This window comes from Microbacterium sp. F2E, from assembly GCF_020905435.1.
In the GTDB taxonomy this organism is placed as follows: Bacteria; Actinomycetota; Actinomycetes; order Actinomycetales; family Microbacteriaceae; genus Microbacterium; species Microbacterium lacticum.
The window spans coordinates 1-54,706 of sequence record NZ_JAJJIB010000004.1 but is presented as its reverse complement, the minus strand read 5'-3'; the positions used below and the strand labels follow the sequence as shown (position 1 = coordinate 54,706).

60 protein-coding genes and 2 pseudogenes (1 of these 62 cut by a window edge) are annotated in these 54,706 nt (G+C 70.7%); 40 read left to right on the top strand and 22 right to left on the bottom strand.

Features of this window, described 5'->3' with window-relative positions:
• The 4 genes and pseudogenes from LOK55_RS04750 to LOK55_RS04735 form a co-directional block, all read left to right on the top strand.
• A protein-coding gene (locus tag LOK55_RS04750; RefSeq protein WP_229934459.1) for a metallophosphoesterase crosses the window boundary here: on the top strand, window positions 1-372 show its final stretch. It extends 537 nt beyond the left edge of the window; 372 of the gene's 909 nt are visible here — the last part of the coding sequence; its start codon lies off the left edge, out of view; the stop codon is at window positions 370-372.
• Window positions 373-445: 73 nt separating this feature from the next.
• Window positions 446-1,141: pseudogene (locus tag LOK55_RS04745) on the top strand (aldo/keto reductase); the annotation flags it as partial.
• A gap of 200 nt (window positions 1,142-1,341) precedes the next feature.
• Window positions 1,342-2,799, top strand: coding sequence for an aspartate ammonia-lyase (locus LOK55_RS04740; protein WP_229934458.1), 1,458 nt, complete (start codon window positions 1,342-1,344; stop codon window positions 2,797-2,799).
• An 89-nt stretch (window positions 2,800-2,888) separates the two neighbouring features.
• Window positions 2,889-3,410, top strand: a complete 522-nt coding sequence (locus LOK55_RS04735) for a DUF4190 domain-containing protein (RefSeq protein WP_229934457.1) — start codon at window positions 2,889-2,891, stop codon at window positions 3,408-3,410.
• 75 nt (window positions 3,411-3,485) lie between these two features.
• On the opposite strand, the gene LOK55_RS04730 is transcribed toward LOK55_RS04735, so the two are convergent.
• Entirely contained in the window at window positions 3,486-4,349 is an 864-nt protein-coding gene (locus LOK55_RS04730) for a fumarylacetoacetate hydrolase family protein (RefSeq protein WP_196323861.1), read from the bottom strand.
• Window positions 4,350-4,524: 175 nt separating this feature from the next.
• On the opposite strand from LOK55_RS04730, the gene LOK55_RS04725 reads away from it, so the two are divergent.
• From LOK55_RS04725 to LOK55_RS04715, 3 genes are all read left to right on the top strand, one after another.
• On the top strand, window positions 4,525-5,589 hold the full coding sequence (locus LOK55_RS04725; RefSeq protein ID WP_229934456.1) for a PrsW family intramembrane metalloprotease: 1,065 nt from the start codon (window positions 4,525-4,527) through the stop codon (window positions 5,587-5,589).
• Between the two features lie 199 nt (window positions 5,590-5,788).
• On the top strand, window positions 5,789-6,157 hold the full coding sequence (locus LOK55_RS04720) for an FKBP-type peptidyl-prolyl cis-trans isomerase (RefSeq protein ID WP_229934455.1): 369 nt from the start codon (window positions 5,789-5,791) through the stop codon (window positions 6,155-6,157).
• 95 nt (window positions 6,158-6,252) lie between these two features.
• Complete coding sequence (locus tag LOK55_RS04715) at window positions 6,253-6,816, top strand: YceI family protein (protein ID WP_229934454.1); 564 nt, start codon at window positions 6,253-6,255, stop codon at window positions 6,814-6,816.
• A 98-nt stretch (window positions 6,817-6,914) separates the two neighbouring features.
• Here the strand turns inward: LOK55_RS04715 and LOK55_RS04710 are convergent, their stop codons facing one another.
• Window positions 6,915-8,267: an MFS transporter gene (locus LOK55_RS04710; protein ID WP_374107618.1), complete on the bottom strand. Its 1,353-nt coding sequence runs from the start codon at window positions 8,265-8,267 to the stop codon at window positions 6,915-6,917.
• Window positions 8,268-8,402: 135 nt separating this feature from the next.
• Between LOK55_RS04710 and rpsO the strand changes: the two genes are divergently transcribed.
• Window positions 8,403-8,672 (top strand): 30S ribosomal protein S15, encoded by a 270-nt coding sequence (gene rpsO, locus LOK55_RS04705; RefSeq protein ID WP_005048780.1) that lies wholly within the window; start codon window positions 8,403-8,405, stop codon window positions 8,670-8,672.
• A gap of 85 nt (window positions 8,673-8,757) precedes the next feature.
• On the opposite strand, the gene LOK55_RS04700 is transcribed toward rpsO, so the two are convergent.
• Entirely contained in the window at window positions 8,758-9,768 is a 1,011-nt protein-coding gene (locus tag LOK55_RS04700) for an isopenicillin N synthase family oxygenase (RefSeq protein ID WP_229934453.1), read from the bottom strand.
• 70 nt (window positions 9,769-9,838) lie between these two features.
• Entirely contained in the window at window positions 9,839-10,957 is a 1,119-nt protein-coding gene (locus LOK55_RS04695) for an acyltransferase family protein (RefSeq protein ID WP_229934452.1), read from the bottom strand.
• 636 nt (window positions 10,958-11,593) lie between these two features.
• Between LOK55_RS04695 and LOK55_RS04690 the strand changes: the two genes are divergently transcribed.
• Both LOK55_RS04690 and LOK55_RS04685 read left to right on the top strand, forming a co-directional pair.
• Window positions 11,594-12,799, top strand: coding sequence for an LLM class flavin-dependent oxidoreductase (locus tag LOK55_RS04690; RefSeq protein WP_229934564.1), 1,206 nt, complete (start codon window positions 11,594-11,596; stop codon window positions 12,797-12,799).
• Complete coding sequence (locus LOK55_RS04685) at window positions 12,796-13,479, top strand: FMN reductase (protein ID WP_229934451.1); 684 nt, start codon at window positions 12,796-12,798, stop codon at window positions 13,477-13,479. The genes LOK55_RS04690 and LOK55_RS04685 overlap by 4 nt, the downstream gene beginning before the upstream one ends.
• A gap of 16 nt (window positions 13,480-13,495) precedes the next feature.
• On the opposite strand, the gene LOK55_RS04680 is transcribed toward LOK55_RS04685, so the two are convergent.
• From LOK55_RS04680 to LOK55_RS04665, 4 genes and pseudogenes are all read right to left on the bottom strand, one after another.
• The gene (locus LOK55_RS04680) at window positions 13,496-14,221 is read right to left on the bottom strand and encodes a gamma-glutamyl-gamma-aminobutyrate hydrolase family protein (RefSeq protein ID WP_229934450.1); all 726 of its coding nucleotides are present in this window, start codon (window positions 14,219-14,221) and stop codon (window positions 13,496-13,498) included.
• A gap of 70 nt (window positions 14,222-14,291) precedes the next feature.
• A pseudogene (locus LOK55_RS04675) lies at window positions 14,292-14,465 on the bottom strand (glycoside hydrolase family 15 protein); the annotation flags it as partial.
• A gap of 26 nt (window positions 14,466-14,491) precedes the next feature.
• On the bottom strand, window positions 14,492-14,662 hold the full coding sequence (locus tag LOK55_RS04670; RefSeq protein WP_196323851.1) for a DUF5302 domain-containing protein: 171 nt from the start codon (window positions 14,660-14,662) through the stop codon (window positions 14,492-14,494).
• Entirely contained in the window at window positions 14,659-14,844 is a 186-nt protein-coding gene (locus tag LOK55_RS04665) for a hypothetical protein (protein ID WP_196323850.1), read from the bottom strand. Before LOK55_RS04665 ends, LOK55_RS04670 begins: the two co-directional genes overlap by 4 nt.
• A gap of 363 nt (window positions 14,845-15,207) precedes the next feature.
• On the opposite strand from LOK55_RS04665, the gene LOK55_RS04660 reads away from it, so the two are divergent.
• The 3 genes from LOK55_RS04660 (at window position 15,208) to LOK55_RS04650 (ending at window position 19,550) form a co-directional block, all read left to right on the top strand.
• On the top strand, window positions 15,208-17,490 hold the full coding sequence (locus tag LOK55_RS04660; RefSeq protein ID WP_229934449.1) for a polyribonucleotide nucleotidyltransferase: 2,283 nt from the start codon (window positions 15,208-15,210) through the stop codon (window positions 17,488-17,490).
• 348 nt (window positions 17,491-17,838) lie between these two features.
• Window positions 17,839-18,891 carry an aldo/keto reductase gene (locus tag LOK55_RS04655; RefSeq protein ID WP_229934448.1) on the top strand — a complete coding sequence of 351 codons (1,053 nt, stop codon included), beginning with the start codon at window positions 17,839-17,841 and terminating at the stop codon, window positions 18,889-18,891.
• Window positions 18,892-18,950: 59 nt separating this feature from the next.
• Window positions 18,951-19,550 (top strand): histidine phosphatase family protein, encoded by a 600-nt coding sequence (locus LOK55_RS04650; protein ID WP_229934447.1) that lies wholly within the window; start codon window positions 18,951-18,953, stop codon window positions 19,548-19,550.
• 164 nt (window positions 19,551-19,714) lie between these two features.
• Here LOK55_RS04650 and LOK55_RS04645 read toward each other — a convergent pair whose 3' ends face one another.
• Together LOK55_RS04645 and LOK55_RS04640 are read right to left on the bottom strand one after the other, a co-directional pair.
• Window positions 19,715-20,215, bottom strand: a complete 501-nt coding sequence (locus LOK55_RS04645; RefSeq protein ID WP_229934446.1) for a hypothetical protein — start codon at window positions 20,213-20,215, stop codon at window positions 19,715-19,717.
• Window positions 20,216-20,281: 66 nt separating this feature from the next.
• Window positions 20,282-20,755, bottom strand: a complete 474-nt coding sequence (locus LOK55_RS04640) for a GNAT family N-acetyltransferase (RefSeq protein WP_229934445.1) — start codon at window positions 20,753-20,755, stop codon at window positions 20,282-20,284.
• A gap of 43 nt (window positions 20,756-20,798) precedes the next feature.
• Between LOK55_RS04640 and dapB the strand changes: the two genes are divergently transcribed.
• Complete coding sequence (gene dapB, locus LOK55_RS04635) at window positions 20,799-21,632, top strand: 4-hydroxy-tetrahydrodipicolinate reductase (RefSeq protein ID WP_141379873.1); 834 nt, start codon at window positions 20,799-20,801, stop codon at window positions 21,630-21,632.
• On the top strand, window positions 21,629-22,081 hold the full coding sequence (locus tag LOK55_RS04630) for a hypothetical protein (protein ID WP_141379874.1): 453 nt from the start codon (window positions 21,629-21,631) through the stop codon (window positions 22,079-22,081). Before dapB ends, LOK55_RS04630 begins: the two co-directional genes overlap by 4 nt.
• A gap of 58 nt (window positions 22,082-22,139) precedes the next feature.
• On the opposite strand, the gene LOK55_RS04625 is transcribed toward LOK55_RS04630, so the two are convergent.
• The 4 genes from LOK55_RS04625 to LOK55_RS04610 form a co-directional block, all read right to left on the bottom strand.
• Window positions 22,140-23,057: a TIGR01777 family oxidoreductase gene (locus LOK55_RS04625; RefSeq protein WP_229934444.1), complete on the bottom strand. Its 918-nt coding sequence runs from the start codon at window positions 23,055-23,057 to the stop codon at window positions 22,140-22,142.
• Window positions 23,050-23,475 carry an OsmC family peroxiredoxin gene (locus LOK55_RS04620; RefSeq protein WP_141379876.1) on the bottom strand — a complete coding sequence of 142 codons (426 nt, stop codon included), beginning with the start codon at window positions 23,473-23,475 and terminating at the stop codon, window positions 23,050-23,052. The genes LOK55_RS04625 and LOK55_RS04620 overlap by 8 nt, the downstream gene beginning before the upstream one ends.
• Before the next feature lie 133 nt (window positions 23,476-23,608).
• Window positions 23,609-24,169, bottom strand: a complete 561-nt coding sequence (locus LOK55_RS04615; protein ID WP_374107617.1) for a DUF4395 domain-containing protein — start codon at window positions 24,167-24,169, stop codon at window positions 23,609-23,611.
• Window positions 24,156-24,593 (bottom strand): thioredoxin family protein, encoded by a 438-nt coding sequence (locus tag LOK55_RS04610; protein WP_196323311.1) that lies wholly within the window; start codon window positions 24,591-24,593, stop codon window positions 24,156-24,158. The genes LOK55_RS04615 and LOK55_RS04610 overlap by 14 nt, the downstream gene beginning before the upstream one ends.
• Window positions 24,594-24,756: 163 nt before the next feature.
• Here LOK55_RS04610 and LOK55_RS04605 point away from each other — a divergent pair, with 163 nt between their 5' ends.
• Together LOK55_RS04605 and LOK55_RS04600 are read left to right on the top strand one after the other, a co-directional pair.
• Complete coding sequence (locus LOK55_RS04605) at window positions 24,757-25,572, top strand: thymidylate synthase (protein ID WP_229934442.1); 816 nt, start codon at window positions 24,757-24,759, stop codon at window positions 25,570-25,572.
• 10 nt (window positions 25,573-25,582) lie between these two features.
• Window positions 25,583-26,110: a dihydrofolate reductase gene (locus LOK55_RS04600; RefSeq protein ID WP_229934441.1), complete on the top strand. Its 528-nt coding sequence runs from the start codon at window positions 25,583-25,585 to the stop codon at window positions 26,108-26,110.
• Between the two features lie 24 nt (window positions 26,111-26,134).
• Here the strand turns inward: LOK55_RS04600 and LOK55_RS04595 are convergent, their stop codons facing one another.
• On the bottom strand, window positions 26,135-26,338 hold the full coding sequence (locus LOK55_RS04595; RefSeq protein WP_196323309.1) for a hypothetical protein: 204 nt from the start codon (window positions 26,336-26,338) through the stop codon (window positions 26,135-26,137).
• Window positions 26,339-26,495: 157 nt separating this feature from the next.
• Here LOK55_RS04595 and LOK55_RS04590 point away from each other — a divergent pair, with 157 nt between their 5' ends.
• From LOK55_RS04590 to LOK55_RS04530, 13 genes are all read left to right on the top strand, one after another.
• Window positions 26,496-27,260: an SDR family oxidoreductase gene (locus LOK55_RS04590; protein WP_229934440.1), complete on the top strand. Its 765-nt coding sequence runs from the start codon at window positions 26,496-26,498 to the stop codon at window positions 27,258-27,260.
• A gap of 219 nt (window positions 27,261-27,479) precedes the next feature.
• Complete coding sequence (locus LOK55_RS04585) at window positions 27,480-28,352, top strand: DUF559 domain-containing protein (protein WP_229934439.1); 873 nt, start codon at window positions 27,480-27,482, stop codon at window positions 28,350-28,352.
• Between the two features lie 103 nt (window positions 28,353-28,455).
• Window positions 28,456-29,433, top strand: a complete 978-nt coding sequence (gene dapA / locus LOK55_RS04580; protein ID WP_141379883.1) for a 4-hydroxy-tetrahydrodipicolinate synthase — start codon at window positions 28,456-28,458, stop codon at window positions 29,431-29,433.
• A gap of 64 nt (window positions 29,434-29,497) precedes the next feature.
• Window positions 29,498-31,174 (top strand): ribonuclease J, encoded by a 1,677-nt coding sequence (locus LOK55_RS04575; RefSeq protein ID WP_229934438.1) that lies wholly within the window; start codon window positions 29,498-29,500, stop codon window positions 31,172-31,174.
• A gap of 40 nt (window positions 31,175-31,214) precedes the next feature.
• Complete coding sequence (locus LOK55_RS04570) at window positions 31,215-31,709, top strand: GNAT family N-acetyltransferase (protein ID WP_196323305.1); 495 nt, start codon at window positions 31,215-31,217, stop codon at window positions 31,707-31,709.
• A gap of 76 nt (window positions 31,710-31,785) precedes the next feature.
• Window positions 31,786-34,518, top strand: a complete 2,733-nt coding sequence (locus tag LOK55_RS04565; protein ID WP_229934437.1) for a DNA translocase FtsK — start codon at window positions 31,786-31,788, stop codon at window positions 34,516-34,518.
• 9 nt (window positions 34,519-34,527) lie between these two features.
• Complete coding sequence (gene pgsA / locus LOK55_RS04560) at window positions 34,528-35,103, top strand: CDP-diacylglycerol--glycerol-3-phosphate 3-phosphatidyltransferase (RefSeq protein ID WP_141379888.1); 576 nt, start codon at window positions 34,528-34,530, stop codon at window positions 35,101-35,103.
• Window positions 35,100-35,654, top strand: coding sequence for a CinA family protein (locus LOK55_RS04555; RefSeq protein ID WP_229934436.1), 555 nt, complete (start codon window positions 35,100-35,102; stop codon window positions 35,652-35,654). The genes pgsA and LOK55_RS04555 overlap by 4 nt, the downstream gene beginning before the upstream one ends.
• A gap of 199 nt (window positions 35,655-35,853) precedes the next feature.
• The gene (locus tag LOK55_RS04550) at window positions 35,854-36,171 is read left to right on the top strand and encodes a helix-turn-helix domain-containing protein (protein WP_141379889.1); all 318 of its coding nucleotides are present in this window, start codon (window positions 35,854-35,856) and stop codon (window positions 36,169-36,171) included.
• Between the two features lies 1 nt (window position 36,172).
• Entirely contained in the window at window positions 36,173-36,397 is a 225-nt protein-coding gene (locus LOK55_RS04545; protein ID WP_141379890.1) for a DUF3046 domain-containing protein, read from the top strand.
• A 283-nt stretch (window positions 36,398-36,680) separates the two neighbouring features.
• A complete protein-coding gene (recA, locus tag LOK55_RS04540; RefSeq protein WP_141379891.1) occupies window positions 36,681-37,736 on the top strand; it encodes a recombinase RecA in 1,056 nt (351 codons plus the stop codon).
• On the top strand, window positions 37,736-38,491 hold the full coding sequence (locus LOK55_RS04535) for a regulatory protein RecX (protein WP_229934435.1): 756 nt from the start codon (window positions 37,736-37,738) through the stop codon (window positions 38,489-38,491). Before recA ends, LOK55_RS04535 begins: the two co-directional genes overlap by 1 nt.
• Window positions 38,492-38,628: 137 nt before the next feature.
• Window positions 38,629-39,171: an ABC transporter ATP-binding protein gene (locus LOK55_RS04530; RefSeq protein ID WP_229934434.1), complete on the top strand. Its 543-nt coding sequence runs from the start codon at window positions 38,629-38,631 to the stop codon at window positions 39,169-39,171.
• Window positions 39,172-39,215: 44 nt separating this feature from the next.
• On the opposite strand, the gene LOK55_RS04525 is transcribed toward LOK55_RS04530, so the two are convergent.
• Together LOK55_RS04525 and LOK55_RS04520 are read right to left on the bottom strand one after the other, a co-directional pair.
• Complete coding sequence (locus LOK55_RS04525; protein WP_196323301.1) at window positions 39,216-39,362, bottom strand: hypothetical protein; 147 nt, start codon at window positions 39,360-39,362, stop codon at window positions 39,216-39,218.
• A gap of 300 nt (window positions 39,363-39,662) precedes the next feature.
• A complete protein-coding gene (locus tag LOK55_RS04520; RefSeq protein ID WP_229934433.1) occupies window positions 39,663-39,962 on the bottom strand; it encodes a YciI family protein in 300 nt (99 codons plus the stop codon).
• Window positions 39,963-40,174: 212 nt separating this feature from the next.
• On the opposite strand from LOK55_RS04520, the gene LOK55_RS04515 reads away from it, so the two are divergent.
• Window positions 40,175-41,200, top strand: coding sequence for a zinc-binding alcohol dehydrogenase family protein (locus LOK55_RS04515; RefSeq protein ID WP_229934432.1), 1,026 nt, complete (start codon window positions 40,175-40,177; stop codon window positions 41,198-41,200).
• Between the two features lie 629 nt (window positions 41,201-41,829).
• Here LOK55_RS04515 and LOK55_RS04510 read toward each other — a convergent pair.
• Together LOK55_RS04510 and LOK55_RS04505 are read right to left on the bottom strand one after the other, a co-directional pair.
• Window positions 41,830-43,215: a TrwC relaxase gene (locus LOK55_RS04510; RefSeq protein WP_229934431.1), complete on the bottom strand. Its 1,386-nt coding sequence runs from the start codon at window positions 43,213-43,215 to the stop codon at window positions 41,830-41,832.
• A 384-nt stretch (window positions 43,216-43,599) separates the two neighbouring features.
• Complete coding sequence (locus LOK55_RS04505) at window positions 43,600-44,490, bottom strand: LysR family transcriptional regulator (RefSeq protein ID WP_196323277.1); 891 nt, start codon at window positions 44,488-44,490, stop codon at window positions 43,600-43,602.
• A gap of 93 nt (window positions 44,491-44,583) precedes the next feature.
• Here LOK55_RS04505 and LOK55_RS04500 point away from each other — a divergent pair, with 93 nt between their 5' ends.
• Genes LOK55_RS04500 through LOK55_RS04485 form a run of 4 tightly spaced genes read left to right on the top strand, consistent with a single transcriptional unit; the run spans window position 44,584 to window position 48,121 of the window.
• On the top strand, window positions 44,584-45,579 hold the full coding sequence (locus LOK55_RS04500; protein WP_196323276.1) for a DMT family transporter: 996 nt from the start codon (window positions 44,584-44,586) through the stop codon (window positions 45,577-45,579).
• 1 nt (window position 45,580) lies between these two features.
• Window positions 45,581-45,841 carry an acyl carrier protein gene (locus LOK55_RS04495; RefSeq protein ID WP_196323275.1) on the top strand — a complete coding sequence of 87 codons (261 nt, stop codon included), beginning with the start codon at window positions 45,581-45,583 and terminating at the stop codon, window positions 45,839-45,841.
• A complete protein-coding gene (locus tag LOK55_RS04490) occupies window positions 45,831-47,036 on the top strand; it encodes a pyridoxal phosphate-dependent aminotransferase family protein (RefSeq protein WP_229934430.1) in 1,206 nt (401 codons plus the stop codon). The genes LOK55_RS04495 and LOK55_RS04490 overlap by 11 nt, the downstream gene beginning before the upstream one ends.
• The gene (locus LOK55_RS04485; protein ID WP_288782986.1) at window positions 47,036-48,121 is read left to right on the top strand and encodes a beta-ketoacyl-ACP synthase III; all 1,086 of its coding nucleotides are present in this window, start codon (window positions 47,036-47,038) and stop codon (window positions 48,119-48,121) included. The genes LOK55_RS04490 and LOK55_RS04485 overlap by 1 nt, the downstream gene beginning before the upstream one ends.
• Here the strand turns inward: LOK55_RS04485 and LOK55_RS04480 are convergent.
• Window positions 48,028-48,429, bottom strand: coding sequence for a hypothetical protein (locus LOK55_RS04480; protein WP_196323272.1), 402 nt, complete (start codon window positions 48,427-48,429; stop codon window positions 48,028-48,030). The genes LOK55_RS04485 and LOK55_RS04480 overlap by 94 nt on opposite strands.
• A 9-nt stretch (window positions 48,430-48,438) precedes the next feature.
• Between LOK55_RS04480 and LOK55_RS04475 the strand changes: the two genes are divergently transcribed.
• The 5 genes from LOK55_RS04475 (at window position 48,439) to dapF (ending at window position 52,900) form a co-directional block, all read left to right on the top strand.
• The gene (locus LOK55_RS04475) at window positions 48,439-48,867 is read left to right on the top strand and encodes a hypothetical protein (RefSeq protein ID WP_229934428.1); all 429 of its coding nucleotides are present in this window, start codon (window positions 48,439-48,441) and stop codon (window positions 48,865-48,867) included.
• Window positions 48,868-48,941: 74 nt separating this feature from the next.
• Window positions 48,942-50,507, top strand: a complete 1,566-nt coding sequence (gene miaB, locus LOK55_RS04470; RefSeq protein WP_229934427.1) for a tRNA (N6-isopentenyl adenosine(37)-C2)-methylthiotransferase MiaB — start codon at window positions 48,942-48,944, stop codon at window positions 50,505-50,507.
• A 37-nt stretch (window positions 50,508-50,544) separates the two neighbouring features.
• Window positions 50,545-51,489, top strand: a complete 945-nt coding sequence (miaA, locus tag LOK55_RS04465; RefSeq protein ID WP_229934426.1) for a tRNA (adenosine(37)-N6)-dimethylallyltransferase MiaA — start codon at window positions 50,545-50,547, stop codon at window positions 51,487-51,489.
• Window positions 51,486-51,977, top strand: coding sequence for a GNAT family N-acetyltransferase (locus LOK55_RS04460; protein ID WP_229934425.1), 492 nt, complete (start codon window positions 51,486-51,488; stop codon window positions 51,975-51,977). The genes miaA and LOK55_RS04460 overlap by 4 nt, the downstream gene beginning before the upstream one ends.
• A 35-nt stretch (window positions 51,978-52,012) precedes the next feature.
• Window positions 52,013-52,900 carry a diaminopimelate epimerase gene (dapF, locus tag LOK55_RS04455; protein ID WP_229934424.1) on the top strand — a complete coding sequence of 296 codons (888 nt, stop codon included), beginning with the start codon at window positions 52,013-52,015 and terminating at the stop codon, window positions 52,898-52,900.
• Window positions 52,901-52,932: 32 nt separating this feature from the next.
• Here dapF and LOK55_RS04450 read toward each other — a convergent pair whose 3' ends face one another.
• A complete protein-coding gene (locus LOK55_RS04450; protein WP_141379899.1) occupies window positions 52,933-53,910 on the bottom strand; it encodes a Dyp-type peroxidase in 978 nt (325 codons plus the stop codon).
• A 4-nt stretch (window positions 53,911-53,914) separates the two neighbouring features.
• Entirely contained in the window at window positions 53,915-54,562 is a 648-nt protein-coding gene (locus tag LOK55_RS04445) for a class I SAM-dependent methyltransferase (RefSeq protein ID WP_141379900.1), read from the bottom strand.
• Window positions 54,563-54,706 lie beyond the last annotated feature (144 nt).

Here is a 54,706-nt window from a genome sequence, read left to right as displayed (position 1 = left end):
CCGTTCTTCGACATCCTCGAGCTCCGCCATCAGGACGCGCTCGCCGGCGTCATCGCGGGCACCGACGTGCGCGCGATCCTCGCCGGGCACCTGCACTACTCGACGTCGGGCACGTTCGCGGGGGTGCCGGTGAGCGTGGCATCCGCCACCTGCTACACGATGAACCTGCAGCGCCCGCCCGCAGAGGTCAACGGCATGGATGCCGGGCAGTCGTTCCATCTCGTGCACGTCTACGACGACACGATCACCCACGCCGTCGTGCCGGTCGGCGAGGCCGAGACGGCCGAGTTCTTCTCCGCGGAATGGCTCGAGCGGATGGCGGCGCTCAGCCCCGACGAGCGCATGGAGGCCTTTTCGCGCAAACCCGCTTGACTGGCCGCGTCGAGGAGCGTGACACCGCGGTCGAGGGCGCCGAGGATCGTGCGCGCGCCGCCAACGTCGTCCTGCCGGCCTCGACGGCTCCCCAGCGAACGTCCGTCTCGCGGTCGAGGGCTCGCTGCGGCGCCTCCGCACCGACCGGATCGAACTGTACTACCAGCACCGGACGGACCCGGCGGTGCCGATCGAGGAGACCGTCGGCGCGCTCGCCGAGCTGATCGCGGAGGGGAAGATCCGCGGATACGGCCTGTCCGAGGCATCCGTCGCGACGATCCGCCGAGCGCACGCCGTGCACCCGGTCACCGCCGTCCAGACCGAGTACTCGCTCTGGACGCGTGACCCCGAGACGGAGCTGCTGCCCGCCCTCCGTGAGCTCGGCATCGGCTTCGTGCCGTACTCGCCGCTCGGCCGCGGCTTCCTCACCGGCGCGATCCGCTCGGTCGACACGCTCGACGAGAAGGACTTCCGCCGCAGTAACCCGCGGTTCGCCGACGGCGCCCTGGATGCCAACCTGGCCATCGTCGAGGTGATCGAGCGTGTCGCGGCCGAGGCCGGGGCGACGCCCGCGCAGGTCGCGCTGGCCTGGCTGCTGGCGCAGGGGGAGGGGATCGCGCCCATCCCCGGCACACGCCGCCTCGAGCGACTGGAGGAGAACATCGGAGCCGACGCGCTCGTGCTCACGCCGGCGCAGCTCGCGGAGCTCGACGCGGTCGCCGCACCCGTCGGCGACCGCTACGCGGACATGTCCGCCGTCAACCGCTGACGCGCCGGCCGCAGGGCCACTGAGGCGCCGCAGGGCCACGGAGGCGCCGCGGGGCCACGGAGGCGCGCGGCCGCCGAACGCCTCCGCCGCGGCGGAGCGTCCCCGCATCACGTCGTACACGACGTACAGCGAGGTGCGGGGTCGGCGGGGTTAGGCTCGGGGGGACCCATCCGAGGCGACGACCCACAAGGACAGCACTCATGGCACAGGACGCAGCGACGCGCACCGAGACCGACTCCCTGGGATCCATGGAGATTCCCGCCGATGCCTACTGGGGCATCCACACCGCCCGCGCTCTGGAGAACTTCCCCATCTCCATGCGCCCGATCTCGGTCTACCGTGATCTCGTCAAGGCGCTCGCGATGGTCAAGCAGGCCTCCGCCCGCGCGAACCGGCAGATCGGCGTGCTCGACCCGGCCCTCGCCGACCTCATCGACCGGGCCGCGCAGCGGGTGATCGACGGCGAGTTCCACGATCAGTTCGTCGTCGGCGTCGTGCAGGGCGGCGCCGGCACGTCGACCAACATGAACGCCAACGAGGTCATCACCAACATCGCCCTCGAGATGGCGGGCCGGCAGAAGGGCGACTACGCCTTCCTCTCGCCGATCGACCACACGAACCGCTCGCAGTCGACCAACGACGTCTACCCGACGGCCGTGAAGATCGGCCTGAGCCTCGACCTCGTCACGCTCCTCGAAGAGCTCGATCTGCTGAAGCAGTCGTTCATGGGCAAGGCCGTTGAGTTCCACGACATCCTCAAGATCGGGCGCACGCAGCTGCAGGACGCCGTGCCGATGACCCTCGGGCAGGAGTTCCACGGCTTCGCCACGACGCTCGGCTACGACCACCAGCGTCTCACCGAGAACGCGAACCTCATGTTCGAGATCAACATGGGCGCGACCGCGATCGGCACGGGCATCACGACCCACCCGGGCTACGCCCCCGCGGTGCTCGCGCACCTGCGCGAGATCACCGGCCTCGACCTCGTCACCGCCGACGACCTCGTCGAGGCGACGAGCGACACCGGGTCGTTCATGTCGTTCTCGTCGACCCTCAAGCGCAACGCGATGAAGCTGTCGAAGATCTGCAACGACCTGCGGCTGCTCTCCTCGGGACCGCAGGCCGGGCTCGGCGAGATCAACCTGCCCGCGCAGCAGGCGGGGTCGTCCATCATGCCAGGCAAGGTCAACCCGGTGATCCCCGAGGTCGTGAACCAGGTCGCCTTCTCGGTCGCCGGCGCCGACCTCACCGTGACGATGGCCTCCGAGGCCGGGCAGCTGCAGTTGAACGCCTTCGAGCCGATCATCGCGCACTCGATCTTCCAGTCGATCACCTGGATGCGCCGGGCGATGCGCACCCTCCGCGTGCACTGCGTCGACGGCATCACCGCCAACCGGGACCGCCTGGGGGCGATGGTCGGCTCGTCGGTCGGCGTCGTGACGGCGCTCACCCCCTTCATCGGCTACGCGGCATCCGCCGCCCTCGCCAAGACCGCGCTGCTGACCCACCGCAACGTCGGCGACCTCGTCGTGGAGGCGGGGCTCATGACCCGCGAAGAGGTGGACAAGCAGCTCTCGCCGGCGCGGCTGTCGGGGTTGGAGGCGATCACGCAGGCGATCCCGGTGATCCAGCCGGCCGAGAACCTCGTCGAGAGCTGACGGCGCGGGCGCTGGCACGGGCGGCGACGGACCGATAGCGTCGGAGGGCCGGGACACCGGCGCGATTTTCCGCAACCCAGGAGGCCGACATGACGGACCCCAACACCCCCGACGCCACGCCGCCCGCGAACCAGGGCGGCGCGCAGCCGACCCCGCCCGCGCAGCCGGCACAGCCCGCATACGGCGAGTACGCCCCGACGACCCAGCCGCCGGCGGCGCCCGCCTACGGTCAGAACGCGGCGCCCGCCTACAGTGCGCCCGCCTACAACGCCGCGCCCGCGTACAACGGCGCGGCCGATGGCGGCACGGTGCCCGGCAAGACCCTCGGCATCGTGGCGTTCATCGTCTCGTTCTTCTTCGGTCTGCTCGGTCTCATCCTCGGCATCGTCGCGCTCGTGCAGTCGAAGAAGGCCGGCCGGGGCAACGGCTTCGCGATCGCCGCGATCATCATCGGCGCGATCTCGGTGGTCGTCGGTCTCATCGTCATCTTCGCGGTGATCGTGCCGTCACTGAACGCCGCGACGACCTGCCTCAACGACCCGACCGCCGTCGTGCAGGTGTGGGGCGTCGACCTCTCCTGCCAGGAGGTCCTGGAGCAGTCGAACCGCTGATCCGCACGGATCCGCACGGTGACCTGAAGGCGCCGACATCCCCGACATCGTCGAGGGGTCGGCGCCTTCGGCGTCTCAGCCGAGCACCCGGCAGTGCGTCGTGAGTTCGCCGATGCCGTCGACGCCGACCGTCACGGTGGAGCGGTCGCGGAGGAAGATCTGCGGGTCGCGCGAGTAGCCCGCGCCGCCGGGGCTGCCGGTCGAGATGAGCGTTCCCGGCAGCAGCGTCGCCGAGCGGGAGAGGCTCGCCACGAGCGCCGGGACGGAGCGGATCATCTGGCTCGTCGAGGCATCCTGCACCGTCTGCCCGTCGACGACGGCCCAGATGTGCAGGTCGCCGGGGTCGCCGATCTCGTCGGCGGTGACGACGAACGGGCCGTTCGGGGTGAACCCGTCGAACGACTTGCACCGCGACCACTGCGCCTCGGAGAACTGGATGTCCCGCGCCGTGATGTCGTTGACGACGGTGTATCCCCACACGTGCGCGAGCGCGTCGGCCGGCGCGACGTCCTTCGCGGCGCGGCCGATCACGACGCCCAGCTCGGCCTCGTAGTCGATCGACTCGCTGAGCGTGCGCGGCCAGACGGTCGTCTCCTCGTGCGCGGAGAGCGAGTTCGGCCACAGCACGAACACGGTCGGCGCCGAGTCGGCCTTGAGGCCCAGCTCGCTCGAGTGCGCGGCGTAGTTCAGGCCGATCGCGAGCACCACCGGCGGCGCGTCGACGGCCGGTCCGTAGCTCACCTGGTCGAGCGGGATGCCGGTGACGCCCGCCGCGGCGGAGCGCACGCGCGCGAGCAGCTCGTCGCCGCCGTCGATGAGCGCCTGCAGCCGTCGCGGTGCGCCGGGGAAGAGGTCGCCGACGAGTGCGGCCGTGCCCTCCTGCACGACGGCGAGCTCGGCATCCGTCGAGCCGGGCGGGCGGATGTGGGCGAAACGCATGGCCCCAGGCTAGCCGCCGCGCCTTAGGCTGAGCCGCATGGACGAACGGAGGCGACCGGGGAACGGCGCGTACGCATCGAGCCCCGTCGTGACCGATCCGATCCCTCCGGCGCCGGTCTCGCCGGCGGCGATCGGCGCCACCGCCCCGCGCGGCGGGCGGAGCGAAGGACGGGGGATGTCGGCTCCGATCTGGGAGATGGCGGTGCTCGTCGTGCTGCTGATCGGCCTCGTCGCGTACCTCCTCACCTACCTCGGCGTCGTCGCGTCGGCGGTAGGAATGGTGCTCGCGCTGATCCCGCTCACGGTCGTGCTGCTGGCGGTGCGCGCCGCCGACCGGTGGGAGCCCGAACCCGCCTCGCTCGTCGTGTTCGCCCTCGCCTGGGGTGCCATCGCGGCCGTCGCGATCGCCCTCGGCGTCGATATCGCCCTGGATGCCCTGGCGCCGGCCCCGCCCGACGACGCCGCCCGCGACGCGTTCTCGTCGGTGGTGCAGGCGCCGCTCGTCGAGGAGTTCGCCAAGGGTCTCGGCGTCTTCCTCGTCTTCGTGTTCGGGCGCCGTGCGTTCGACGGGCCTGTCGACGGCGTCGTCTACGGCGCGCTCGTCGGGGCGGGGTTCGCGTTCACCGAGAACATCCTCTACTTCGCGACGAGCCTCATCGAGGGCGGCCTCTCGGAGACCGCCTTCACGTTCGTCCTCCGGGGCATCCTCTCGCCCTTCGCGCACGTGATGTTCACCGCGGTCACCGGCTACGCGATCGGCCGCGCCGCGCGCGCGGGGGCGACGGTGCGCGCCGCCGCCGGGGCGGGGCTCGTGGGCATGCTCTGCGCCGCGGCGCTCCACGCGCTGTGGAACGGGTCGGCCCTGTTCGCCGACTTCTTCCACCTGTACATCACGCTGCAGGTGCCGCTGTTCATCGCGTTCGTGCTGGGATTCATCGCGCTGCGGCGCGAGGAGGCGCGTCTCACGCGGCAGCGGCTCGGCGAGTACGCGCAGGCGGGATGGTTCACGCCCGCCGAGGTCGACCTGCTCGCGACCGGATCGGGGCGCCGTCGCGCGACCGCGTGGGCGCGCACGCTGCCGGGCGACCGTTCACGGCAGATGAAGACGTTCATCGCCGAGGCCACCTCGCTCGCCGCGGCGCGACAGCGTGCCAGCACGGGCCGAGACCCCGGCGCCGTGGCCGACGAGCGCGCCCGCCTCGGCCGCACCGTCGCCGCGCGCGCCGCGCTGTTCGCCTGAGCCAGCCGCCGCCCCGGACAAGGTGCCGCCCTGGACAAGGTGCCGCCCTGGACGAAACTCAGCGCCCGGTGCCGCGGCGATGCCTGCGTGACTCCCGAGCGCTGAGCTGGTCTGCCCCCATTGTCGCGGCGCGTTCCGAGCGTGTCAAGGATCGGCGACACCCGGGCATCCGCACCGCATCCGTGCTTGGATGGATGCCATGACTGAAGAGCGCTCCAAGCCCGAGTTCGACGCCCCCTCCGGCCCCGCTCCCTCCGAGCTGGTCATCCGCGACATCATCGTCGGTGACGGCGCAGAGGCGAAGCCGGGCGACACCGTCACCGTGCACTACGCCGGCGTCGAGTACGACTCCGGCGAGGAGTTCGACTCGTCGTGGGGTCGTGGCGAGTCGATCCAGTTCCCGCTGCGCGGCCTCATCCAGGGCTGGCAGGACGGCATCCCCGGTATGAAGGTCGGCGGCCGTCGCGAACTGATCATCCCGCCGCACCTGGCCTACGGCCCCGCCGGTGGCCACTTCCTCGGCGGCAAGACGCTGATCTTCATCATCGATCTGCTCGCCGTCGGCTGACCGTTCGGAGAATATTTATATTCGTGGGAATAGATGGTCTGCAGGTGGGCGTTGGCCCCCTGCAGACCATCTCCCGTTTTCGTGAAGGAAGACACATGACCGACTCCACCAGCACCGTCGACGTTCCCGGCTACAAGGCGGGCACCTGGGTGCTCGACCCCTCGCACAGCGAGGTCACGTTCAGCCTCCGCCACATGATGATCTCGAAGGTGCGCGGCGAATTCGGCCTGAAGAGCGCCACGATCACCGCTCCCGCCAACCCGCTCGAGGCGACCGTCACCGCGTCGGTCGACGCCGCGTCGATCTCGACGAACGACGAGAACCGTGACAACCACCTGCGCTCGGCCGACTTCTTCGACGTCGAGACCTACCCGACGATCGACTTCGTCTCCACGGGCGTCCGCTACGAGAAGGGCGACTTCCTCGTCGACGGCGACCTCACGATGCACGGCGTCACCAAGCCCGTCACGTTCGAGCTCGAGTTCGGCGGATTCGGCACCGACCCCTACGGCAACTACAAGGCCGGCGCGACGGCCAAGACCGTCGTCAACCGCGAGGACTTCGGCCTCACCTGGAACGCCGCGCTCGAGTCGGGCGGCGTGCTCGTCGGCAAGGACGTCACGATCACCCTCGACCTGCAGGGCTCGATCCAGGCCTGATCACCGCCGGCCCCTGGGCCGGTACCCGGAAGCGGATGCTGCGCATGCGGCATCCGCTTCCGTCGTCTTCGCGGGCCTCCGTTGCGGCGCTGCTGCGGCTACGGGGTCGGATGCTCCGCGTCATACGCGCGGAAGCCCGGGTTCAGCCGCACCAGCACGCCGACGAGCGCGACGATGACGAGGCCGCCGACGAGCGAGGGAACCCACAGGGCGGTGAGCGTCGCGAGCGTGCCCGCGTAGAGCGCGCCGACGCGCGGACCGCCCGCGACGACGACCATGAACACGCCCTGCAGGCGCCCGCGCATCGTGTCGGGGACGGCGGCCTGCATCATCGTGGAACGGTAGATTGCGCTGACGTTGTCGGCGGCGCCGGTGACCGCGAGCGTGATCATCGCCAGCACGATCAGCGCGATGTTGGCGTGCGACTCGTCGACGCGCTCCGGCGCGAACCAGCCGAGCGCGCCGGCCGCGAGCACGAGGCCGAACACGGCGGTCGCCATACCGAACACCTGGATCGAGCGCTGGATGCCGATGCCGTGCCAGCGGTACCGTCCGATCGGGCCGGAGAAGAGGCTCGACGCGAACGCCCCCGCCGCGATCGAGGCGGTGAGGGCGCCCGTCGTGATCGGGCCGCCGCCGAGCAGCACGGCGCCGATCGCGGGGAAGAGCGCGATCGGGTGACCGAAGGTCATCGCCGTGATGTCGAGGATGTACTGCAGGCGGATGTTCGGGGCGCGCTTCAGGAATCGCATCCCGTCGCGCAGCGACTCCAGGCCCGGCCGCACGATCTCGCCCTCCGGGCGGATGTGGGGGAGGGTCCACAGGCCCAGGAACAGGCTCGTCATGAGCACGACGTCGATCGAGTAGGTCCACGCGTAGCCCGTGAATGCGACGAGCACGCCCGCGAGCGCGGGGCCCGCCATCACCATGATCCCGACCGTGATGCCCTGCAGGGCCGCGGCGGCCGGGAGCAGCTCGCGGGGGAGCAGTCGCGGCGTGATCGCCGACTTCGTCGCCCCCACGATCGAGTTCGCCGCGGAGTTCACCGCCGACAGGGCGAACAGCCACCCGACGCTCTCGTGCCCCGACCAGGCGAGGATCGCGAGCAGCAGCGTGGAGACGAAGGTCACGGATGCCGCGATCAGCGCGACGAGGCGGCGGTCGAAGGCATCCGCCAGCATCCCTCCGTACAGGCCCGCGATGATCATCGGGACGAGCCCGACGACCGCGACCATCGACACGGCGAACGTGTCGCCGGTGAGCTCGTAGACGTGCAGCATGACCGCGACGATCGTGAGCTGGCCGCCGAGCCCGGCGAGGGTCGACCCGACCCAGAGGCGCGCGAAGGCGGGGCTCACCCGGAACGGGCGGAGGTCGATGAAGTGGTCGCGTCGCAGGCGCGGCAGCGCACGCCGGCGGGTGCGCGGGTCGTCGCGGGTCGGATGCGGCACCCATCGAGCCTACGAGTTCCGCGGGTGGTGTCGGCGCTGGTAGACTCTTCAGGTTGCCGTTGGATCGGCCGCGGATAAAGAGAGCCCACGCATCAGGCGTCGGGCGCCGCGCAACAAGGAGAGAGGGGATCACCTATGGCACTGGAAGCAGACGTCAAGAAGGCGATCATCGAAGAGTACGCGACGCACCCCGGTGACACCGGATCCCCCGAGGTGCAGGTCGCGATGCTGACGCAGCGCATCAAGGACCTCACCGAGCACCTCAAGGAGCACAAGCACGACCACCACTCGCGTCGTGGTCTGTTCCTCCTGGTCGGTCAGCGTCGTCGCCTCCTGGGTTACCTCCAGGACATCGACATCAACCGCTACCGGTCGCTCATCGAGCGTCTGGGCCTGCGTCGCTGAGCATCAGCGTCTAGCGTTCAATCGCGCGAAACATTCTTGGAGAGCCGCCCCACGGTGTGGGGCGGCTCTCGTCGTCCTCGGATGCCTAGGCGCGGGCGGCGACGAGGTCGGCGTGCCAGCGCTCGGCCACGTCGGGGTGGGCGCGCAGGCGCGACTTCAGGGCGTTCTCGCCGTAGAGGGCGTGGATTGGGTTCGTCGGGTCCCGCGTCACGCCGCGGGCCTGCGCGGCGAGCTCGGGGGGCAGCTCGATCAGCGGCAGCCGGGCATCGAGCGCCGGGTTGAAGAAGTACGGCACCGAGATGCGGTCATCCGGGTAGCGCGGCGAGACGACGCGATGGTTCGTCGCGATGAGGTAGCCGCCGGTCGCATACTCGAGCATCTCGCCGATGTTGACGACGAAGGCGCCCGGCACCGACGGTGCGTCCACCCATTCGCCGCCCCGCTGCACCTGCAGGCCGCCCTTGCCGGGCTCGACCCAGAGCAGCGTCAGCACGCCTGAGTCCTTGTGCGCACCGACGCCCTGGACGGGCTCCGCCTCGCGCGATCCGGGGTAGCGGACGATCTTCAGCAGCGTCGCCGGCTCGCCGAAGTGCTCGTCGAAGTACGTCTCGGGCGCGCCGAGCGCGAGCGCCCACGCGCGCAGGAGCTTGCGGGCGACGCCCGCGAGGTGCTCCTGCCATTCGGTCGCGACGTCGCGCAGCTCCGGCTGCGCCGCCGGCCACAGGTTCGGTCCGATCAGCCGGGCGAAGTCGGGCGCCTCGGCATCCGTCACCGCGTCGCGCTCGGGCCCGATGTCGATCTGCTCGCGCCAGTCGATCTCGCCCTGCGTGCGCTCGCCGCCGACGCGCGTGTATCCGCGGAACTGGGGACTGTTCACGTTCTCGATCGCGAGTTTGTCGGCCTCGTCGAGCTCGAAGAACTCCCGCGCCGTGCGGTGCAGGCGCGCCTCGAGCTCGGGCGTGACGCCCGTGCCGGTCAGGTAGAAGAACCCGACGTCGTGCGTCGCCGCGCGCAGCTGTTCGCGGAAGGATGCCGCGGCGTCGGGCCCCTGGTCGAGCAGCGACAGGTCGAGGACAGGCAGGTTCAACTCGCTCATGCGACGAGGCTAAGCGGATGCCCGGGCGTCCGGCTCCTGTGTTTCGCCGGATTACTCGCCCGGCCCTCGATCAGGTGCGTGGGCGCTTCGATCCGGTCGGGTCGGATCGCCGGCCCTCGCGCGCGGCGAGCGTCGGGTCGGCGAACAGCCAGGCCGGGCGGGGTTCGACGAGCGGGCGGAAGACGGTGCGCACGGGCTTCGTCGCGAGCACGAGCGCGATGACGACCGACAGGACGATCACCGCCGGCAGCCACAGCCAGGTGGGCTCGGCGTTGCGCAGGATGTCGGTCTCGCGGAAGGGGTAGAGCACGAACGAGTGCAGCAGGTACACGTACATCGTGTACTGGCCGAAGTGGGTCCACCAGTACGTGCCGCGGGGGATGAGCGCGAAGAACGCGACCGAGAGCACGATCGCGATCGCCATGAGAGCGAGACGCACGGCGCCCGACCACCACGGACCGCCGAGCTCGTCGTAGCTCGCGTCGTAGAAGAGCCACTCGCGGAGGTTCACGGCGCGCCAGGTGTCGACATAGAACCACGCGATGAAGCCGCCGACCGCGAAGGTCAGCACGGCGAGCGCGCGCACCCACCAGCGGCGCCGGCGCAGCAGGTCGAGCCGGGCGACGATGTCGTGGTGCGCGAGCCACCAGCCGAGCGTGAAGAACGGCAGCAGCCCGAGGGTGCGCGACAGCGACAGCGTCGAGTCGATGTTGCCCCAGTACCCCGCGGTGACCGAGATGAGCACCGTCCACACCAGCGGGTAGCGCAGCAGCGCGAGATACGGCAGCACGAGCCGGAAGATCGCGAGCGCGAGCAGGAACCACAGCGTCCACGACGGGCGGGTGAGGTTCGGGTTCGCCTGGCCCTCGACGAGCCATTTCACGAGCGTCCACACCGTCTCGAAGATGACGTAGGGCACGACGATGTCGGTGATCACCCGCGCCATCTGGCGGCGACTGGGCGAGTCGGACTTCGAGAAGTACCCGGAGATGATCGCGAACGCCGGCATGTGGAACGCGTAGACGAGAAGGTACAGCCCCAGCGCGACGTCGCTGTCGTAGGTCAGCCGCTGCACCGCATGGCCGAGGACGACCAGCACGATGCACGCGAACCGGGCGTTGTCCCAGAGCGGCACGCGTCTTCTCACCGTCGGGGCGCTCCCGGTGCGCGGGCCGTTGCGATCGCTCATCGCAGGCCACCCTATCCGCGCGCACGCGCATGTATCGCCGACGCCGCACCCGCACCCGCACCGGCCGCCGCACCCGTTGCACCGGCCGCCGCACCCGTGGCGCCCGGCGCGCTCCCGGCGCCGGGCGACCCGTGCGCGCCCGCCGTCTGCATCGACAACGGCACGGTCCTGCTGGCGGTCAATCCGACCGGCGAGCTGAACACGCGCGACGGCACCGGGTCCGCCGCGGGCCCCGGCGACGCGGGGCTGGAGTATCTGCCGACCGGCAACGACTCCCGGGCGGGCGGCACCTCGAGCTCGAGTCGTTCGACCACACGGCCTCGACGGCGACCTCGGTCGTCCGGGTCCTCGACGGCGGGGGATCGCCGTTCCTGCGGGTCACCCACGAGTACGTCCCGGCCGCGGCCGAGGCGGCGGCCGTCGAGGCACCCGCCGCGCAGCTGGCCGTCACCGGCGGCGACGCGTCGGCGACTCCGCTGCTCCTCGCCGCCGGGGTGTTCGCGCGCGGGACGGCCCGGGAATATCGTGGACAGGCCTGCGTTGCACCAGATACATTCATTTGCATGTATTGGATGCCGAGGCATCCGGAGAGTCAGGATCATCGTGAGCGAGAACATCCCCGCGGGCCCGCAGCAGATGCAGTTCGGCATCATGACGGTCAGCGACATCACCCAGGACCCGATCTCGGGGCACACCCCGAGCGAGGCGGAGCGCATCCAGGCCTCCGTCACGATCGCCACGCACGCCGAAGAGGTCGGTCTCGACGTCTTCGCCGTCGGCGAGCACCACAACCCGCCGTTCTGGTCGTCCTCGCCGACGACGACCCTCGCCTACATCGCCGCGCAGACCGAGCGGATCATCCTGTCGACCTCGACGACGCTCATCACGACGAACGACCCGGTGAAGATCGCCGAGGACTACGCCATGCTGCAGCACCTCTCCGGCGGGCGCATGGACCTCATGATGGGACGCGGCAACACCGGCCCGGTCTACCCGTGGTTCGGCAAGGACATCCGCCAGGGGCTGCCCCTCGCGATCGAGAACTACGCCCTGCTGCACAAACTGTGGCGCGAAGACGTCGTCGACTGGGAGGGTAAGTTCCGCACCCCGCTGCAGGGCTTCACCGCGACCCCGCGGCCCCTCGACGGCGTGGCGCCGTTCGTGTGGCACGGGTCGATCCGCACGCCCGAGATCGCCGAGCAGGCCGCCTACTACGGCGACGGCTTCTTCGCGAACAACATCTTCTGGCCCGCCGAGCACTACCAGCGCCTCATCGGCCTGTACCGCCAGCGCTGGGAGCACTACGGCCACGGCGCCCCCGAGACGGCGATCGTCGGCCTCGGCGGCCAGGCGTTCATGGCGAAGAACTCGCAGGATGCCGTGAACCGGTTCCGCCCGTACTTCGACAACGCCCCGGTGTACGGCCACGGCCCGTCGCTCGAGGACTTCAGCGAGATGACGCCTCTGACCGTCGGCTCGCCGCAGCAGGTCATCGACCGCTACGCCGGCATGCGCGACCTCTACGGCGACTACCAGCGGCAGCTCTTCCTCATGGACCACGCGGGGCTTCCGCTGAAGACCGTGCTCGAGCAGCTCGACATCCTGGGCGGTGAGGTCGTGCCCGTGCTCCGCCGTGAGCTCGCGCAGAACCGCCCGGCGAACGTGCCGGATGCCCCGACGCACGCCGCGCTCGTGAAGGCGACGTACGGCGACGGACCGAGCCGCCAGGCCACTCCGCGGGCGAACCGCGGCGACAACCTGTCCGGCCCCTCGCCCTACCAGGACGTGCCCGCTCCCGCCGGTGCCGCGTTCGGCGCGGCCGCCACGGGCGGTGCGCGATGACCGCCGTGGCGCAGAGCCGCCGCATCGCCGTCGTCTCGGCGGGGCTGTCGAACCCCTCGTCGACGCGGATGCTCGCCGACCGGCTCGCGGCCGCGACGGTCGCACAGCTCACGGGGCTCGGCATCGAGGCATCCGTCGACACGATCGAACTGCGCGACCTCGCGCACGACATCACGAACAACCTGCTCACCGGGTTCGCCCCGGCGCCGCTCGAATCGGCGATCAACACGGTCGTCTCGGCCGATGCGCTGATCGTCGTGACGCCGATCTTCTCGACGAGCTACTCGGGGCTGTTCAAGTCGTTCATCGACGTGCTCGACCCCGACGCGCTCACCGGCATGCCGGTGCTGATCGGGGCGAACGCCGGCACCGCCCGGCACTCGCTCGCGATCGACTACGCGATCCGGCCGCTGTTCGCCTACCTGCACGCGGATGCCGTGTCGACGGGCGTGTTCGCCGCGTCGAGCGACTGGGGCTCGGCGGCGGATCAGGTCGCCCCGCTGAGCGCGCGCGTCGAGAAGGGTGCGCGCGAGCTCGCCGAGGCCGTCGCGCGTCGGGAGCCCGCCACCGGCGGCGACCCGTTCGACCCGGAGAACTACCTCGGCAGCTTCCAGCGGCTGATGGGCGGTGACGCCGCCTCGGGCGGCGGCCACCTGCTCGGCGGCCTCGCCGGCGAGTAGCCCGCCCGCGCGATCCTCAGCGCGCGGCAAGGCGCCCCGCGTGCACGAGGTCGGCGAACACCGCAAAGGGGGCGGCCGCGAGATGCGCGGGCGTCCCCTCCGCCTCGGGGTGCCACTGCACCGCGATGATCGGCAGGCTCTCGTGCTCGACGGCCTCCACCACCCCGTCTTCGGCGATGGCGGTCGCCACGAGGCCTGCCCCGAGGGCGCGGACGGCCTGATGGTGCCCCGATGCGACCGGCACGGTGTCGGCGTCGACCTCGGCCCGCAGGCGGGATCCCGCGGCGACCGCGACCGGATGCCACGCCCACTCCAGGTCACCGCAGCCGTCGTCGCCGGGGGAGTGCCGCACGGCGGATTCGGGGAGGTCTTCGACGAGCGTGCCGCCGAACGCGACGTTGAGCACCTGCAGCCCGCGGCAGACCCCGAGGATCGGGATCCCCGCCTCCGCGGCGGCGCGAGCGATGCCGAGATCGAGGTCGTCCTGCTCGGCGTTGACGTCGTAGACGGATGCCGCGGTGTCGCCCCCGTACCGGGCCGGATCGAGGTCGCCCCCGCCGGGGAGCACGACGCCGTCGAAGCCCGCGAGGTCGACCGAGCGGACGACCACGACATCCAGCTCTTCGGCTCGCACGAGCGCCGCGACGTCGTCGAAGATCGCGTTGGCGAGCCCGACACGGGCATCGGCACCCTCGGCGTCGGAGAGACGGGCGGGCATCGCGATGCGGGGGAGAGCGGTCATCCTCCCATTGTCGGGGACGGGGCCGTCCCCACGCGCACGCAGCGAGCCCGCCGTCGTTGCGCGCGGGCGCTCAGCCGCCGGCGGCGTGGACGGCGTCGGCCGCACGCACGAGCGCGAGATGCGAGAGCGCCTGCGGGGTGTTGCCGGCGTGCCGGCGCGCGCTGACGTCGTACTCCTCGGCGAGAAGGCCCACATCGCCCGCGAGCGCGCAGACCCGGTCGAGCAGCGCCCGCGCGTCGGCCACGCACGCCTGTTCGCGGCGTCTGCGCCTCAGCCGCTCTTGCGGCGGAACTCGCGCTTGGTGACGGCCGCGTGGGTGCCGTGGACGGCGGAATCGCCGTCGAGGTGCGCCTCACCGTCGCGGTGGTGGGCGTTCTTCTTGTCGAGCGCCTCCTTGAACTTGCGCTTCATCTCGTCGGAGGCCGGATTATCGCCGCTCATCCCTCCATCCCTCCCTGGAACTTCTCCAGGCCCAGGGCGAAGTCGCGGGACATCTGCGCCTTCTCGTACTCGCTGGGCTCGTCCTCGACCGGGGCATCCGCCTCGGTGTCTCCCTGCAGGAAGGCCTGCTTGCTCTCCGGAAGCTGTTCGCGGTCGATGTGCTCGAAGCCGTCACCGTTCATCGGGGCTCCTCTCTCCTCTCGATGTCGCGGTCTGTGTGCGTCTCACGATAGGCGCGGCAGGCCTCAGACGCCAGGGCGCCCGGCGCGGCGCGCCCCTGATAGGATCGGCCAGGATGCCGTGTGGCATCCACGCAATTCCACACACTCGAGTCCCTCCGACGAGGGGCTCATGGAGCAGGCCGGCAGGAAGCTGGTCCCCTGTGGTGGTCTCCTCGTCGCGGTGCGCCGGGTGGATTTCTACTGGTGGCCAGCGCTGACGACACCGCGCGATCCGCGCGCGTCTGGATCTGCCTGTTCCTGCTCCTTCGCACGATCTCGTGCGCGAAACGCGCGTGCGAGTCTAAACAAAGAAGGAGAGACCTCTTGGAAGGTCCAGAAATCACCGCCGCTGAAGCCGTTCTCGACAACGGCCGCTTCGGCACCCGCACCATCCGCTTCGAGACCGGCCGCCTCGCCCAGCAGGCGCAGGGCGCCGTCGCCGCCTACCTCGACGAGGAGACGATGATCCTGTCGGCGACCTCCGCCGGCAAGCACCCCCGCGAGGGCTTCGACTTCTTCCCGCTGACGGTCGACGTCGAAGAGCGCTCGTACGCCGCGGGCAAGATCCCCGGCTCGTTCTTCCGTCGCGAGGGCCGCCCCTCCACCGAGGCGATCCTCGTGTGCCGCCTCATCGACCGCCCGCTGCGCCCGTCGTTCGTCGACGGCCTCCGCAACGAGGTGCAGATCGTCGTCACGGTGCTCTCGATCGCGCCGGGCGAGTTCTACGACGCGCTCGCGATCAACGCGGCATCCCTGTCGACGCAGATCTCGGGTCTGCCGTTCTCCGGTCCGATCGCGGGCGTCCGCCTCGCGCTCATCCCCGGCCACGGCGAGCACGCCGACCAGTGGGTCGCGTTCCCCAACGCCGCGCAGGTCGAGGAGGCCGTGTTCGACCTCATGGTCGCCGGTCGCGTCCTCGAAGACGGCGACGTCGCGATCATGATGGTCGAGGCCGAGGCCACCGAGAACAGCTGGAACCTCATCAAGGGTGGCGCCACCAAGCCCTCCGAAGAAGTCGTGGCACAGGGCCTGGAGGCATCCAAGCCCTTCATCAAGGAGCTCGTCGCGGCGCAGAACGTCGTGGCGAACACCGCCGCTAAGGAGATCCAGCCCTACCCGGTCTTCCCCGCGTACACGCAGGAGACCTACGACTTCGTCGCGGGGCGCGCCTACGACCGCCTCGTGCCGGTGTACCAGATCGCCGACAAGATCGAGCGCCAGAACGCCGACGACGCCATCAAGGACGACGTCAAGGCGCAGCTGGTCGCCGCCGTCGAGGCGGGCGAGCTGCCCGCGTCGGCGCTCGCCGAGTTCAGCGGGGCGTACAAGTCGGTCACCAAGACGATCGTGCGCGGCCGCATCCTCAGCGAGGGTGTGCGCATCGACGGCCGCGGCCTGGCGGACATCCGCCCGCTGGATGCCGAGGTCCAGGTGATCCCGCGGGTGCACGGCTCGGCGATCTTCCAGCGCGGCGAGACCCAGATCCTGGGTGTCACGACGCTGAACATGCTCAAGATGGAGCAGCAGATCGACTCGCTGTCGCCCGTCACGCACAAGCGCTACATGCACCACTACAACTTCCCGCCGTACTCGACCGGTGAGACCGGTCGCGTCGGATCGCCGAAGCGTCGCGAGATCGGGCACGGCTTCCTCGCCGAGCGCGCCCTCGTGCCGGTGCTGCCCAGCCGCGAGGAGTTCCCGTACGCGATCCGTCAGGTCTCCGAGGCCCTCGGCTCCAACGGCTCGACCTCGATGGGCTCGGTCTGCGCGTCGACCCTGTCGCTGCTGAACGCGGGTGTGCCGCTGCGCGCCCCCGTCGCCGGCATCGCGATGGGCCTCGTCTCCGACCAGGTCGACGGCCAGACCCGCTACGCGGCGCTGACCGACATCCTCGGCGCCGAAGACGCCCTCGGCGACATGGACTTCAAGGTCGCGGGCACGAGCGAGTTCGTCACGGCGATCCAGCTCGACACGAAGCTCGACGGCATCCCGTCGTCGGTGCTGACCGCCGCGCTCACGCAGGCCAAGGAAGCGCGCATGACGATCCTCGGCGTGCTGAACGCCGCGATCGACGGCCCCGACGAGATGGCCCCGACCGCGCCGCGCGTGATCAGCGTGCAGATCCCGGTCGACAAGATCGGCGAGCTGATCGGCCCGAAGGGCAAGACGATCAACGCGATCCAGGACGAGACCGGCGCGCAGATCTCCATCGAGGAGGACGGCACCGTCTACATCGGCGCGACCGACGGCCCCTCGGCCGAGGCCGCCCGCGCGCAGGTCAACGCGATCGCGAACCCGACGAACCCGGAGGTCGGCGAGCAGTTCCTCGGAACCGTCGTCAAGATCGCCACGTTCGGCGCGTTCGTCTCGCTCCTGCCCGGCAAGGACGGCCTGCTGCACGTCAGCGAGGTGCGCAAGCTCGCCGGCGGCAAGCGTGTCGAGAACGTCGAAGACGTGGTCGGCGTCGGCCAGAAGATCCTCGTGCGCATCACGAAGATCGACGACCGCGGCAAGCTGTCGCTCGAGCCGGTGCTCGAGGAGCCCGCAGACCAGGAGGGTCGCGACGCGGCCAGCGAGGGTCCCGGAGACGCGCCCGCCGAGGGTTGAGCCAGACGGCTCCGGAGCCCTGCGGCTCCGGAGCCCGTCGCAGGACACGGATGCCCGCTTCCTCCCGTCTCGGAGGAGCGGGCATCCGTTTTTGGCCTGATCTGTCCCCCATTCGGGGGACATCCGCGGCGATCTCGCCCCGTCGAGATCAAAGCGTTATCGAAAGTTCACCGCATGGTCGCTGCAATGGACGGCCGTGTCTCCGGCCTGCCTTACTCTCGGTACTACGCATCGGGGGATGCGTCGGACGTTGAGCGACATCGGTCCGTGAGGGGGTGTGACGTGGGTTTCTTCGGAGTAGGCACGACGTCATCAGTGGAGCCCGCGCGCGGCAGCGCCACCGGACCCATGCGCACCGCCACCGGCCCCGTCCCGACCGACAGTGCGGCGCGCGCTGCGCCGGCCGCCTCGGGCGCGCCGGCCGCGCCGCTGACGCACCCGTCGGCGCCGATCCCCGTGCAGGGCGCGCCGCTCGGCGCCGCCGTGCGGGTGCCGCTCGGCGAGACCGGCGCGCGGGTGTTCCCGCTCGTCCTCGGCGGCGCCGAGTTCGGCTGGCACGTCGACCTCGCCGCGGCCCACAGCATCCTCGACGCGTACTTCGACCGCGGCGGAAACGCGCTGAACACCTCCGACGGCTACGCGGCCGGTCGCAGCGAGCACATCATCGGCGCCTGGATGTCACGGCGGGCGGTGCGCGACGACATCGTGCTCGGCGTGCGCGTCGGCACGAACATCGATCACCCCGGGCTCGGTCCGGTGAACCTGATCCGCGCCGTCGAGGCATCCCTCACCCGTCTTGGCACCGACCGCATCGACGTGCTCTACCTCGACGCGACCGGCGACACGCACGGCTCCCTCGAAGACACCCTCGCGACCGCGGAGTGGCTGATCGAGTCGGGCAAGGTGCGCGCGCTCGGCTCGCTCGGGCTGTCGGCGTCGCAGCTGGTCGAGGCGCGCATCCTCGCCTCGGCGGGCTACCCGCGGCTGACCGTGCTCGACGTGCCGTACAACGTGCTGCGGCAGGGCGATTTCGACGGCGACCTGCGCCTCGTCGCGGGCGCGCAGGGCATCGCCGTCACGCCGTCGCAGGCGCTCGAGCACGGCTACCTCGCCGGCGCGCACCGGTCCCGCTCACAGGTGGCCGCATCGGTGCGCGGCAGTCAGCTCGCGGCGGCGATGAACCGCCGCGGCACTCGCACGCTGCGGGCGATGGACCGGATCGGCGCCGAGCTGTCGATCCCGACGTCGGCGGTCGCGATCGCGTGGCTGCTGGCCCAGCGCACCGTCGTCGCGCCGATCGTGAACGTCTACGCCGTCGCGCACGTCGACGAGCTGATGCAGGGTGTGGGGGCGAAGCTCAGCCGCGTGCACCTCGCCGAGATCGCCCGCGCCGCCCAGTAGCGCGGATCGCGGGCTGACGTAGGGTGGGGGGGAGCACCCCCTGACGAGACGAGCCTGCCGTGACGCACTATCTGTACCTCGTGCGCCATGGCGAGCACCTCGACGCAGAGCACGGGCTCGAAGACGGTCCGCTCTCGCCGCGGGGGCGCCGTCAGGCCGAGCTGCTGGCCGACCGGCTGTCGGGCGTGCCCCTCGACGCGCTCTGGCACTCTCCGCTCGAGCGCGCCGCCGAGACCGCGCGCGCCGTCGCGGTGCGGCTGCCGGCCATCACGCCCGAGCCCTCGTCGCTGCTGTTCGACTGCATCCCGACCGGGATGACCCCCGACACGCCGAGCGTGTACGAGGCATTCTTCGGCTCGTACACCGACGCGGAGATCGACGCCGGCCGTGCGCAGATGGAGGATGCGGTGGGGGAGTTCCTCGTGCGCAAGCCCGCCACGCACGAATTGCTCATCACGCACAACTTCGTGATCGCGTGGTTCGTGCGGGCCGTGCTCGACGCGCCGCAGTGGCGGTGGCTGACGATCAACCAGGCGCACTGCGGGTTGACCGTGCTGGCGCAGCGCCCCGGTCGCCCCTGGACGCTCGTCTCGCACAACGACCTGTCGCACCTGCCGCACGAGCTGCGCACCGGCCTCCCCGAGGTCCCGCCGGTCTGAGCCCGGGCCCGGGCTTCGGGCCTGCGCGGTCCGCCCCAACTGCAAGGGATCGTGCGCGACACGCCGGGGCGGCGGTCGCGGGCGCGGCGTGTCGCCCGAGCGGCCTTGCAGTTGGGGTGGGATGCCAGGGCCACGACCCGCGGCGGCCGGGCCGCCTCAGGGTGTCACGGGGTGACGAGCTCGGCGCGGGCGGTGGGCTTCGGGAACGCGCGGCGAATGGCATCCGTGTGCAGGTAGTCGGAGACGCCGATCAGCACGACCGCGAAGAGGATCTGCTCGCCGATCACCCAGAGCGGGTAGAGGCCGGGGATCGCGGCCAGGGCGAGCGCGACGACGGGGAAGATGCGGCTGAACAGCTGCAGGCGCCGGAGCGCCCAGTACCAGCCGCGGCGGGCGCGCGCGAGGAAGGAGAAGAGTGTCGCCGTGATGCCGAGGACGACGAGGCATCGCATCCAGACCGCGAACGTGACCTCCGCCCCGGACGCTGCGAGAACGGATGCCGTGACCACGGTCGCGACGCCGAGAGCGAGGCATGCCGCGAGCAGCCAGGTGACGGCGCGGAACGCGTGCCGGAGCTTCGCATCGAGGGGGAGCGGCACGCGTCGCCCCGCCAGCCGTCCGCCCGCGATCCGATCCAGCCGCTGCAGCCCAGGTTCGATGTCCATACGAAAAGCTTAAGTCATACTGAAGGTTTAGGCCTGGGAGTTCACCGAGCAACCCGCCGCAGCGGGTCAGCTCAGCTGCTTGCCGTACCAGCGCGTCGCGTTCGGGTTGTCGTTGTAGGGCTCGATCGCGGTGAAGCCGCTCCGTGCGTAGAGACCCCCGGCGGCCTCGAGGGTGTGGTGCGTGTCGAGCACGAGGTCGGCGGCGCCCCACTCGCGGGCCTGCGCTTCGAGGCCCTCGAGCAGCACACGGCCCCAGCCGCGCCCCCGCGTGGACGGGTCGAGGTAGAGGTGCTTGACCTCGTAGCGCGGGCCGTCCGGGCCGTCCGCGATGCGGCGGATGCCTCCGCAGCCGACATCCCGCCCGTCGTCGTCGACCGCGACGAAGAAGACCCCCGCCGGAGGGGTGAACACGGATGCCTCGGGGAACACCGGCCGGTACGTCTGGCCCTGCGGGAACGCCTCGGCGCGCATCGCGAAGTAGTCGGTGAGCAGGCGCTGGGCGCGGGGGTCGTCGGCGGAGATCGGCACGAGGGTGACCATGTCTCGAGCGTAGTCCGCGCCGGCGAACGCCTAGTCTGGAGGCATGACTCCCGCAGGCAGCACGACGCGAGTGGCCCTCGTCGGCGGAACCGGCAAGCTCGGCGGCATCATCCGCTCCGTCATCGACGACGAGCCCGGCTTCGAGGTGGTGGCGGTGCTCGGTTCGCGCAGCGACCTGGCCGAGCTCGACGGCGCCGACCTCGTCGTCGACGCGTCGACGCCGAGCGTCTCGATCGATGTCGTGCGCGCCGCGATCGAGCGCGGGCTCAACGTGCTCGTCGGCACGTCGGGCTGGTCGAACGAGCGCATCGCCCTCGTCCGCCCGCTCGTCGACGCGGCGGGGACGGGTGCCGTCTTCATCCCGAACTTCTCGCTCGGCTCGGTCATCGGCTCGGCGCTCGCCGCCGCGGCCGCGCCGCACTTCCCGGCGATCGAGATCGTCGAGGCGCACCGCGAGACGAAGGTCGACTCGCCGAGCGGCACCGCCGTCCGCACCGCGGAGCTGATCGCCGCCGCCCGCTCCCAGGTCGGCCCCGTCGAGTCGCCGCACGTCGACCAGCGCGCCCGCGGTCAGCAGGTCGCGAGCGTGCCCATCCACTCCCTCCGGCGTCCCGGCGTCATCGCGCGGCAGGAGACGATCCTCTCCGGCCCCGGCGAGAGCCTCACGATCGTCCACGACACCGTCGACCCGGCGCTCGCCTACGCCCCCGGCATCCGCGTCGCCCTCGCCGCCGCCCGCGATGCCCGCGGCGTCACGGTCGGTCTCGACGCGCTCATCGACCTGGGGCTGCGCCCGCGCCGGGCGCAGGCCGACGTCGAGAAGCCGATCGACGAGGGCGGGGTGCCCGGCCAGGTCGCGCGGGCCACCGGCGCATGAGCGCACGCATCGGCGTCGCCGTGATGGCGGTGCTGCTGGCGCTGTACATCGTGCTCGTCGCTCAGCGCGCCTGGCTGCTGCTGATCTCGGGCCAGCCGATCGGCGTCGTCATGGGGGTGGCGCTCATCGTGCTCCCGCTCATCGCGGCGTGGGCGCTGTGGCGCGAGCTCGCGTTCGGACTCGGCACGCAGCGCCTCGGGCGTCTGCTCGAAACCGAGCAGGCGCTGCCGACCGAGCAGATCGACGTGCGCCCGAGCGGTCGCCCCGATCGCGCGCAGGCCGATGAGCTCTTCCCGCGCTACCGCGCCGACGTCGAGGAGCACCCCGACGACTGGCGCGCCTGGTTCCGCCTCGGCCTCGCCTACGACGGGGCCGGCGACCGCACACGCGCCCGCCAGGCCGTGCGCACCGCGATCCGTCTGGAGAAGGCGGGCCGCGCGCGGTCGTAGCGGCCGGCGGCTTCGTCTCCGGCGGGCCGCTCGGGACCCGGCAGGCCCGACGGGCCGCTCAGGCCGCGGGGACGGCGGCGGCCACGGCATCCTCGACCGTCGGGTGCGTGAAGCTGAAACCGGATGCCTCGAGCCGCTCGGGCACGACCGGCATGTCGCTCAGCAGCAGCGCGTCGGCGGCATCGGATCCGAGCGCCAGCCGCAGCGCCCACCCCGGCGCGCGGAGGAGGAACGGACGGTTCATGCGGCGGGCGAGCGCGAAGCCGAGGTCGTTCGCCGTCGCGCGGGTGGGGCCGGTGAGGTTCACGGGCCCCTCGAGGTCGCCGTCGATGACGTGCCGGATCGCCCGTATTTCGTCGTCGAGCGAGATCCACGGCCACACCTGGGTGCCCAGCCCGAGCGGCCCCGACAGGCCGAGGCGGGTGAGGAGCATGAGCGGCTTCAGCACGCCTTCGGCGTGCACCACCGGCGCGGTGCGCAGGAGCGCGACCCGCGCGCTCGGCCCGGCGCCGCGCGCGGCGACCTCCCATTCGCCGCACAGATCGGCGAGGAATGTGTCGCCCCGGCGGGTCTCCTCGGTGAACCGCTCGCCGGGCGTCCGCGGTGCCGAAGGGTAGTAGCCGACCGCCGACGCCGAGACGAACGCGGGGGCCTCGGCGCCGAGCGCGCGCACGGCGGCGGCGAGCGCCTGCGTGGGCGCGAGGCGCGACCAGAGCAGCTCGTGCTTGTAGCGCCGCGTCCACGGGAAGTGCCCGATGCTCGCCCCGCCCAGGCCGACCACCGCGCGCGCTCCGGCGAGCACGGCGGGGTCGAGCCGCGAGCGCTGCGGATCCCACGACACCTCGTCGGGTGCCGTCGCCTCGCGGCGCACGAGGCGGGTCACCGGGACCCCGTCGGCGCGCAGCGCCGCGACGAGCGCGCCGCCGATCAGGCCCGACGAGCCCGCGACGACGACGCGCGCATCGGAATCAGGCAAGCGTCGCCTCGAGGGTGATCTCGATGCCCGCGAGGGCTGCGGAGACGGGGCATCCACTCTTCGCCTCATCGGCGATGCGGGCGAAATCCTCCGCCGACAGGCCGGGGACGACCGCGTTGACGTTGAGGTGCGAACCGGTGATGCCGGTGCCGGGGATGAAGGTGACCGAGGCGGTCGTCTCGACGCTCTCGGGCGGCGTGCCGTTCTGCGCGAGCGCGTTCGACAGTGCCATCGAGAAGCACGACGAGTGCGCCGCCGCGATGAGCTCCTCGGGCGTCGTCACCGAGGTGGATCCCTCGCTGCGCGCCTTCCAGTTGACCGCGAACGGGCCCTGGTTGGAGCTCTCCAGCGCGATCTCGCCCGAACCCTCGGTGAGGCTGCCCTTCCAGGTGGTGGATGCTTCGCTCGTGACGCTCATGATGACTCCTCGGGGGTGTGTCTGCGGCGCGGGCGCGCCTGGCTCGAGCCTAGACGGACGAGGGCGGCGAGGGGAGGGGGAGCGTGCCCGGGAGGGCGATGGCGGTCCGGGTCAGGCGGCGCGGCCGACCGGATCAGGCGGTGCGGCCGACGAGACCGCCCCGCTGCAGCAGCAGGTACAGCTGGCAGCCGAGGCACAGACCGAACGCCGCGTTGAGGAAGGCGGCGACGAACGCGAGCGCCGCCGCGATCGGCAGCGCCCACGGCACGCCGGCGAGGTGCAGCACCAGGCCCACGCCGGTCACGAAGAGCCCGACGCCCTGCGCGAAGCGCGGCGGGCGCGGGTCTTCGAGCTCGGTGGGCGGCGCGAGGCGCGGCTGGATGGCGCGGCGGTAGAGCACGCTCCACGGGTGCGTCTGCGGCGAGACGACGCCCCAGAGGAACAGCAGCGCGATCACGAGGACCAGCACGAATCCGGGGTCGGCGGCGCGCTGTGCGACGGTGAGGGCGGGGAGCGCCCAGGCGGTGGGATCGACGACCACGCCGCCCGGCACGAACGAGGCGGCGCCGCGCGCGGTCGACAGACCGGTGAGGGCGAAGAAGGTCGCGATGAGGAGCAGCACGGCGGTGAGGGATGCCGCGAAGCGCGGCCCGCGCGGATCGATCCCCTTCGGGGCGGCCTCAGACACGGGCATCCACGGCGGTCACGCGGGTGAGCTCCAGTTCGACGGCGCTCCGGCTCGGCGTGCCGGCGAAGCGGGTCTGCACGAGGCCGTGCCGGTCGAGGATCAGCGTCGTCGGGGTCTGCATCACATGGAAGTGCTTGGCGATGTCGGGGCGGTGGGTGAGGTCGACGTCGAGGTGCAGCACGCCGTCGCGTTCGCCGGCGATCGCGCCGAGGGTGCGGTGCACGCCCGGGCACCGGCTGCACATCTCGGTGCTGAACTGCAGGAGCGTCGCCTGCTCGCCGAGCGACGCGGCGCCGAATCGCTGCGGGTCGACGATCTCGCCGGGGTCGACGTGGCGGGGGCGATTCTGCTGCCACCGCAGGAACGCGCCGACACCGACCGTCACGGCGAGGAGGGCCGCGAGCAGGGCGATGGCGTCGGACAGGTTCACAGCGGATCAGCCTAACGCGATCCGCCTGACAGGAGGGCGAATTCGGGTTGTGTGACGGAGCGGTCGTCATATTCGGGGTCGCGGCTTGCGGATCGGAAATCGGGTCTCGGGGATCGCGGTCGCTGCCGGCCCAGCTGTCCGGGGCCGCCGGTACGATGACAGCGTGAGTGCACCGGCATCCGTTCCCACCCCGTATGAAGATCTGCTGCGCGAGGTGCTCGACGACGGCGTGCACAAAGACGACCGCACCGGCACGGGCACGACGAGCGTGTTCGGACGGCAGATCCGGTTCGACCTGTCGCAGGGGTTCCCGCTCATCACGACCAAGCGTGTGCACCTGAAGTCGATCGTGTACGAGCTGCTGTGGTTCCTGCGCGGCGAGTCGAACGTGGCCTGGCTGCAGGAGAACGGCGTCACCATCTGGGACGAGTGGGCCGGTGCCGACGGCGAGCTCGGGCCGGTGTACGGCGTGCAGTGGCGGTCGTGGCCGACGCCGTCGGGCGAGCAGATCGACCAGATCTCGCAGGTGGTCGAGCAGATCCGTGCGAACCCGGATTCGCGGCGACTGATCGTGTCGGCGTGGAACCCGGCGGACATCCCCGACATGGCCCTTGCGCCCTGCCACGCGCTCTTCCAGTTCTACGTCGCGGGCGGCAAGCTGTCGTGCCAGCTGTACCAGCGCTCGGCCGACATGTTCCTCGGGGTGCCGTTCAACATCGCCTCCTACGCCTTGCTGACCCTCATGGTCGCGCAGCAGACCGGCCTCGAGCCGGGCGACTTCGTGTGGACCGGCGGCGACTGCCACATCTACGACAACCACGTCGAGCAGGTGCGCGAGCAGCTCTCCCGCGACCCCTACCCTTACCCGACGCTGCGCTTCACCCGGAAGCCCGACTCGATCTTCGACTACACCTACGACGACATCGTCGTCGAGGACTACCAGCACCACCCGGCGATCCGCGCGGCCGTCGCGGTCTGACGGGCCGACTGTGCGTCCGGGATCGACCGTGCGGCTGGGGCTGATCTGGGCCGAGGCCCGCGGCGGCGTGATCGGGCGGGACGGCGGCATGCCGTGGCACGTGCCCGAAGACCTCGCGCACTTCAAGGAGGTCACGTCGGGACATCCGGTGATCATGGGGCGCCGCACCTGGGAGTCGTTCCCGGCACGGTTCCGGCCGCTGCCGGGGCGCCGCAACATCGTCGTGACGAGGTCGGATGCCTGGGCCGCGGGCGCCGACGCGGCCGGTGCCGAGCGTGCGGGCTCGCTGAGCGAGGCGCTGGCGCTCGCCGGTGACGTGCCGGAGGTGTGGGTGATCGGCGGGGCGGGACTGTTCGCCGAGGCGATGCCGGAGGCATCCGTGCTGGAGGTCACCGAACTCGATCTCGAGATCACCGACGGCGACACGTTCGCCCCGGATCACGCCGGCTGGCGGGTCGCCGCCGCGTCGCCGGACGAGGGATGGGCGATCTCGCGCACGGGGGTGCCCTACCGGTTCCTCACGCTGCTGCGGCGCTGAGCCTGCGCCCCGAGGGGATGCGGTTCACACCGGATCCAGCTCGACGAGGTAGCCCGAGAAGAGCTCCACGGGGCCCGACGGCGGTTCGTCCGCTTCATGGACGAGGCGGGTCTTCTCCTCGGCCGCGGGATCGGGCGCCGTCGTCGGAACGCGGGTGACCGGGACGGTCCGCACCGCGCCGGGCACGGGCGTGAGGGTGACGGTGTAGGGCTTCGGGGGACCGATCATCCAGGCCAGGCGTACCTCACCCGCGTCGTCACTGTCACCGCGCGCCGCGGCACGCCCATTCCCACTCCGAAAGGTGCACAAGCATGCCCCGACCCTACGCACGTTCGGCGCGCGGGGTCCACGTGTGCGGCTCGGCGCGGGTGGGTACCCTGGCCGCATGGCGAAGACGGCACTCATCACCGGAGCGAGCTCGGGCCTCGGAGCGGAGTTCGCGCGGCAGCTCGCCGCCCGCGGCGCCGACCTGGTGCTGGTCGCGCGCGACGAAGCGGCTCTCGGTCGGCTCGCCGGCGCCCTGCGCGTCGCGCGCGGCGTCGAGGTCGAGGTGCTCGTGGCCGACCTCACCGACGACGCGGGGCTCGACGCCGTGGCATCCCGTCTCGCCGATCCGGAGCGGCCCGTTGAGGTGCTCGTCAACAACGCCGGGTTCGGCCTCGACCTCGACTTCGCCGCGAACGGTCTCGCCGACGAGGAGCGCCACCTCGACCTGCACGTCCGCGCGACGATGCGCCTCTCGCACGCGGCGCTCGGCGCCATGCTCGCGCGGGGACACGGACGCATCATCAACGTGGCATCCGTCGCCGCCTTCCTGCCACGCGGCACCTATGGCGCCGTCAAGGCGTGGATCGTCTCGTTCAGCCGGTGGGCGAACGCGGCCTACGGCCCCCGCGGGATGACGGTGACGGCGGTCTGCCCCGGCTTCACACACACGAACTTCCACGAGCGTCTGGGACTGCCGCCGGGGCAGGAGGGCATCCCGCCGTTCATGTGGCTGGATGCGGCGGAGGTCGTCCGCGAGGGGCTCCGCGACGCGGCGCACGGCAAGGCCGTCTCGATCCCGTCGCTGCGCTACAAACTGCTCATCGGCGCCGCGCGCCTCGTGCCCGCCCCGCTCGCCGCCCGCCTCGCCAAATCCGGCCGCTGACCCCGCCCCGCACCGCCTCTCGCACCCCTCCACCCCCAAGCGTCGGGCCGCTGGTGCTGGAGTCGCCCGGAGTGGCACCCGGCACAACACCAGCCCCACCTCTCCGACAGATGACGACCCGTCGTCGCCGCCTCCTCCCCAACGGACGGATATCGGCAACGGTGCACAGATCGGGGCTCGGGCGTCCCGCCGCGTGCCGCAGAGCTCGATTCTCGGAGGATGACTCCTGCCGCCATCGCCAACCACCTGTCCATCCGAGGCGGCATCGGACGGGGTCGCGGGGTGCTGCGGGCCGGGGCGTCGCGGGACGACCTGCGCCGCGCCGTCGCGCGCGGCGCGATCGTCCGGGTGCGAACGGGCGTCTACTGCCTGCCCCACCTCCTCGCCGAGCAGCAGACGGCCGCCGCGCACGGCGGAGAGGTCGCCTGCGCGAGCGCGCTGCGGCGGATCGGCGTCTGGCTGCTCGACGACGACGCGCGGATGCACGTATGGGTCGGCTCTCACGGACGGGCCTTTCCTCACACGGGATGCCACTGCGTGACGCACCGCGACGACGGCGTCTCCGCGTTCGGGCAGGTCGGCATCGTCCAGGCGCTCGTACAGCTCGCCTCGTGCCTCGGCGACGAGGCGTTCTTCGCCGCCTTCGAATCTGCCTGGCATCTGGGCCTTCTGGGGCGAACGGAGCGGGCCGAGGTTCGCGCGGGGTTGCGGGCAGGTCAGCGGTGGCTCGTCGACATCGCCCGTTCCGACGCGGAGAGCGGGCTCGAGTCGCTCCTCCGGCTCCGGCTGTTGCGCCTCGGGATCACGGTGCGATGCCAGGTCTGGATCCGGGATGTCGGCCGCGTCGACTTCCTCATCGACGGCGTGCTCATCGTGGAGTCCGACGGCCGCGAGGGCCATGCCCGTGAGGCGGAGCGCCACAAGGATCTCCTCCGCGACGCGCGCGCCGCCGCGGCCGGATATGAGCGACTTCGCTTCGACTACGCGCTGATCGTCCACGACTGGTCGGTCGTCGAGGCGGCCATCGTCGCGACGCTGCAGCGGCTCTGCCTCGCCAGACGTCGGACCGGTGGGGCGGGTGTGCACCGGTGAGTCCCGGCTGTCGACTCCTGCACCACCGCTCCGACGGCTGATGACGCATCCACGAGTGAATGCCCGGAGGAGAACCTGCCGCGCCAACCGATAGCCTGGAACCATGACGCACTCGGGCAATCCGTTCGGACAGGTTCTCGTCGCACTCGTCACTCCGATGACGGCCGACGGCGAGGTCGACTGGCGCGCCGTCGAGAAGCACATCGACGACGTCATCAGCGCGGGAGCCGACGGCGTCGTCGTCACCGGCACCACGGGGGAGACCTCCACCCTGACCGACCCCGAGAAGCTGAAGCTCGTCGAGGTCGGCAAGTCGGTCTCCGCCGGCCGCGCCAAGATCATCACCGGCGGCGGCTCGAACGAGACGGCGCACGCCATCGAGCTCTACAAGGCGAGCGAGAAGGCCGGCGCCGACGGCATCATGATCGTCACGCCGTATTACAACAAGCCCACCCAGGCCGGCATCCTCACCCACTTCCGCCTCGTCGCCGACGCCACCGACCTCCCGGTCATCCTCTACGACATCCCCGGGCGCACCGGCGTGCCGATCCGCTACGAGACGATCCTGCGCCTCGCCAAGCACCCGAACATCCTCGCGATCAAAGACGCCAAGGGCGACTTCAGCGAGGTCAGCCGCGTGCTGAACCAGACCGACCTGATGTACTTCTCCGGCGACGACGCCAACGCCCTCCCGCACATGGCGATCGGGGCGACGGGCCTCATCGGCGTGACGGCGAACATCACCGCCGCGCCGTACCGCGTGATGGTGGATGCCGTGAACCGCGGCGATCTCGCCACCGCGACCGCCGCTCATCAGAGCCTCGAACCGCTCGTCCGCGCCGTCATGACGCACGTGCCCGGCACGGTCAGCGCGAAGTACATCCTGCACGGCCTCGGCCGCATCTCGAGCCCCCGCGTCCGCCTGCCCCTGGTCGGGCCGGAGGAGTGGGAGGCCGCACTCATCGAAGACGAGCTGGCGCTCGTCAGCGGCGTCGACGGCGCCGACTTCTCCAACTTCCGTCCCGACCGCAATGCGGCCGCGGGCGGAGCGCTCCCCAAGGTGCACGGCACGACACGCTGACACCGCACGACCCCAAAGAAACGCGGATGCCGGATTGACCCCGGCGCCCCGAAGGAGGCATCCGATGCCCACGAACGTCTACGACCCGCCCGCCCTCGAAAGCGGCACTCTCCGCGTCACGCCGCTCGGCGGTCTCGGTGAGATCGGCCGCAACATGACCGTCTTCGAATACGACGGGAAGCTCCTGATCGTCGACTGCGGCGTGCTCTTCCCCGAGGAGCACCAGCCCGGCGTCGACCTGATCCTTCCCGATTTCGAGCCGATCAAGAACCGGCTCGACGACGTGGTGGGCGTCGTGCTCACGCACGGCCACGAAGACCACATCGGCGCGGTTCCGTACCTGCTGAAGCTCAAGAGCGACATCCCTCTCATCGGCTCGAAGCTCACCCTCGCGCTCGTCGAGGCGAAGCTCAAGGAGCACCGCCTCAAGGCCTACACCCTGACCGTCGAAGAGGGTCAGGAGGAGCAGGTCGGTCCGTTCGACCTCGAGTTCGTCGCGGTGAACCACTCGATCCCCGACGCGCTCGCCGTCGCGATCCACACGGATGCCGGGACGGTGCTCGCCACCGGCGACTTCAAGATGGACCAGCTGCCCCTCGACGGGCGGCTCACCGATCTCCGTGCCTTCGCGAGCCTCGGCGAGGACGGCGTCGACCTCTTCCTCGTCGACTCGACCAACGCCGACGTGCCTGGCTTCACCCCGCTCGAGCGGGCCATCGGCCCCGTGCTCGACCAGGTCATCGCGAAGGCGCCGCGCCGCGTGATCGTCGCGAGCTTCTCGAGCCACGTGCACCGCGTCCAGCAGGTGATCGACGCGGCCGCGGCGAACGGCCGTCGCGTCGCGTTCCTCGGCCGTTCGATGGTCCGCAACATGACGATCGCCGAGGATCTCGGCTACCTGCACGTGCCCGACGGCGTGCTCATCGACTACAAGAAGGCCAAGGACCTGCCCGACGACAAGATCGTCTACATGTCGACCGGGTCGCAGGGCGAGCCGATGGCCGTGCTCTCGCGCATGGCGAACATAGACCACGCGATCGAGGTCGGCGAGGGCGACACGGTGATCCTGGCATCCAGCCTGATCCCCGGAAACGAGAACGCCGTCTACCGCGTGATCGACGGGCTCACCAAGCTCGGGGCGAACGTCGTGCACAAGGGCAACGCCAAGGTGCACGTCTCGGGGCACGCCGCCGCGGGCGAGCTCCTCTACTGCTACAACATCCTGCAGCCGCGTAACGTCATGCCGGTGCACGGCGAGTACCGGCACCTGATGGCCAACGCGAAGCTCGCGCAGGACACGGGCATCCCGGCGGAGAACACGATCATCGCCGAGAACGGCACGGTCGTCGACCTCCGCGGCGGCGTCGCGAAGGTCGTCGGTCAGCTCGACCTCGGCTTCGTCTACGTCGACGGCTCGTCCGTCGGCGAGATCACCGACGCCGACCTCAAGGACCGCCGCATCCTCAGCGAGGAGGGCTTCATCTCCGTCATCGTCGTCGTCGACTCGGCGACCGGTCGCATCATCACGGGGCCCGAGGTGCACGCCCGCGGCTTCGCCGAGGACGACAGCGTCTTCGACGACGTCAAGCCGAAGATCGCCGCGGCGCTCACCGAGGCCGCGCAGTCGGGCGTCCGCGACACGCACGCGCTGTCGCAGGTCGTCCGCCGCACGATCGGACGATGGGTCAACCAGCGGCTGCGCCGCCGCCCGATGATCGTGCCGCTCGTCATCGAGGCGTAGGCGTTATCGAGGCGTAACAGGGGCTCGCTACCATCGGGGCATGCCCGCGAGCTTCCGCATCCGCCCCGCCACCCAGGCGGACGGCGCGTTCCTCGGCGACATGGTCGTCGAGGCAGCCAACTGGCGCGAGGGCGGCGCGCGGCCGCGCCACGAGGTTATCGCCCACCCCGACCATCATCGCTACCTCGCCGGCTGGATGCGGCCGGGCGACGCCGGCTTCGTCGCCGTCGATGCGCAGGATCAGCCGATCGGCGCCGCCTGGTATCGGATGCTGCCGCGCACCGACCCGGGATTTGGCTACGTCGGCACGGGCGTGCCCGAGCTCATCATCGGGGTGCGGCCGATCTGGCGGGCGCACGGTGTCGGCCGGACGCTCCTGCAGCGGCTGTGCGAGCACGCTCGCGCGCAGGGTTTCGGCCGGATCAGCCTGTCGGTCGAGCGCGGTAACTTCGCCCAGCAGCTCTATCGCAGTGAGGGCTTCGCGGTGACCCAGGCGGGCCACGGACGCGACACGATGGTCAAGCGCCTGCGCTGACGGGCGCACCCGGCAGTCGGCCCTTCGGGCCGCGTCAATCCGGGGAAATGTCGGCCCCCGGCCGTACCGTGGAGCAATGGCACGTTCCACGAGCACGCCCACGAACGCCCGCGCGTCGGCGAAGGGCTCCTCGTCGCGCGCCCGCAAGCCCGACCCCGCGCCCAAGCGCTACGTCGACGAGGTCGACAAGCCGGCCGTGCCGGTGCGGGTGTGGCTCGGACTCGCGCATGCCACCGGCGGCATGTTCCGCGCGTTCGGCGCCGAGACGCTCGAGAAGGATCAGCGTCGCGACGGTTTCCCGTTCCTGCTCGTCCTCCTCGCGGTCGCCGGCGCGATCGTCGAATGGTTCCTCATCGGCACCGACGTCGGCACGACGATCAGCGCCTACTCGGTCGGCGCGCTCATCGGCCGGGTCGCGTTCATCATGCCGGTGCTCCTGCTCCTCCTCGCCGGCTGGCTCTTCCGGCATCCGCCGTCCGTGCACGACAACGGCCGCATCGGCATCGGGTTCGGCCTGTTCGTGCTCGGCATCGCCGGCTTCTGCCACGTTGCCGGCGGCCGCCCGCAGCCGAAGGACGGCCTCCCCGGGCTGAGCGGCGCCGGCGGACTGTTCGGCTGGATGGTGGGCGAGCCCCTCACGCTCCTCACGAACGTCGGGGCGTATCTCGTCCTCGGCATCCTCACCGTGCTCGCCGTGCTCATCCTCACGAAGACCCCGCCGAACCGCATCGGGCGGCGCCTCGGCGACCTGTACGCGTGGATGTTCGACGCCGAGCGTCCGGCGCCGGTGGATGCCACCGCGACCGGCCCGACCGTCGCGTTCTCGCCCGACGAGTCCGACGACCCGAAAGACGCCGGCACGCCCTGGTGGCGGCGCAACAAGACCGGCCGCGAGGAGGACGTCGACGGACATCTCGGCTCCGGCGACCTCACGGCCCTGCTCAGCACGTCGGGCGACGGCGGCTTCGATCAGGCGCTCGCCGTGCCGACCCCCGAGCCGCTGCCGCCCGTGCCGCCGCTCCCCGACGCGGCGACCGAGGTCATCGATCCGGCCGTGATCGCGAACGCGAAGAAGGCCGCGAGCCGGGCGGGGCGTGCCGACACCGGCATCCGTGAGGACAGCGGCGAGATCGTGCTCGACGACGGCGTGCTGCCGGGCATCTCCGCACTCGGCGACGACCACGACGGCCGGCCGCCGGCGCCGCCGTACCGCCTCCCCGCGGTGGCCGCGCTCGCCCAGGGCACGCCGCCGAAGGCGCGCTCCGAGGCGAACGACCGCGTCGTCGCGGCGATCACCGGGGTGTTCGAGCAGTTCGGCGTGGATGCCCGGGTCACCGGCTTCTCGCGCGGCCCGACGGTCACGCAGTACGAGATCGCGCTCGGCCCGGGCGTGAAGGTCGAACGGATCACGGCGCTGACCAACAACATCGCCTACGCCGTGGCATCCAACGAGGTGCGGATCCTCGCGCCCATCCCCGGCAAGAGTGCGATCGGCGTCGAGATCCCGAACACCGACCGCGAGATCGTGACGCTCGGCGACGTGCTGCGCTCGCCGGCCTCGACGAGCCAGACCCACCCGATGACGATCGGGGTGGGTAAGGACGTCGGCGGCGGCTACGTCGTGGCGAACCTCGCCAAGATGCCCCACCTGCTCGTGGCCGGCTCGACCGGATCGGGCAAGTCGAGCTTCGTGAACTCGATGATCACGAGCCTCCTGATGCGCGCGAAGCCGTCCGAGGTGCGGATGGTGCTCATCGACCCGAAGCGCGTCGAGCTGACCTCGTATGCCGGGGTGCCGCACCTGATCACCCCCATCATCACGAACCCGAAGAAGGCGGCCGAGGCGCTGCAGTGGGTCGTGAAAGAGATGGACATGCGCTACGACGACCTCGCGTCGTTCGGGTTCCGGCACATCGACGACTTCAACCGCGCCGTCGTCGCGGGGGAGATCAACCTGCCCGTCGGCAGCGAGCGGGTGCTCAAGCCCTATCCGTATCTGCTCGTCGTCGTCGACGAGCTCGCCGACCTGATGATGGTCGCCCCGCGCGACGTCGAGGACTCGATCGTGCGCATCACGCAGCTCGCGCGCGCCAGTGGCATCCATCTCGTGCTCGCCACGCAGCGCCCGTCGGTCGACGTCGTCACCGGTCTCATCAAGGCGAACGTCCCCTCCCGGCTCGCGTTCGCGGTGACGAGCGTCACCGACTCGCGCGTCATCCTCGACCAGCCCGGCGCCGACCGCCTGATCGGTCAGGGAGACGGACTCTTCCTGCCGATGGGGGCCTCGAAGGCGCTCCGCGTGCAGGGCGCGTGGGTGGCCGAGAGCGAGATCGAGAAGGTCGTCCACCACGTCAAGAACCAGGCGCGCCCGGAGTACCGCAAGGACGTCGAGGCGGTCGCCGAGAAGAAGGAGATCGACGCCGACATCGGTGACGACCTCGAGCTGCTGCTGGCGGCGGCGGAGCAGATCATCTCGACGCAGTTCGGCTCGACGTCGATGCTGCAGCGGAAGCTCCGGGTCGGGTTCGCGAAGGCCGGGCGCCTGATGGATCTGCTCGAGTCGCGCGAGATCGTCGGTCCCTCCGAGGGCTCGAAGGCCCGCGACGTGCTCGTCACGCCCGACCAGCTGCCCGAGGTGCTCGCCCGCCTCCGCGGCGACGACCCGCCCGCGCCGGAGGCGTCCGCCGCGTCCGGCGGTGGAGACCCGCACGGCGCGGACGCGGTGGACGCGCAGTTCGACGGATACGAGGTCGTCGAGTCCGACGACTCATCCGAGGATGCCTGGGGGCTCACCGGGCGCGACCAGTAGGCTCGGCTCGTGGCGATCCCCCGGCAGCTCCCGAACGCGATCACGATCGTGCGCATCCTGTGCGCGCCGGTCTTCCTGTGGATGCTGCTCGCCGACGGCGGTCAGGACGGACCGCTGCGCTGGTGGGCGGCGATCCTGTTCATCGTCGCGATCGCGACCGACGGCATCGACGGCTACCTCGCCCGCAAGTACGAGATCGTCACCGATCTCGGAAAGCTCCTCGACCCGATCGCCGACAAGGCGCTGACCGGCTGTGCGTTCGTCGGGCTCTCGATCCTCGGCGAGCTGCCCTGGTGGGTGACGATCGTCGTGCTCGTGCGCGAGGTCGGCATCACCGTGCACCGGCTGGTGGTGGCGAGCGATCACGTCGTCGCCGCCGCGTGGATGGGCAAGCTCAAGACCGTCGCGCAGGCCGTCGCCCTGTCGCTCGCCCTGTTGCCGCTGTGGACGATCGTGGGCGACTGGATCCACGTCGTCAACACGATCGCCATGTGGATCGCCGTGATCCTCACCGTCGCGAGCGGCATCGACTACGTCGTCACGGAGGTCCGCGGCGCGCGCCGCGGCCGGCAGGCGGCGCGGTGAGCCCGGTGAGCTCGCTGCCGGGGCTTCCCGAGCTGCCCGACGACCTCGAGAACACGCAGGTGTCCGTGGGGCGGCAGAGTGAGCCCGAACGGCTCGTCGCGCGGCTGGGGGAGCTCGGCTGGACCGTCGCGGTCGCCGAATCGCTCACCGGCGGTCTCGTCGTCTCGTCGATCGTCTCGGTTCCGGGGTCGTCCGCCGTGCTCCGCGGGGGAGTGGTCGCCTACGCGACCGACGTGAAGGCCGCGCTCCTCGGCGTCGACGAGACCCTGCTGAGCGCGCACGGCCCCGTGCACCCGCGCGTCGCGCGTCAGATGGCCGACGGCGTGCGCCGCACCCTCGGACACGACGGGCTGCCCGCGGATGTCGGCATCGCGACGACCGGGATCGCCGGGCCCGTCTCGCCCGACGGTCAGCCGGTCGGCACCGTGCACGTCGCCGTCTCCACGCCGCTCGGCTCCCGGGTCGAGTCGGTGCAGCTCTCCGGCGACCGCGCCGCCATCCGCGCCGAGGCCGCGGCGCTCGCGGTGCGGATCGCGCTCGAGGCGCTCTGACGACTCCGTCTCGTGGAGGGGCGCGACGCACTTCCGGCCACGACGGCGGGGACGGCCGCGGGGAATACGCGGTGTGACATCCCTGTTACGAATGGTGATTCCCACCCATTCCCCAGCACTCGGGGTTTAGGGTGACGTGCAAGAGCTGTACTGCATCCCGACCGGGACGCGGAGTCACTGTCAGAGGAGGGGGCCCGACATGATCCTGGTTCGTCAGGAGATCGGCGAAGTCCTACGCGACTTCCGCCTGCAGAAGGGGCGCACCCTCCGCCAGGTGGCGGGGCGCGCCAGCGTCGCCCTCGGCTACCTGAGCGAGGTTGAACGCGGTCAGAAAGAGGCATCCAGCGAGATCCTCGCCTCGGTCGCCGACGCGCTCGATGTGCCCATCTCGACGATCATGCGCGAAGTGGGCGACCGCATCTCGGTGCTCGAGGGCCTGCAGGTCTTCCCCGACGTCGTGCCCGACGACCTCGCCGCGCTCGACCGCGACATCCAGTCGCAGCTGTCGCTGCGCTGACGTGCGGCGCAGCGAGTTCCAGCGCGCCGTCGACGACGAGTTCGGACCGCGCGCCGCGTTCGTGGTGACCGACCTGTCGCTCTCCGGTGTCGGCTATCGCACGGCCGCGCAGGCGATCGATGACGGCGTGCCGATGCGCGACGTCTGGCTCGCGCTCTGCGTCGAGACCGACGTGCCCGAGTCGCGCCGCCACGGCGTGGGACTGCTCGACCCGCGCCGGCCGTAGCGGGCCTCGACGCGACGGCGTGTCGTTCCAGCGTGTCGTCGTACTTTTGTTCGAGGCAGGCATAGGCTCCTCCACAAGAGGCATCGTGGAGAAGTTGTCCACCGTTTCGCCGCATCCCTCGCTCGATCATCCGTCGATGTCGGAGGGTGTTCGTAACGTGGACAGCGTCATCACGACACCTCCGCCTTGTCGCACCGAACTCCCGTCGGGAGCAAGGGCGGCAGCCTACAGGCGACGGACACCCCGACGCGGCGTAGCCGCGCAGAGCACGAAGGAGCACGTCATGCCCTCACCCGCAGACCGCGAGAAGGCCCTCGAATCGGCCCTCGCCCAGATCGACCGGCAGTTCGGAAAGGGCTCGGTGATGCGCCTCGGCAGCGACGAGCGCGCACCCGTCGCCGTGATCCCCACCGGGTCCATCGCCCTCGACGTCGCCCTCGGGGTGGGTGGCCTGCCGCGCGGCCGCATCGTCGAGATCTATGGACCGGAGTCGTCGGGTAAGACGACCCTCACCCTGCACGCGATCGCCAACGTGCAGCGCGCCGGCGGCATCGCGGCGTTCGTCGACGCCGAGCACGCGCTCGACCCCGACTACGCCCAGAAGCTCGGCGTCGACATCGACCAGCTGCTGGTGTCGCAGCCCGACACCGGTGAGCAGGCGCTCGAGATCGCCGACATGCTGGTGCGCTCGGGCGCGATCGACCTCGTCGTGATCGACTCGGTCGCCGCCCTCGTACCGAAGGCCGAGATCGAGGGCGAGATGGGCGACTCGCACGTGGGTCTCCAGGCGCGCCTCATGTCGCAGGCGCTGCGCAAGCTCACCGGTGGCCTCAACCAGACCGGCACCACGATGATCTTCATCAACCAGCTGCGCGAGAAGATCGGCGTGTTCTTCGGCTCACCCGAGACCACCGCCGGTGGCAAGGCGCTGAAGTTCTACGCGTCGGTGCGCCTCGACATCCGTCGCATCGAGACGCTGAAGGACGGCACCGAGGCAGTCGGCAACCGCACGCGCGTCAAGGTCGTGAAGAACAAGATGGCCCCGCCGTTCAAACAGGCCGAGTTCGACATCCTCTACGGCGTGGGCATCTCGCGCGAAGGATCGCTGATCGACTTTGGCGTGGAGCACGGCCTCGTGAAGAAGTCGGGCGCTTGGTACACGTACGACGGCGAACAGCTCGGCCAGGGCAAGGAGAACGCCCGCAACTTCCTCATCAAGAACGCCGACATCGCCGCCGACATCGAGACGAAGATCAAGCAGAAGCTCGGCATCGGCCAGCCGAAGGTCGTCGAAGAGGCCGCGCCCGTCGCCGACCTCGCCGAGCGACGCCCGGCGTGATGAGCGACGGCGACGACCGTCTCGCCCCCGTGATCCCCCTGTTCGGCGGGGCGGCTCCGGCCGCACCCGCCGAGCGGGGAGTCGCCGGGCGCGGGGCGGGGCCGGCGCACCGTGGGGACGCGGATGTCGTGAACGCGGGCGGTGTGGATGCGGCGCTGGCGCCCGACGGCGATGAGCGGGCCGCCGCGTGGCATCCGACGTGGACCGCGCAGGTCGCGGACCTCGGCGGTCAGGATGACGAGCCGGAGGGCGACAGCGCCGACGAGAGTGCCGCGGCGGGCGAGGCGGCGCTCCTGCGCAAACTGCGCACCCGCTCGCTGTCGGTGCGCGAAGCGCGCGGTGTGCTCCGCGAACGGGAGGTCGACGAGGCGTCCTCCGACGAGATCGTCGAGCGGTTCGTCGGGCTCGGCTACCTCGAAGACGCGAAGCTCGCCGAGCAGCTCGTGCACACGGCCGTCGACCGCAAGGGTCAGGGGCGCCGCGCCGTCTCGCAGACGCTCTCGCAGCGCGGCATCCCGCGCGAGGTCGTCGACGCGGTGCTCGCGGAGCTGCCCGACGACGAGTTCGAGCGAGCGCTCGACTTCGCGCGGCAGAAGGCCAGGTCGATGCGCGACCTCGACCGCGAGGTGGCGCTCCGACGGCTCAGCGGTCAGCTCGCCCGGCGCGGGTACGGCGGCAAAGCGCTGGCGGCGGCCCGTCAGGCGCTCGACGAGGCATCCCGTCCTCAGCCGCGCGGAGTGCGCTTCGACGGCTGAGCGAACGACGCCAGGCGCGGATCCCCCCCCGCGTCTGTCAGACTCACCACACGTGCAGGTCAGCGTGCACGTGACGCCCTGACGGGGTGCCCTGACGGGACGCTCTTGCGGGGCGCTGTGGCGGAGAGGGGGTGGCGGTGTCGATCGAGGTCGACGGACTGGTCAAGTCATACCGCTCCGTGCGCGCGGTCGACGACGTGGGCTTCTCGGTCCTCGACGGACAGCTGTTCGCCTTCCTCGGCGCCAACGGCGCGGGCAAGTCCACGACGATCGGCTGCCTGACGACGCTCCTCCGCGCCGACGCCGGCTCGATGCGGGTCGCGGGCCACGACGTCCGCACCCAGGCCGAGGCCGTCCGCGCGGCGATCGGCGTGGTCTTCCAGCGCTCGCTCCTCGACGACGGGCTCACCGTCCGCGAGAACCTGCGGCTGCGGGCCACGCTCTCCCGCGTCCCGCGCGGCAGGTTCGCGAGCCGCCTCGCCGAACTGTCCGCCCTGATCGAGCTCGACGAGGTGCTCGACCGCCCGTACGGGCGGCTCTCCGGCGGTCAGCGCCGGAGGGCGGACATCGCCCGCGCTCTGCTGCACGAGCCGGCGACTCTTTTCCTCGACGAGCCGAGGAAGCATTTGAGGGGTACCCGATTGTCCTCCCAGTCTACCGGCTACGCGCTGGCCGCGTAAGTGGTCGGTGTGGCGCCGCCGGGACGGCCGACAGTAGTGCGCAGTCAGCCTCGTTGACGGTCGCCGCTGTACCCAAGCCGTATGTGCTGCTCAGCGACCATCGGGTGGGCGTGGAAGCGCTGCAGCAGGTCGACCCGCTCGTCGAACTCGATGCTGCTCTCAAGGTCGACTGTCTCGTCGGTGCCGGCCATGACGCCATACGCGAAGTAGAACGTGGCCGAGGCGCTACCGATCTTGTGAGCCTCTATCCAGCCGATGAGTGTCGACCCGAGCCGGACTTCCCACTTGGGGGTTCGCTCTTGCGCCTCGTCGCGGGCGGCAGTAGCCGTGTGATGATCTGCGGGTCGATGGCGGGCTCGGTCATGACGGCATCCTTGTCGCTGCACGCACCGTATCGCCGGGCACCGACGCTGGTTCTCTCGGGATGTCGCCGGGGCAAACACAGCAGTTCTCGGCGACAGGTCGGAGGAGGTGCCTGTAGGCAACGGCCGTTATTGGGGAGCCGGGTCAGAGAGGTTCGCGAGACGGATTTCCTGCACTGAAACGGTCTGCCAGACCTGGCCAACCGTGTACGGGTCGGAGTCGAGCCAGGCCTGGAGATCCCGGCGCGAGGGGAACGTCACATGGAGTGTCGAGCCGACCATCTGCCCCTCGGCGTCGAGTATCGCCCCGGCACTGCGCACGTGCCCGTCGCGCGCAACACGCCGGACGTTCTCGAGGTGAGCAGGGCGATGTTCTCGCCGACGCTCGATCGCATCGTCGGCATCGTGCGCCGTGATCAGGAAGTCCACGTGTCCAGCGTAACCAGCAACTATCAGCTCGCCCGTGCCCACGCCGACGCCGACGCCGCAGCGGAAGACGGTGCCGTCGCAGGTTCCTGACTTCTTCGAGCGGTTTCGTCGGGGTAACTAGTCTCCCTTGCGGGTAACCGCAGCCCGACGGATAGCGTCGCGGTCACGGTGCCCGCGCTTGATGGGCCGCGATGGAACGGAGACGGAAACCGATGACGGAGAAGACCCAGAAGATTCGCGCAGTGATTAACCGGGCGGGCGGCCCAATCGACCGGCCTGACAGCCTCATCGACGCCGAGATCCCAACACCGGCAGCGCCGATCGGCAGGGATCTGCTCGTCGAGGTGCGGGCGGTGTCGGTGAACCCGGTAGATGTGAAGGTCCGCGCCTCCGGCAATCGTGCTCGCAAGGATCGGATTCTCGGGTGGAACGCCTCCGGGACGGTCCTCGCGGCAGGCGACGAGGCCACCCTGTTCCGCCCCGGCGACGAAGTGTTCTACGCCGGGAGCCTCGACCGCGCAGGCAGCTACGCATCGCAGCAGCTCGTGGATGAGCGCATCGTCGGCGCCAAGCCCGCGAACTTGACACATGCAGAGGCCGCTGCGCTTCCGTTGACGGCGATCACCGCTTGGGAGGCCCTGTTTGACAAGCTCCACCTGACCGCAGAGACCGCCGGCACGCTCCTCGTGCTCGGCGCGGCAGGCGGAGTCGGGTCGATCCTCATCCAGCTCGCCAAGGCCCTCACTGGCGTCACGATCATCGCGACGGCCTCCCGGCCGGAGTCGCGCGCGTGGGTGGAGCAGCTCGGCGCCGATGTCGTCGTCGATCACACGGACCTGGACGTTGCCCGCAGCATCCTGAAGGCTGCGCCGGGCGGGGTCGATTTCGTGTTCACCGCGCAGAGCAAGGGACGCATCCCACTGTTCACGAAGGTCGTCCGTCCGTTCGGGCAGATCGTCGGCATCGACGACGAGCGTGACCTCGACTTCTACGCCCTCAAGGACAAGGCCATCTCCTGGCACTGGGAGTTCATGTTCGCCCGTCCCCGCCACGGCTGGAACCTCGAAGCGCAGCACGACCTCCTGACCCGCGTCAGCAAGCTGATCGACGCTGGGCGCATCCGCACCACGCTTGCTCAGACCTTCGCGCCCCTGAACGCGACGAGTCTTCGTGAGGCGCACGCCCTGGTCGAGACCGGGCACGTAGCCGGCAAGGTCGTCGTTGCTGAGGACGCCTGAGCCAGAGCATCCTTCTGCGCGGCTCGGATTCGTGCCCGTCAGCGGTCCGTCGGCGGCGGTGTAGCATGCGAACCGTGCGCCGGTGGCTCCCGCGGTCTACATGCAGGTGATGGTGCCGTTCAGAAAAGCGTGGGCGCGTCGTGGCCAGGTGCTGAGCGGCGGTTGCCGAACGACGAGAGCGGACTCAGCTGTCTTGCCGCCCCGCGCAGGGCGCCGTCGTCGAGGTGGTCCCGGAGGACGGCCTTCACGTCGCTCCACAGGTCGGGCCGGTTCAGGTGCGCGTCGCGGTCGCAGTCACGCTGCAGCTCGTGGAGGAACGAGGCTCGCCGCTGGGGCGTGGATAGCTGCTCGTCGTAGAAGCCGTGGATGTCGTAGTGCGCGATGAAGCCGAAGTAAGCCGTGCGTGGACAGTCCCTTGTAGAGCTGCGGGGTGAACTTCTCCCGCGGGCACCCGTCGGCGATGAAGCGCAGCAGGGCGTTGACGAAGCGGGCCTTGCGCGTCGCGGTTCCCGAGTCCCAACCCGAGTCCGTGAAACGTTCTGCCTGGTAGCGGGGTGTTCGCATTTCGTCGTCTCCCTCCGTGTGCCACGTCGACCAGGTGCGCGTGACGTTTCAGCCGAACGGGATCGTCACAGGCTCCGCGACGCGCCGGCCTGTGGCGGCTGCCGGTGCGGCGTCGGGTGAGTTGCGGGGTCGGCGAGGAACTGTGCGCGGCGCAGCGCGGCGTAGGCGGCCCGGTATTCGGAGGCCTGCTGCGCTTTGGTGATGTCCTTCGGATTCCCCAACGGCGCGGCACTAGCGATGCCGTATCGGCTCCGGTAGAGTGCCACGGTCGCGACCTGTTCGAGCCATTTGCCCCGGGCGCGCTGATCGGTCGGCGACTGGAGCTTGCTCGTCCACGCCGCCGAGGAGCGCAGCTCATGCTGCGCGCTTCGCCGTGCGGCGGTCTCGATGAGGGCGCGCCGTGCGTCGAGCGCCGTGTGCACATCGTCCGGTGCCGGGGCATCGGGGATGGGGATGAGCCCGGCGACGCGACGGGGCCGCTTGCCGCGTCCTGCGGCGAGGTTCATCGTTGCTGAGTCCAGTGCTGTGGCGAGGCGTGCTGCCGGGTCGGCTTGCTCTTCGCCGGGACTGATCGTCGGTGCGAGGGTAGTCAGGGTGGCGTTCACGTCGTGGCCCGCGGCCTCATGCCGGGCGAGGGCGCCTTCGAGGTGTTCGTAGTAGGGGCTGGTGAACACGTCGTCAGTGACTCCCTCGGGGAACGGCGCGACATCGAGCAGCACGGCCCACCGTTCGGCGTGGGCTTCGCGGGCCAGGAGGTCGAACTCGTCCAGCAGGGTCGCGAGGGACGCATGCCTGTCGACTTCGCGGGCAAGAGCCTCGGTGGCAGACAGGTCAGCGTCGCTACGCGCCAGCACCCGCGAAAGGTGTCCGGTGACGGTCTTCTCCTCCGGCCGGTCAAGGTGCGGCTCGACCTCATGCGGATCGGGCTGGATCACGTACGCCTCGTTGCGCACCCGCCCGCGCGTCATCGCGACGTAGAACAGCTCCCGGGATGCCTTCTCCGGGTCGATCAGCGCGTGCGCCGTGTCCACGGTGGAACCCTGCGCCCGATGCGCGGTCGCCGCGTACCCCAGCTCGACCTCGTCGGCGACATACCCGGCGGGCAGTACGAGCGCTTTCCCGTGGGGCACGTCGCCCTTGCCGACGCGGCGGACGGCCAGCGAGCCATCGTCGTAGCGGAGGGCGACCTGCCACCTGTCTCCGTTCTTCACCCACGACCGCCCTGTCGACAGGGCGCGGTCGTTGCGGCGGGTGACGACGAGATCCCCGATGCCTGCCGTTGTCCCGTCGTGAAGGAGCACCCCTACGGGTTCGACGCGACCGGCGTCGATGAGGTCGGCGCGAGCGCGCTGGTTCAGTTCCGCGACGGCTTCACTGTTCCCGGCGATCATCAGCGTGGACAGGCCTGCCGCGCGGTCTACCTGCCACGCGGCGTACAGGGCATCGAGCATCTGGTCGAGCCCGCCACTGTGCAGCCGCTGCTGAAGCGGATGGACGCCCACTGGCGGCTCGCGCAGCCGAGGAAGACCTCACCCGCGTCGAGGCACAGCTCGCCGCGATGCAGGACAAGGCCGAGCCTGAGCCGACTGCCACCGAGCGGGCGTCGCTGACCGTGGAAGTCGTGAACGCCCACAGGCCCGCACTCGGCATACGTTCACATCCGGATCGGCATCCGGCTGCATTCGAGCCCAAGGCTCAGCCCGCTCCATCCGGACACGGGAGCAACCGGAATCTCAGCTCGTAAGAATGACGGGTTCACGTCGTGGGCGCGCAGGGACTGGCGCTGTTCCACCGAGGCTTTCGGCAGGGCAAGACCTCGATCGACGTCGCCGGGTTCAGTCCTCGCTGAACTGCTCAGGCGGTCGGGGGTCCTTCGCGGATGCCACGAGTTCCTCGACGAGGGGCTTCCATGCGCGCCCGGTGGGGCCGGTCAGCACGAGGTTGCGCTGCACGGCGGGCTCGAGCGGGACGAGGGTGAGTGCGTCGGGCACGAGAGCGCGCCCGAGGCCGGGGATGATGGAGACCCCGACTCCTGCGGCGACGAGCTCCATCACGGTGCCGAGTTCCCGGATGTCGCGGGCCGGCTCGAATGCGGGGTCGGCGGAACGGCAGATGTCGAGGATGCGTGCGCGGCAGCCGGTGTCGGAGACGAGCACGGGGTCATCGAGGAAGTCGAGGATGCCGACGGCGCGTCTGCCGGCGTAGGGGTGGTCGCGGCGCACGACACCTTCGAAGACGTCGCGGGCGACGACGACTGCTCGGCGGTCGACGTCCTGCGGATCGATCAGGATGGCGGCGTCCACGATGCCGTCTTCGAGCCATGCGGGCATCTCGTCGTCCTCGCCCTCGAGGATGCGCACCTCCACGCCGGGGAGTACCCGCCCCCAGTGCTCGACGAGCTGCGGGACCAGGCCCGCGCAGGCGGTGGTCGACGCGGCGACACGGACGGTGCCGGCTGCGCGCCCGAAGTGCACGTCTACGACGAGTCCTACGCGATCGGCGGCAGCGACGCTCGCACGGGCGTGAGGCAGGAGCTTCTCACCGAGCGCGGTGAGCGCCAGGCGGGGCTGGCGGTCGAAGACCTTGCCGCCGATGGTCTTCTCCAGCGACCCGACCGCATAGGAGAGAGCGGCCTGCGTGGTTCCGTTCTCGTCAGCGGCTGCACTGAACCCGCGCGCATCGTGCACGGCCAGGAAGGCGCGCAGCTGAGCGAGGGTGACGTTCACAAGGAAACCTTATAGAGCGATGAGGCGACCGTGTTTCCCCGTGACGGGGCCGATGACGGATCGTGGATACCTCACCACGGGAAAGGACGGAACATGACCGGGAGCGGACGGGCGCTGACGCCGTTGTGGTTCGTGTTGCTCTCGTTCACCTGGGGTTCGAGCTTCCTGTTCATCAAGCTCGCGCTCGACGGCGTCTCACCCGGCACGATCGTGCTGTTCCGCCTCATCCTGGGCGCGCTCACGTTGAACCTCATCGTCTTGCTGACTCGACGGCGTCTGCCGCGGGAGTGGAAGCTCATCGGGCACCTCGCCGTTGTCGCGTTCCTGTTGTGCGTGCTCCCGTTGCTGCTGTTCGCATGGGCCGGCCAGTACATCCCCTCCGGGCTCTCGGCGATCTACAACGCCACCACACCGCTGATGACCCTGGTCATCAGCCTGGCCGTGATCCCGAACGAACGCCTCACGCCGTTCCGCACCTTCGGAGTCCTGCTCGGCGCGGTCGGCATCCTCATCGTCCTCGGCCCATGGCAGCTGTTCGAGGACGCCAGCGCGCTGCACGGCACCGGCTGGGCGCAGCTGGCATGCCTGCTCGGCACGGCCAGCTACGGTCTGGCGTTCGCGTGGATGCGCCGGTTCGTGACCGGCAAGCACAACTACGACGCGCCCACGATCGCCGCGACCCAGGTCGGTTTGGCTGCGCTGATGATGCTCGTCCCCGCGCCGTTCCTGCTCGCTCAGCCACTGCACCTGGACACCACCATCGTCGTGTCGCTGCTGATCCTCGGCATCCTCGGTTCCGGGCTCGCATACATCTGGAACACCGCGATCGTGAACGCCTGGGGCGCGACTCCGGCTTCGACCGTCACCTACCTCTCACCTCTGGTAGGCGTCGTCCTCGGCATCCTGATCCTCGCCGAGACCATCACCTGGAACCAGCCCGTCGGCGGCGTGATCACCATCCTCGGCATCCTGATCAGCCAGCAGGTCATCACCCCCGATCTGCTGCGCCGACGTGACAGTGCCTCTCGAACAGCATCAGCCCCGCCGCTGAACCCCGAACCCGCGCAGCCCTTGCGAAAGGACCGTTGACATGACCCCCACCGACCAGCAGAGCCTGACCGCCGCTGTCCTCACCGCCGTGCAGACGGAGGTCGGCAACCAGCCGGTGACGCCGGAGTCGACATTCGGTGAGCTCGACATCGAATCGCTCACCTTCGCGGAGATCCTGATGAGCATCGAGGACCAGTTCGGCGCCTCCCTCGGCCTGGAAGAGGAGTTCGCCCTCGACGCAGGCGCGACCGTGCAACAGCTTGTCGACGCCGTCGCCGCGCGACTCCAGGATGGCAGGTAGCCCGATGGTCGTGCTCACACGCGAGAACACCATCGACGCCACCTACGGGCGGTGGGAAGACGACGGGTCCAGCCCGTTCTTCCCCGTGGTCGAGCGCAACGACGCCTTCCGTGTGGACACCAGCCTCGGCCGAGACCTGATGATGTTCGGCTCCTGCGACTATCTCGGGCTCTCACAGCGCCCCGAGCTGGCCGAGGCATCCATCCAGGCGATCCGCGACTTCGGAACGAACACGTACGGCGCGCAACTGCTGATCGGTCACACCCGCATCCACCACGAGCTCGAAGACCGGCTCTCGACCCTGCACCCGGACTACGTCGGCCTCCTGTTCCCGTCCGGGATGGCGGCGAACCTCGCCGTCATCCCGGCGCTGGTCGGTAAGGAAGACGTCATCCTCGCCGACCGCAAGGACCACGTTTCGATCTTCATGGGCGCCACCCTCTCCGGCGCCGAGGTGTGCACCTTCGCGCACAACGACATGAACAAGCTCGAGGCGCTCCTGCAGCGCACACAGACCAAGCGAAGCCGGTACATCATCGTGGACGGCCTCTACAGCGCCGACGGCGATCATGCGCCGATGCGCGTCATCGCGGAACTCGCCGAACGATACGACGCCCGCATCATCGTCGACGAGGCACACTCCTTCGCGATCGTGGGACCCACCGGCCTGGGCGTCGCCGAGCATGACGACGCACTCGAACGCGTCGACATCATCGTGGGGACGATGAGCAAGGCGCTCGGCTCCACCGGCGGATTCGTCCTCACCCGTCCGGAGATCGAGCGGACACTGCGCTACCTGGCACCCTCCTACACCAGCTCGCGCGGCAACGCGCCCGCTGTGGCCGCAGCCTCCCTGGCGGCGTTCGCCGTGCTCGAACGAGAAGGCGACACGCTGCGCGATCTGCTTGCCCGCAACGTCCAGCACGTCCTGCCGCAGTTGCGCAGCCGTGGGTTCAACATCCTCGACACCGTCAGCCACATCGTCCCGCTCATCGTCGGCGACGAGACCAAGACCGTCGAGGCGGCGGGCGCGCTCATCAAGCGGGGCATCTTCACCGCGACCTTCCTGTACCCGCACGTACCGGCCGGCCTCGGGAGACTGCGCATCGGCCTCTCCGCCGCGCACAGCACCGACGACTGCGCCCAGCTGATAGACGCGCTCGCCGATGTGCGCGACGAGGTCGGGTTCGCGTAGTGGGCCGGGCATCGGTCCTGTGCGGACTCGGAGGCCATGTGCCCCCGCATGTCGTGACCAATCACGACCTCGCCCAGGCGCTCGACACCAGCGACGAATGGATCACCTCACGCACCGGCATCCACCGGCGCCACGTCATCGACACCGAGACGGCCACCAGCGACCTCGCGGTCGAAGCCGCCACACGCGCACTGGCCTCCGCGGGTCACGATGCTGCCGACCTGCTGATCCTGGCCACGGCGACACCGGATCGGGCATGCCCGGCGACCGCCCCCGAGGTCGCGGCCCGGCTCGGTCTCAGCGGCATCCCCGCCTTCGACCTGTCCGCGGTCTGCTCCGGGTTCGTCTACTCCCTGGCGACCGCCGATGCGTTCATCCGCGCCGGACAGGCCGACCGAGTGCTGGTCGTCGCCGCCGAGTCGTTCACGACGCTCATCGACCCGGAGGATCGTTCTACCAGACCCATCTTCGGCGACGGCGCCGGCGCCGTGCTCCTCCGCGCTGGCGACACCGCCGAGCCTGGTGCCATCCTCGGCACCGAACTGCACAGCGACGGAGGGTTGGTGGAGCTCATCGCCAGCGAAGGAGGAGGCTCCCGCGCCCGCGGGGGCGGTGACGACGCCACACCGTACCTGCGGATGCAGGGCAAGGCCACCTACATCCACGCGATCCGCAGCATGGAACAGGTGTCCCGGTCCCTTCTGGATCGGGTCGGATGGCGACCGGGAGACCTGGACGCGGTCGTCGGGCACCAGGCGAACGCGCGCATCCTCGCCTCTCTCGGCGACAAGCTCGGGCTGCCCTCCGACACCGTCGCCGTGAACATCGACCACCTCGGGAACACCTCGGCCGCGTCCATCCCGCTCGCTCTCGTCTACGGCGCCGTGTCCGGCCGCCTCCGCGCTGGTGCCCGCGTGCTCATGCCCGCGTTCGGCGGAGGAGCGACCTGGGGCGCCGTCGCGATCACCTGGCCGGATGTCTCCGTCGTGCCCTACGAGGATGAGGCACTGCTCGCGCTGTCGGCATCGAACCAGCGCACCTCGACGATCGCACCGGGGCGGCCGGACGCGACGCTGAGCACGTAGCGGTCATCCGACCAGAGCACACGCGTGAACGCCAGTAGCCCTTCGGCGGTGGCCGGCGATGCCTCGACCCGCCATCCTGAGCCTTCTGCGTGAAGCACGTGCTCGCGCAGGAAGCGAGCGATGCCGAGCCCGGTCAGCTTCGCGGCGCTCTCCATGCACGACCACAACTCGATCGCGTCGGCCTCAGCGCGGCCCCGCGCGTCGCCCCACACACCCGCGAAGTACCGTTCGATCAGCCCCGGACGGACAGGCCGCTGCCGCTGGACGTCCACGCCGACCGCCCCGTCCGAGACCGCAGCGGCCACCATCGTTCCGGAGTGGCTCAAACTCACCGACAACCCACACGCTGCGCGGCCTTCACCGCGCTCGCGGCCTTCGGCGCCTCGTTCCTGCGCACGGCGGGCGCCTACTCCGCGTTCGCGACGGTGCTCGGCACCATCCTCGGCTTCATCGCCGGCGCCTACATCCCGGTGGGGTCGCTGCCCGGGCCCGTGGCATCCACCATCAACGCGCTCCCGTTCGCGCAGGGAGCGATGCTCCTCCGCCGCCCGTTCACGCACGACACCCTCGACGCCGTCACCGGCGGCAACGCCACCGCCGCCGAGAGCCTCCGCACCTTCTACGGGATCGATCTGTACGTCGGCTCGGCGATGGTGCCGGTCTGGCTCGCCGTCGCGGTGCTCGCCGCGGTCGCCGTCGGCTTCACCGCGCTGTCGGCCGGACGCATCCGCGCGCTCCTGCGCTGAGGGTCCGGCACACGGTCGGAGCACCGGCACGCGGCCAGCTTCGGCGCGCGACCGGCTCGTACAATGGTGCGATCATGACTTCTCCGTCCGCCGCCCCCACACTGATCGCGCCGTCGCCGGCCTCCGTCGCCGCCGACGGCCGCGCGCGCACCTACGAGGTGCGCACCTTCGGCTGCCAGATGAACGTGCACGACTCCGAGCGCCTCTCCGGATCGCTCGAGAGCGCCGGTTACGTGCGTGCCGAGGCGGGCTCCGAAGCCGACGTCATCGTGATCAACACGTGCGCCGTGCGCGACAACGCGGCGGGCAAGCTCTACGGCACGCTCGGGCACCTCAAGAGCCGCAAGGACAAGCACGAGGGCATGCAGATCGCCGTCGGCGGCTGCATGGCGCAGATGGACAAGGATGCCGTGCAGACGAAGGCCCCCTGGGTCGACGTCGTGTTCGGCACCCACAACATGGGGTCGTTGCCGAGCCTGCTCGAGCGCGCGCGTCACAACGGCGATGCCGAGCTCGAGATCCTCGAGGCGCTCGAGGTGTTCCCGTCGACCCTCCCGACCAAGCGCGACTCCGTCTACAGCGGCTGGGTGTCGATCTCGGTCGGCTGCAACAACACCTGCACGTTCTGCATCGTGCCGCACCTGCGCGGCAAGGAGAAGGACCGCCGCCCGGGCGACATCCTGAACGAGATCCGCCTGCTCGCCGACGACGGCGCGATCGAAGTCACCCTGCTCGGCCAGAACGTCAACAGCTACGGCGTCGAGTTCGGCGACCGGCAGGCCTTCGGCAAGCTGCTGCGCGCCGCGGGCGAGATCCCCGGGCTCGAGCGCATCCGCTTCACGAGCCCGCACCCCGCCGCCTTCACCGACGACGTCATCGACGCGATGGCGGAGACCCCCGCCGTCATGCCGCAGCTGCACATGCCTCTGCAGTCGGGCTCCGACCGCGTCCTCAAGGCGATGCGCCGCTCGTACCGCAGCGAACGGTTCCTCGGCATCCTCGATCGTGTGCGCGCCCGCATGCCGCACGCGGCGATCACGACCGACATCATCGTCGGATTCCCCGGCGAGACCGACGAAGACTTCGAAGACACGCTGCGCGTCATCGAGCAGGCCCGCTTCGCGAGCGCTTTCACCTTCCAGTACTCGATCCGCGAGGGCACCCCCGCGGCGACCATGGAGAACCAGATTCCCCAGGCCGTCGTGCAGGAGCGGTACGAGCGGCTCGTCGCCCTGCAGGACCGCATCAGCCTGGAGGAGAACCAGAAGCAGGTCGGCCGCGAGGTGCAGGTGCTGATCTCGGCGGGGGAGGGCAAGAAGGATGCCACGACGCACCGTCTCACCGGCCGCGCCGAGGACGGCCGCCTCGTGCACGTCGAACTGCCCGTGGGCAGCGAGAAGCCGCGCCCCGGCGACGTCGTGACGGTGGCGATCACGCAGGCCGCCCCGTTCTACCTGCTCGCCGACAGCCCCGACGGCGCCCCGCTGCAGATCCGGCGCACCCGCGCCGGTGACGCGTGGGACCGCACGCAGGCGGAGTCGTGCGGCGTGCCCGCTCCGGCCTCGACCGGCGCGTCGGTGACCGCGGACGGGCGCCGCGCCGTCGGCCTCGGCATCCCCACGCTGCGCGTCGGGCCGTGACGACGCCCGTCGCGCGCCGCCGGCGAAGCCCGGCGCGGTGAGCGATCAGGGCACGCCCGAGCGCGCCGACGGTGCGCGTCTGTGGGCGGTGGTCGGCGCGACCGGCACCGGCAAGACCGACCTGTCGCTGCGGCTCGCGCAGACCCTCGCGGCGCGCGGCCGCCCGGCCGAGATCGTCAACGCCGATGCGATGCAGCTGTACCGCGGCATGGATGTCGGGACGGCCAAGCTTCCCGAGGCGGAGCGCCGAGGCATCCCGCACCATCTCTTCGACGCGCTCGACGTGACCGACGAGGCCGCGGTCGCCTGGTATCAGCCGGCCGCCCGGCAGGCGATCGAGGGCGTCTTCGCCCGCGGTGCCGACGCGATCCTCGTGGGCGGGTCGGGACTGTACGTCTCGAGCGTGATCTTCGACTTCCGCTTCCCGCCGCACGACGATGCGGTGCGCGCGCAGCTCGAGGCCGACCTCGAGCAGCACGGCGCAGCGGCGCTGTACGCGCGCCTGCAGAACGCAGACGCCGCCACCGCCGCCCGCGTCGATCCACGCAACGGCCGCCGCATCGTGCGCGCCCTGGAGGTGCTCGCTCAGGGCGCCGCGACGCACGGCGCGGCCCTGCCCGAGAGCCCCCCGCTCTGGCATGCGCCCACGACGATCATCGGCGTCGCGCTCGAGCGGGCCGCGCTCGTAGAGCGGCTCGACCGGCGCGTCGAGGGTATGTGGCGCGGCGGCATGCTCGAGGAGGTCGCCCGGCTGCAACAGGTCGGGCTCGAAGGCTCGCCGACCGCAGGCCGGGCCATCGGCTACGCCCAGGCTCTGGCGCAGCTGCGTGGTGAGCTGACCGAGGCCGAGGCCATCGCGCAGACGCAGGCGCTCACCCGGCGCTACGCCCGCCGTCAGGTGTCGTGGTTCCGCCGCTACGACGGCATCCGGTGGACGGATCCCGCCGCGGATGCCGCGGACCTGGCAGACTCGCCCGAATGAGCATCGAGATCCGCCCCTTCCAGATGGCCGACACCGAGGCGACGGTCTCGCTCTGGCAGGAGACCGGTCTGTCGCGGCCGTGGAACAACCCCTATCAGGACATTCGTCGCAAGCTCACCGTGCAGCCCGAGCTCTTCCTCGTCGCGGTGGACCGCGGCGAGGAACTCGACACGGGCGATGGCGAGGCCGCCGGCGTCGGCGATGGCATCGGTGCTCAGGCTCCCGGCGAGCTCGTCGGCACGGTGATGGCCGGGTACGACAGGCACCGCGGCTGGCTGTACTACCTCGCGAGCGCCCCGGCGCGCCGCGGCGAGGGGATCGGTCGCCGCCTCGTCGAGGCGGCCGAAGAGCGACTGCTCGAGCTCGGCTGCCCGAAGGTGCAGCTCATGGTGCGCCCCGAGAACGGCGGCGTGCACGCGTTCTACGGCGAGCTCGGCTATGAGCCGTTCGACACCTGGACGACCGGAAAGCGCCTGATCGCCGACTGAGCTCCGTCTCTGCTGCGCGCCCTAGACTGAACCGCATGCCGCAGACCGTCGCGTTCACCAAGGGCCAGGGCACCGGCAACGACTTCGTCATTATCCCCGACCCCGACGGTGCGCTCGCCCTGAGCGACGCGCAGGTCGCCGCGCTCTGCGACCGTCGGTTCGGCATCGGCGCCGATGGCACGCTCCGCGTCGTCCGCTCGGCGGCGCTCGTCGAGGGCGCCGCGACGCCCGACGCGGAATGGTTCATGGACTACCGCAACGCCGACGGCTCGGCGGCGGAGATGTGCGGCAACGGCATCCGCGTGTTCGCGAAGTATCTGCTCGAGGCGGGACTCGCGACCCTCGACGATGCGCCGCTGCTCATCGGCACCCGCGCCGGCACCAAGCGCGTCACGCGCAGCGACCTGGGCTTCGAAGTCGATCTCGGCTTGTTCGCGGTCGACGACTCGGAGATCGTCGTGCACGCCCGCGGGCTCGATGTGCCGCGCCCCGGCGTCGGGATCGACGTCGGCAACCCGCATATCGTGATCGCCCTCGGCGACCCCGCCGAGCTCGACGCCCTCGACCTCACCGCGCAGCCGGTCGTCACCCCCGCCCCGCCGCACGGGGCGAACATCGAGTTCGTCGTGCCCGCCGCCGCGCGGCACGCGCAGGGTCCCGGACTCGTCCGCGCCGGTATCGGTGCGATCCGCATGCGGGTGTTCGAGCGCGGTGTCGGCGAGACGCTCTCGTGCGGCACGGGGGTCGCCGCTTCGGCGCTCGCCGTGCGCCATTGGGCGGGAGCCGGCGCCCCGGACGAGTGGTCGGTCGAGGTGCCCGGCGGCACCCTCGGTGTCCGCGTCGTCGCCGAGCGCGACGGCGACCACGTGCTGCTGTCGGGACCGGCCGCGCTCGTCTACTCCGGCGAGGTCGCGCTGGCCTGAGCGGTCAGCGTCCGGGACCGCCCCGGCAGCCGTCAGTCGCCGAGCCCGGCGAGCAGACTCGCCGGCGGCACGAAGAAGACACCGCCGGTGAGGGCGGTCGACGCGTCGAGCAGCCGGTCGTGCTTGCCGGGCGGGTCGCCGATGAACATACGCTCCAGCATCCGTTCGATCACCCACAGCCGCGCAGTGTAGCCGATGAAGTACGTGCCGAACTCGCCGTGCCCGGGAGAGCCGAAGGGCATGTTGTCGCGCAGGATGTCGTGCTCGACGCCCGCGTCGTCGGTGATCGTCGAGAGGGTCTTGTGCGACTTCTGCTCGGATGCCCCGGCGTCGGCCAGCTCGATGTTGTCGAGCTTCGTGCGGCCGATCACCGCCTCCTGCTGCTCGGTGGAGAGCCGGTTCCACGCGGCCAGGCTGTGCACGTACTTCTGCACGACGAGGTAGCTGCCGCCGTGCGCGTTCGGGTCGGCCTCATCCGAGGCATCCACGAGCGTCGCGGCCGGAAGCGCATCGCCGACCGGGTTGGCGGTGCCGTCGACGAAGCCCAGCAGGTCGCGCGCATCGAAGTAGCGGAACCCGATCGTCTCGTCGACGACGGTGACCGCGCCGTGCAGCCGGTCGAGCAGCTGGCGTTCCAGTTCGAAGCACAGGTCGCGCCGGTTCGCGCGGATGTGCACGAGCAGGTCGCCGGGCGTCGAGGGCGCCGTGTGCACCGCGCCGACGACCTCGCGGAACGGGTGCAGCTCCGCCGGGCGGGGTGCGCCGGTGACGACATCCCACACGGCGCTGCCGATGCCGATGGTGCAGGCGAGCGCGGCATCCAGGTCGCGGAAGGCGACGTTCTTGGTGATGTCTTCGAGGTCGGCCAGCACCCCGCGCACCGTCGCAACCGAGTCCGAGCCGGCCGAGACGTCGGTCAGGGCGAGGGTGAGGAGCACCGCCGACGAGGTGAGCGGGGCGTCGACCCGCTGCGGCTCGATCGGCACCCGACGCTGAGCGCTCTGGTCCATGTCGTCACACCTCCACGATGTCGACAGGCGCGGTGCGCACCGCCCCGTGGCGGCGCACCTTGAGCACGCGGAAGCCGCGTGCGGTCGCGGAGCGGGCGACCGAGTAGCCATCGTCGAACGTCGCCGCGATCCACCGCTGCAGCGAGTCGGATCCGAGGTTGCGCTGCACGACGAGCCAGGCGTCGCTGCGCTCCTCAAGCCGCGGCAGCCAGCGCCGCAGCAGGCCGTGCAGCTCGTTCTTGCCGACCCGGATCGGCGGATTCGAGCGGATCGTGCGGAAGCTGACGTCGTCGGGAACATCGTCGGGCAGCACGGCGTTGACGTTGTCGAGGCCCCACGCTTCCGCGTTCCGACGCACGAGGTCGAGGGCGCGCTCATTGACGTCGACGGCCCACACCGTCGCGTGCGGCGACTGCGTCGCCAGGCTGAGCGCGATCGGGCCCCACCCGGAGCCGAGGTCGAGCAGGTGACCGCCCGGGGGCGGGGGAGGCGTGTTCGACAGCAGGACCGCCGTGCCGCCGTCGACGTGGTCGGGGCTGAACACCCCGCCCGCGGTCGTGACCTCGCCGCTGTGGCCCGCGAGGGTCACCGAGATGCGGCGGAGGTGCTCGGCGCTGGACGGGGATGCACTGAAGTAGTGATCACTCGCCATGAGATGCGAGCGTACCGGAGCCGTGGCACGCCGTGGGAGGGTGCGAACGGCTAGTGTCCTCCGCCGTTAATTCGTTGCAATAGTCGTCCGAGGGATTCGAGTATCTGGTCTGCGGTCTTGGTCCAGATGAAGGGCTTCGGGTTC

Coding starts and splice junctions, on each gene's coding strand:
- LOK55_RS04740 (WP_229934458.1), top strand. CDS start 1,342: ATGGCACAGGACGCAGCGACGCGCACCGAGACCGACTCCCTGGGATCC.
- LOK55_RS04735 (WP_229934457.1), top strand. CDS start 2,889: ATGACGGACCCCAACACCCCCGACGCCACGCCGCCCGCGAACCAGGGC.
- LOK55_RS04730 (WP_196323861.1), bottom strand. CDS start 4,349: ATGCGTTTCGCCCACATCCGCCCGCCCGGCTCGACGGATGCCGAGCTC.
- LOK55_RS04725 (WP_229934456.1), top strand. CDS start 4,525: ATGTCGGCTCCGATCTGGGAGATGGCGGTGCTCGTCGTGCTGCTGATC.
- LOK55_RS04720 (WP_229934455.1), top strand. CDS start 5,789: ATGACTGAAGAGCGCTCCAAGCCCGAGTTCGACGCCCCCTCCGGCCCC.
- LOK55_RS04715 (WP_229934454.1), top strand. CDS start 6,253: ATGACCGACTCCACCAGCACCGTCGACGTTCCCGGCTACAAGGCGGGC.
- rpsO (WP_005048780.1), top strand. CDS start 8,403: ATGGCACTGGAAGCAGACGTCAAGAAGGCGATCATCGAAGAGTACGCG.
- LOK55_RS04700 (WP_229934453.1), bottom strand. CDS start 9,768: ATGAGCGAGTTGAACCTGCCTGTCCTCGACCTGTCGCTGCTCGACCAG.
- LOK55_RS04695 (WP_229934452.1), bottom strand. CDS start 10,957: ATGAGCGATCGCAACGGCCCGCGCACCGGGAGCGCCCCGACGGTGAGA.
- LOK55_RS04690 (WP_229934564.1), top strand. CDS start 11,594: ATGCAGTTCGGCATCATGACGGTCAGCGACATCACCCAGGACCCGATC.
- LOK55_RS04685 (WP_229934451.1), top strand. CDS start 12,796: ATGACCGCCGTGGCGCAGAGCCGCCGCATCGCCGTCGTCTCGGCGGGG.
- LOK55_RS04680 (WP_229934450.1), bottom strand. CDS start 14,221: ATGACCGCTCTCCCCCGCATCGCGATGCCCGCCCGTCTCTCCGACGCC.
- LOK55_RS04670 (WP_196323851.1), bottom strand. CDS start 14,662: ATGAGCGGCGATAATCCGGCCTCCGACGAGATGAAGCGCAAGTTCAAG.
- LOK55_RS04665 (WP_196323850.1), bottom strand. CDS start 14,844: ATGAACGGTGACGGCTTCGAGCACATCGACCGCGAACAGCTTCCGGAG.
- LOK55_RS04655 (WP_229934448.1), top strand. CDS start 17,839: ATGCGCACCGCCACCGGCCCCGTCCCGACCGACAGTGCGGCGCGCGCT.
- LOK55_RS04645 (WP_229934446.1), bottom strand. CDS start 20,215: ATGGACATCGAACCTGGGCTGCAGCGGCTGGATCGGATCGCGGGCGGA.
- LOK55_RS04640 (WP_229934445.1), bottom strand. CDS start 20,755: ATGGTCACCCTCGTGCCGATCTCCGCCGACGACCCCCGCGCCCAGCGC.
- dapB (WP_141379873.1), top strand. CDS start 20,799: ATGACTCCCGCAGGCAGCACGACGCGAGTGGCCCTCGTCGGCGGAACC.
- LOK55_RS04630 (WP_141379874.1), top strand. CDS start 21,629: ATGAGCGCACGCATCGGCGTCGCCGTGATGGCGGTGCTGCTGGCGCTG.
- LOK55_RS04620 (WP_141379876.1), bottom strand. CDS start 23,475: ATGAGCGTCACGAGCGAAGCATCCACCACCTGGAAGGGCAGCCTCACC.
- LOK55_RS04615 (WP_374107617.1), bottom strand. CDS start 24,169: ATGCCCGTGTCTGAGGCCGCCCCGAAGGGGATCGATCCGCGCGGGCCG.
- LOK55_RS04595 (WP_196323309.1), bottom strand. CDS start 26,338: ATGATCGGTCCCCCGAAGCCCTACACCGTCACCCTCACGCCCGTGCCC.
- LOK55_RS04590 (WP_229934440.1), top strand. CDS start 26,496: ATGGCGAAGACGGCACTCATCACCGGAGCGAGCTCGGGCCTCGGAGCG.
- LOK55_RS04585 (WP_229934439.1), top strand. CDS start 27,480: ATGACTCCTGCCGCCATCGCCAACCACCTGTCCATCCGAGGCGGCATC.
- dapA (WP_141379883.1), top strand. CDS start 28,456: ATGACGCACTCGGGCAATCCGTTCGGACAGGTTCTCGTCGCACTCGTC.
- LOK55_RS04575 (WP_229934438.1), top strand. CDS start 29,498: ATGCCCACGAACGTCTACGACCCGCCCGCCCTCGAAAGCGGCACTCTC.
- LOK55_RS04570 (WP_196323305.1), top strand. CDS start 31,215: ATGCCCGCGAGCTTCCGCATCCGCCCCGCCACCCAGGCGGACGGCGCG.
- LOK55_RS04565 (WP_229934437.1), top strand. CDS start 31,786: ATGGCACGTTCCACGAGCACGCCCACGAACGCCCGCGCGTCGGCGAAG.
- LOK55_RS04550 (WP_141379889.1), top strand. CDS start 35,854: ATGATCCTGGTTCGTCAGGAGATCGGCGAAGTCCTACGCGACTTCCGC.
- recA (WP_141379891.1), top strand. CDS start 36,681: ATGCCCTCACCCGCAGACCGCGAGAAGGCCCTCGAATCGGCCCTCGCC.
- LOK55_RS04535 (WP_229934435.1), top strand. CDS start 37,736: ATGAGCGACGGCGACGACCGTCTCGCCCCCGTGATCCCCCTGTTCGGC.
- LOK55_RS04525 (WP_196323301.1), bottom strand. CDS start 39,362: ATGGCCGGCACCGACGAGACAGTCGACCTTGAGAGCAGCATCGAGTTC.
- LOK55_RS04515 (WP_229934432.1), top strand. CDS start 40,175: ATGACGGAGAAGACCCAGAAGATTCGCGCAGTGATTAACCGGGCGGGC.
- LOK55_RS04510 (WP_229934431.1), bottom strand. CDS start 43,215: ATGCTCGATGCCCTGTACGCCGCGTGGCAGGTAGACCGCGCGGCAGGC.
- LOK55_RS04500 (WP_196323276.1), top strand. CDS start 44,584: ATGACCGGGAGCGGACGGGCGCTGACGCCGTTGTGGTTCGTGTTGCTC.
- LOK55_RS04495 (WP_196323275.1), top strand. CDS start 45,581: ATGACCCCCACCGACCAGCAGAGCCTGACCGCCGCTGTCCTCACCGCC.
- LOK55_RS04490 (WP_229934430.1), top strand. CDS start 45,831: ATGGCAGGTAGCCCGATGGTCGTGCTCACACGCGAGAACACCATCGAC.
- LOK55_RS04480 (WP_196323272.1), bottom strand. CDS start 48,429: ATGGTGGCCGCTGCGGTCTCGGACGGGGCGGTCGGCGTGGACGTCCAG.
- miaB (WP_229934427.1), top strand. CDS start 48,942: ATGACTTCTCCGTCCGCCGCCCCCACACTGATCGCGCCGTCGCCGGCC.
- LOK55_RS04460 (WP_229934425.1), top strand. CDS start 51,486: ATGAGCATCGAGATCCGCCCCTTCCAGATGGCCGACACCGAGGCGACG.
- dapF (WP_229934424.1), top strand. CDS start 52,013: ATGCCGCAGACCGTCGCGTTCACCAAGGGCCAGGGCACCGGCAACGAC.
- LOK55_RS04450 (WP_141379899.1), bottom strand. CDS start 53,910: ATGGACCAGAGCGCTCAGCGTCGGGTGCCGATCGAGCCGCAGCGGGTC.
- LOK55_RS04445 (WP_141379900.1), bottom strand. CDS start 54,562: ATGGCGAGTGATCACTACTTCAGTGCATCCCCGTCCAGCGCCGAGCAC.